Below are 56979 nucleotides of genomic sequence, written 5' to 3'. Positions count from 1 at the left end.
CAGCTGACAAACACTTGGTTTGATTGAAAGAAAACAGCGTTAATAAGATGTGCAGCTATCCTAAGTAGTTGGCCAAATGGAATCGTATTTTCTGGCTAAGTGGGCAGTTACTATGCAAGGCACAACGTAGGGAGCATAGCCGTAGCTATGTGACCGTAGTTGTAACGCCGCAGAGTGACTGCCCACTTAGTCAGAAAATACGATTTCATATGGTTAACTACTTATGGCAGGGGGTTTAGCAGACCACCCATACTGTCCACAGCGACAAGTCCATGGATGCACACAATGGCAAACGTCGTCATAGTGAGTTTCTGGGCGGTATTAATCATGGAATACTCCTTGACCTTTTTTGTTATCAGCTTTTGACCGTTTATTTGATTCCCTGTCGCAAAGGTTGAGGCATCAGGAATAAGTATTATTCCTGATGCCTATTTTGCTTTCAACCTGTCTCAGGCAATGTTGTCCAGTAATTCCTCAAAACGGACCACCTGTTTTTCTACAATGTCGAGGCTCGCATGCCAGAACTCCGGTTGACGGATATCCTGATCAAAATGTTTCTTTATCAAGTCCTCTGAGGTCATACGGCCTGTGTCCATCAATACGGCCCGATAAACATCGCTGAATTGATCACCATATTGGTCTTTCTTGGCATAAATACCGAGGCTGAACAAATAACCAAACAAGTAGGGATAGTTGTAGAAGCTCATTCCCGATATTGAGAAGTGCATTTTTGCAGCCCAAAACATAGAGTCACAGCCTGACACACTGTTTTGATACCATTTACCCCAACTCTCACTCATCATTGCTGACAATTCACTGGCTGGCACATAGCCCTGCATTCTTGACTCCACCAGTTTTGACTCAAAATCAAACCGGGCTGGAATATTGATCAGAAACGAACCGGCACTTTTTGCATCTTCCCACGACGTTGCCAGTTTTTCCTGATCATTACTCGCCTCTCTGGCCAAAGCATCACGCACAAGCGTTTCAGCAAAGATACTTGCCGTCTCGGCCAGGGTTGATGGATAGATCGTTTCTACAAACGACAAATCTCTCATAACCCAGTTATGCCAGGCATGGCCAAGTTCATGGGCCAGAGTAATAACGTTGGTAATGGCCCCATCCCAGGTCATAAATACTCGAGGTTCCCTGGCGCCGGGAAACTTTGAACAATACGCACCATTGGCCCTGTTATTGGAAGGTCTGGCATCAATCCACCCCTTCTGATACATCATTTTGGCAAAATCACCCATTTCCGGGTCAAATTGGCTGAAGGCATCTGAAATAAGATCAATGGAATCTGAGAAAGCGTGATAACTCCCGGACAGATCATGATTTAATTTGGGGCATGGCGCTAAAATATCCTGCGGCTCCAGTTGACCAATACCCAGCCCCTTTGCCATTCCCTTCAGAGCACGATGACCAATGCTCATCCGGGATTCCGTGGTATCCATCAAGGCACTTAACGTTGATCTTTCAATCTTTTGGCGATGACAACTCACATCCAGATAATGAACTGGCTCAATGTTTGACCGCAGTTGATTCTCTTCATTCCGCCAGCCATTGACCGCATTGAGAATCGCTGCAGCTGTTTCCTCGCGGCTACGCCAGGCGTTCTGGATACCATCCCATGCCTGTTTACGTTTTACCGGGTCATGTTGCAATGTCAGGTTAAATGCACCGGCAAGGCCCATTTCCTGGTCGCCGACCTGGCATCGCAATGAACCTCTCAGATCATTATAAAGACGCCACCAGCTGTGCAGGCCGTCCACTGACAGGGCGGAGATCGCCACTTCCTCATCGGTAGACAACAAATGCGCGTTACGTTTTCTTTCATGCTGAAAATAAAACTGATAGCTCGCTGCAGCGCGATCAGCAAACACTTGCTGCAATACTTCATCTGACGTTTTGAGCAAATACTGTTTAAAGGGTTTAAATGCCTGGTCAATCCTGGCACTCAGTGTATTGGTTCTGGCATCCAGCCTGGATGCATCTTCATTTTTAGCATCGACACTGCTGGTTGAACTGGCGAAGGTGGAAGCGGTCCAACAGAGAATACTGGCTTTTTCATCAAGCTTAATAGCCTCAACCAGTATTTTAACCACCGTATTTTCATTGCCGGTATCGAGTGCTAAAGCTTTGTCGCTCAATGCATCGCATATTTCGGTGATAGTTTTAAGGTCTTGTTTAAGAGCCGGATCGTTAAAATCCTGATAAATGTGAGTGTTATCCCATACCGGGATTGAGTTATCCATTTTGATATTCATGATTTCCTTCACATAAAAAATCCCTCCCTCCCCGTGGATTTAACCACGATGGCAGTTAAGGGAGGGAGGAATTTATTTGCCTGTCACTGGTTATTCAAGTCCTGTTGCAAAAAGCCAATCCAGGAGTTGGCCTGCCCTCTACTGCTCTGAATAGACGCCGCTTTCTCCATATAACCCAGTGATTTTCGACTATCTCCCAGCTGATAATGCGCCATGCCTGTCAGAAAAAGCATCTCTCCCTGCTGCTTCTCGGTAATCCCGTCAAAAGGATTGGCAACCAGCGTCAGTAACTCCTGATAACGCTCGGAACGAGCCAACATTCTGGCCAATTTAACCTGCAGATCAGGATCTTGCTCAAGTTCCAGCGCTCGATTAAAAGCATCAATAGCCTTGCTATTCTCCCGGGCATGGGACCAGAAATTGGCAAGCTTCTTGAGGTTTTCGAAATTACTATCAACCAGCCCGGCTTCCATTCCCTGTGAATAAACAACGCCAGCCTGATAAGGCACTTGTTGATAAGTCAGGAAGTTTGCCAGCTGTGTGTAGTCACTTTCTTTATCAAACAGACCATTGCGATAGGCTGCCCGCAGTGCTGCCAGTGCTGCTGCATCCCGCTTGATGGACATATTCATGCCTGAAAGCTGCAGCCAGTACTGTTTTTTCTGCGGTGCCAGAGTGACCAGTATTTCCAGAACATCAATGGCTTTGGGAATCTCTTGCAACTCATAATGGGCGGCCAGCAACAGGGTATACCAGGACTCCGGAGGTGCTTCCGACGCCGCAATTGCCTGCTTCGCCGGATCTACCACATTTTTCCATTCCTGCATTCTGGAATAGCCGTTGGCCAGCATAATCCAGGCACTCGCCGGTATCGCAACTTTCTCATCCAGATTAGCCATCCAGACTTTCAGCTGGTCTATCCCTTCCCGGTACTGACCTTTCATCATCAACAGCTGTGCAAGGTTATAGCGAACCTGCTGAGCTGCGGGTAAATGCAGTGCATCATCAGCCAGGGCTGATCGAAAATAACCGATGGCTTTGTCGTATTGCTCCTGGTTGGCAAATACGACGCCCAGCATCTGGTTAACCGCCGCCTTATCGAATTTGCTGTTTTTTACTTTGCCAAGCACATGCTCAAGGCTTTGACGAGCCGAGGCATAATCATCTTCAGCCATTTGTTCCTGGGCTTTGAGAATGTACTTATAGGTAATCTGCCGCAGCTCTGGCGCTTTTTTGGGAGCGGCCATGGCCAGCGGAGCACTTATGCCCGCCAGCAGCACAGAAACCATAGCCGTCTTTTTTAGACTTAACCTTATACTGTCCATGGTTTACTCCACTCGTTATTCCAAGACGAACTCATATTCCTGCTGCTGTGTACGTGCCACCGCAACACCGTCTTCCATTGCCGGTTTAAATTTCCATTTCAGAGCAGCCTTTTTAATCGCCTTGCCGAATCCTTTACCACGGGGCTTTTCTTTGACAATTTTTACGTCCGATACCCGGCCATCGGCATTAACCGTGTACTGAAAGACCACTGAACCTCCCACACCACTTTGCAGTGCTTTACGGGGATACATTGGGCTGAACTTATTCAGAGGAACCGGACCACCACCAGCAGAAACACCACCAGAGGCGTACAGGCCAGCACCGTCGCCTACGGCCAGGTCAAGATCCACATCCACCCGGGGCACTTCCATCTTCACCTGCTCGATCACCGGCTTATCCACCTGCTGGGAGATTTTCATCTCTGGCGGTGGCGGTGGCCGTTTAGGCTGGGGCTTTGGGATTTCCCGCTTTTTCTCTTTGATGGTTTCCGGACGCTGCAAGCGAATAAACTCGCTGATCCGGTTATCATCGGCCTCGACCAGTTCATGGCGGTTGTTGTTGACCAGGGCATTCATCACCGCAAACAACCCCAGTGCCACCACAAAACCGAGACCGAGTGCTGCCAAATAACGCATACGCACCTCTCACTACACCGATCCAACAGCTTTATGGTTCCCGTGCAGACACGGAGATGCTGTAAACACCCGCCAGTCTCACCTGGTCCATGACTTCTACGACAATGCCAGATTCGGATTTCTTATCCGCCTGGATTACCACCGCACCTTCCGGGTTTTCTGCCTTCAGGCGTTCAACGTTGGCACGCACCGCACCCACTTCTACCCGGCGTTTGTCAATCCACACCGCACCGGTGTCGCTCACGGCGATCATGATATTGCCTTTTTTCACCACCTGGGCGGAGTTGGCCGTAGGCCGGTTAACATCAATACCTGCTTCTTTAATAAACGACGTTGTTACAATGAAAAAGATGAGCATGATAAACACGATGTCCAGCATCGGTGTCATATCAATCCCCGCATCTTCCTGTGCGCCGTTGCTATAGCGTCTTCTCATTATTCTTTCCTCTCACCCGTTGCACTGCCGGGGGCAGTGCAATGGCAATTCAATCAATGCTGCATGGAATCGGCGACTTTATGGCTCACCCGGTCGGCACGCTTCTCAAGCAGTGCGCTGAAATAAAGACCGGAGAGTGCGGCCACCATTCCTGCCATGGTAGGAATCGTGGCCTTGGAAATACCCGAGGCCATGGCCCTTGGGCTGCCGGTACCGGTGACGGCCAGCACATCAAATACCTGAACCATGCCCACGACGGTGCCCAGCAGTCCTAATAATGGACAAAGGGCGATCAGGGTTTTGATCATGGGCAGCCCCTGCTTTGCACTCAGGGAGACCTCGGAGATCATGGCGGTACGAATATGCCGGGCCTGCCAGGACAACTTGTCCGACCGGTTCTGCCACTTCTCAATGGTTCCCTTAACCAGCTTCGGGCTTTCGAGAAAAAAGAACAGATAACGCTCAATCACCAGCACCCAGAGCATCAGGGTCAGCACAAAGAGCATCATCAGTACATCGCCGCCCATGCCTAAAAAGCGGCGAATGGAGTCAATTTCTTCCAGTAACCAGAGCATGGATTACTCCTTACGCCGGTTCAGCAGCGTTGACGGACACCGTAGTACGAGCATTACGTGCGCCAGTATTCAGGTCCTGCTCCTGATGACGGGCAATAAAACCGGCGCTCTGCTCTTCAAGTACCTGAATCAGACGACGACTCTTGCTATTCACCAGGCTGTGGGTAAACAGGGTCGGAATGGCGACAACCAGGCCCAGCATAGTGGTTACCAGTGCTTCGGAAATACCGTTTGCCATCAGCTTCGGATCACCGGTACCAAACAGGGTAATGGCCTGGAAAGTAGCAATCATACCAACCACCGTACCCAGCAGTCCCAACAGTGGTGCTACCGAAGCGATCAGTTTGATACCACCCACACCACGCTCAATAGAAGGCGCTGCACGCATGATGATTTCATCAAGTTTCAACTCGAGGGTTTCAAGGTCGGCATCACGGTTATCCTGATAAGCCTGCATGATGTCACCCAGAGGATTACCTTTGATGACCTGATCGGTTTTCTGCTGTTTGCGAACACCCTGACCAATTCGTGTCAGGTTAATAAAGCAGGCAGCCGCCAGCAGCAGACCAAAGGCACCCAGACCAAGGATGACATAGCCGACAACTCCACCCTGATCGATTCGCTCCCCAATACTTGGGCTTTGCACCAGCAGTGAGAGAATCTGGCCACGAGATGGATCTACATAGAACGGTGTATAACCGGCGGCAGAGGCTTCCAGCTCAGCAACGGCAGAGAGAATGCCGGACTGAGGCTGACGGGACAGCTCCTGGAATTTGCCAACGGCTGGAGAGTAAGTCAGGTATTTACCATCGGCGATGGCATTAAAGCTACCGACACGAATGATGTCTTTCTGAGCCTCATCGCCTTCTCCGTAAATAACCGTGGCCGGCATGTTAACCACACGACCGGATTCCACCATTTCACGGAGTACTTCGTGCCAGAACTGCTCCAGTTTGGCGGTTGTTGGCAGTTTTTTACTTTCTGCCATTTCGGCCATAAAAGTGGTTCTTTCAGGATATTGTGCGGTGATCATGGAGGCTTCAAAGATACCTTTGTTATCACCGGCAAACTGACGTACAACACCGAACAGTTCTTTCAGCTCTCCAGAGCGAATATCCAGCGTATTCTGAGTTTCCTTAAGAACTTTCTCATTGTCGTCTGACTGCTTGAGCAACTGGTCACTCAGGGTTTCCTGGGCCTTAAGCTCCGCTTTAGCTTCTGCCAGCAAACGCTGTTGTGAGTTTTTATCACTTAAGAAGCGTGCTTCACGGGCTTTGTTTTCACGGCTTTCGGTAACGCTGTCTGCCTTGATTTTATTCAACAGATCCTGCAGCGCAGCAGCACCTTCGCTGGCACCGGCCGAGAATGTCAGGCCAAGCCCCAGGGATACCACCAGTGGTTTTACCACTGCTTTTGTAATAGCGGTAATGTACTTCATTATGCATCCTCCGCAGCGCGTACCGGCAGTTTGATCAGGTTATGGGGTGCCTGTTTGCGGGCAATTTTCAGGCCCTGGTTAACACCGGCACGGTAGTTATCCGGGAGTACTTCCCAACTGCGGGTGTCGCTGTTCCACTGGCCGGTTTCTTCGCCGTCCAGAGATTGGTAAAGCAGCGCCAGGCGGCCTATACGAAGGAAGTTGTAGGTGCGGGTATCGTCACCTTCACCAAGGCTGGCTTCATAGGCCTCGATGGTACGACCGAAGTCGTTTTCAATCTGATAGGCTTCAAGAATTTTGCGGTATTTTTCCGAGGTAGTGACGTTGGGGCTATCCATGGTTTCCCGGAGTCGGGCGACACGGTCAGTCCGCTCTTCCTGCTGGAAGGGCACATCCAGGGCAATAAAGTCTTCCAGACCATCCACCATTTTCAACATCAGTGGTGTGATTTCGATATTAGTCTGATCCAGTGTTTCGATCTGGGCCAGCATGGATTCAATTTCTGTTTGCTGGGCATTGACGACTTTTTGCAGCTGGCGGTTGTAGACCGTTAATGCTTCCACCTGACGAATGGTGCTTTTGTACTCTGCCAGCAGCTCCTGGGTCTGGTCAGAAAGGGTATTCACCTTCGCCTGGGAGCGCTGGGATGCTTTATCGGTTTTCTGTTGTGTCGTGAGTGCACTGCTCAAAGGGTCCTGGGCAAATGCGGTTGGAATGACTATTGAAGCGGACAACGCAGTGCTGAGTACCAGCGTGCTGCACAGGCCTTTTACCTTGTGGGTGGTTTTTTTCTTATCCATGGACTGCCATTTCCCATGTGTGTTTTTATTGTTTACTTGGAGTTGATTCCCATGCTCTGCGTGGGAATTCATATCGGATTCAGGTATGCATTCCAACGGGGGGGAGGCTGTCGCGAAACCCGAAAGCGAGCCTCTCCGCGTAGGTCGGTTCCGAAAGGAGCCGACACCCGAACCAACCGCCATGAACCATGATCTTTAAATCTCTGAGTTTCATGGGGGATGGCGTTGATGCCACGAGTCGGCTTGCATGCAAACCGACCTACATCGTGACCATTGTCCGGGTTTCGCAACAGCCTCAGGGCCGTGGGAATGAGCGCCGTGATCAGAAAGTATGTTTTATCTCAGCATAAACAAATCTTCCTGCTGGGCTATATAGCGCCTGATTGTACCAAGGCCACAAATTTTCTTTAGAGAATGGAGGCTCTTCGTCGGTAGCATTCTTAATACCAGCAAGCATTTTTGTTCCGGTATCAAATTCATAACCTAACTGAAGATCAAGCGTGGTATAAGATTTAACTTCCTCAGTATTCGCGAAGTCACAACCAGAAGTTCTTCCGTCACCATTGTCATCATAACTGCCGATATACTTGACAGTAGCGTTACTACTCCAAGCATCACGCTTCCAGTTCAAGGCAAGAGAAGACTTCCACTCGGGCTCACCATAAGTGCCAGCTTCTTCACACAGTGTTCCACTCACACCTTTAGTGCGCTTAAAAGACAAAAGATGAGTTGTATCCCAGCGAATATCAAACTGCCCCAGATCAGTAGTAGGCAGACTATAGTTGACAGCGATATCAACACCTTTTCCACGCTCTTCAGCTACGTTCTGATAGGTATCGGTAATCTTGGAACCGCTTTCTTTACCACCAAGCTGACCAGCACCATTACGTTCAACAAGGTCGGCAAACTGAGCTTCATTATTTAGAATCTCCTGCGCTCCAATAGTTTTAATTTTATCATCAACGCGAATATCCCAATAATCTACAGATGCTGACAGCTGGTCAGTAACACTCCAAACGACGCCCATATTCAGAGATTTAGAACGCTCAGCATCCAGTTCTTCGTTACCTCCAGAAACTGAGTAGACTTCTTTTTTCTTACAAGCCTGAGCAATTTCAGCTGCTGTACCTGAACCCTTGGTTTGATTACAAACCTTGGTATCCACAACTCGCTGAACACCCTCACTCTTACCAAGGTAGAGCTCCTTTAAGTCAGGAGCCTTAAACCCTGTTGAAATGCTAGCCCTAATCAAAACTTCATCAGCAGGACGCAATCCAGCTGACAACTTGCCTGTGACAGAGTCACCAAAGTCGTCGTACTTGTCGTAGCGTACGGCGGTACCCAGCTCAAGCATATCAACCGGGGAATGAGCAAACTCCAGGTAAGAGGCTGCCACCTTCCTGTCTCCACCACCATTACCTGAAGCACCACCAATAATGTCATCATAATTTTCGGTTGTTTGATCGAAATACTTTTCTTTTCTAGCCTCCAAGCCATACGCCCAGCCAAGATCAAGATCATCCAGATAACCATCCATACGGAGGTTTGCAAAAGAAAGCTTCAACTCACCTTCACGTTCTGGAGTTTGTTGATACTTAGCAATTGTTTCAGCATCATTTTTACTGGGATCAAACGGGTTAATATCTCCACTAGCAACGCCTGCCTCCATGGAAGTTCTGTATAACTGACCATTTATTCCTTTTTGTAACCCTTTTGATACGCTATGGCCAATTTCCGCTGTCCAGTTCAAATCACCTGCAACAAATACATCCGAAAAGGAACCTGTCAAACCAAAAATCCCTTCAGCTGAAGAATTGGTATTCTCTTTCTCTCGCTTACCAAATTCATTCCAGCGTCGTGCGACGTAAACCGTATCTCCCACGCCAACACCTGATAACCCAGAAACATATGGCAAATAATCATTTGTAACTTCAACTTCTAAAAAGCCCGGCGCAGCGGCATTGGATGTAATCGTTTCTGACTTAGTGTAACGCAATTGCGCAAAACCAGTTAAAGTGTCAGTAAAGTCATGCTCAACAATACCAAAGACACCATAACGTTCTGATTCAGGAATCAACTGATAATCACTTGAGTAGTCATATAAGCACTCTGTACCAGAAGCAGCATTAGAAGAAGGCTGTATATTCTCAGGAGAGCAATCAGCAGGAGCAGCTGCTTCAGAAAAACCGGATTTAAATACAGTAGAGGGATAGCCAAATGAACTACGTCCATCATATCCATTTTTCACTGCAGAATTGGAAAAATCTCGATCTGTAGCTTTTACAATATCCTGCTTGAAAAAATCAGCAGTAAAGAGTACTCGTGTACTGTCGTTACTCGTTCCGGTCACAATGGAAAGCGTATCCTGACCACCATCAAAATCACCTGAAGTCCCTTTTTTAAAACTTACGGTAGCGCCATCATATTCCGTGCGTGTAATGATGTTAATTACACCAGCAACAGCATCGGAACCGTAAATGGCAGATGCTCCATCGTTGAGAACTTCAATTCTTTCAACTGCCGCAGATGGGAGCTGATTAATATCAACAAATGTTGCTGAAATTGGGTTATCTGGCAGTCGTCGACCGTTTAGCAAAACCAGAGTTGCATCATTACCAAACCCGCGATAATTCATACCAGCAGCACCAGCCACCTGAGACAAGGTTTCATTCTCAGTAATCATGGATGGCCCCATAAGCATCGGGGACTCTTTCAGAAATTCCGCAATTGTTGCTGCTCCGGAGCTCTCAATAGCCTCTCGATCAAAAACAACAACTGGAGTTGGGCCTTCAACATCCACCCGAGAAATCCGCGACCCGGTCACCTGGATTTTCTCCAGCTTTTCAACCGAATCCTCATTAGAATATGCTGCCAACGAGACAAACGAAGACCCTAAAGCAACAGCAACCGCTGTACTCAACACCGTCCTTCTAAACATTCTTTTTCCTTGCTCACTTGTTGTGTTTATTATGGCCAGCCTGAGCTTTTGGCTCCCTGCCTGTACACCGCCGTGGCGGGCTACGCTCTTACTACTTCCATCCCCGATGGAGACATCCCCTTGTAGCTCCCCTGTGCTGATCCGGTTATTAACCTTCACCACACTATTGGCTTATCACCAACTTATACTGCAATTGTCGGTTAGACATTGATGCAGTCATACCTGTCATGCTTTCACATCCACAAACGCGACCATGCAATCATCATTCCAATTTTACGTCACCCGCAAACACAAGTATTAAAAAAAGAAATAAATTATACTTACATAGCCGTACGTATATTTCATTTTTGTGACAGGTAAGCGCACTGTAAGTTTTTTTAAAGAGAAAAATCAACCAAACAACGCAAAAAAATAGGTATTTTCACTTACAGGCCTCACAGAAAGGATATTTTACTAGCCAATTGCAGATAACAAAGGCTTTTACTCTGCAATTTTTCCAACCATCCCCTGTCAGTAATCTTTTCTATCTTGCGCCATATTGGTGCATTTTGCTTTATGGCCGCACCACTAAACGTCATAAGACGTATTATTAATTGAAAGGTGACGAGATAGGGATAAATACGTAGAATTCGTTAGCAGCTGATCAGCCAACACCCTGGCTATCTCTGGAAAATGTATGCGTTTCTGGCTCAACATTTGCCCAACGCATGGCGAACAGCAGCCCACTGGCTCTGACCACCGATAACAATAAAGAGAACAATCATGCCGCAAAGTCCCACTTCAAAGTGGGCCGCTATTCTGACTGCAACTCTAGTGCTTTCGGGATGCTCAGGCCCCTGGAATGACCCGAATCCCCCAGTGGATTCAGAAGACGTGACCTACTTTGGCAGTTTCATTACCCGTCCCAAACATCTGGACCCGGTCCGTTCTTACAGTTCGGAGGAAAAGCTGTTTATTGACCAGATTTATGAGCCACCACTGCAATACCACTTCCTCAAGCGCCCTTATGAGCTGGAGCCCGCTACTGCTGCATCAATGCCGACGCTGGAGTTGCTTGACGAGAATTTAAATCCGGTATCTGAAGACAGTCAGGATGTTGCATTCAGCCTGATTACCATACGACTCAAGCCAGGTACCATGTATCAGCCCCACCCTGCACTTGCAGAAGACGATCAGGGCAAACCTGTTTATCTGTTTAACTCTGCGGAAGAAAGTGAACAGTACACGTTGCTGAGCGACTTTCCCGCCACCGGTACCCGGGAACTGAAAGCAGACGATTACATCTATCAGATCAAACGGATGGCTGACCCGGTCAACAAATCACCGCTGCTCGGTTTGATGACCGACTACATTGTCGGCATGAAAGATTTTGGTGCATGGGCCAAAGAGAACCGACAGGAAGAAGAGTGGCTTGACCTTCGCGCGCACCCCATGGAAGGTTTAACCAGGGTGGATGACTATACCTTCTCCATCCGCATCCAGGGGATTTACCCCCAGTTTCAATACTGGCTCGCCATGCCCTTCTTTGCACCGGTTCCCTGGGAAGCCGATCGCTTTTACCACAATCCCGGGTTTCCGGATCGCAACCTGACACTGGACTGGAACCCCATCGGTACCGGCGCGTTTATGATGACGGTGAACTCACCCAATCGTGAAATCGTTCTGGAGAGAAACCCGAATTTCCGACAAGAACTCTACCCTTCTGATGGTTCGGTCGATGATCAGAAAAAAGGCTACCTGGCCGATGCTGGAAAGCCACTGCCGTTTATTGACAAAGCCATTTTCCGCTATGAAAAAGCGGCCACCTCCATGTGGAGTAAGTTCACTCAAGGTTACTACGACCGTTCCGGTGATGGTGACCCCAACATCAATACGGCCACTTTTGACCAGGCGTTTACTGTCGGCCCGGATGGACTCGAGCTGACCCCGGAACTGGAAACACGCAATATTATTGTTGATGAAGAAATCCGCCCCTCGCTCTTCTACACCGGCTTTAATATGGTCGATCCTGTCGTTGGCGGATATACAGAAGATAAGCGCAAGCTTCGTCAGGCCATCAGCATCGTTTATAACGATCAGGAGTACATCGATATTTTCCGCAATGGTATAGGACAGGTAGCCCAGGGCCCCATCCCACCGGGCTTATATGGTTATGCCGAAGGAGAAGCGGCAACGAACGCCTATATCTTTGACTGGGACCCGGCAACCAAAACACCCAAAAGAAAATCCATTGAGTACGCCAGGCAATTACTGGCTGAGGCGGGATACCCCAATGGACGACACCACGAAACCGGCAAGCCGTTGATCCTCTATATGGATACCACCTCTGCGGACAGCAGCCCAAGAGCGGACTGGATCAAAAAGCAGCTGGACAAGATTGGCGTACAACTTGAATTCCGCACCACCGACTACCCGCGCTTCAAAGAAAAAATGCGCCAGGGCAATACCCAGATGTTCGGCTGGGGATGGCTGGCTGACTACCCGGACCCTGAAAACTTCCTGTTCCTTCTGGACAGCCGTCAGGGTCTGGTGAAATGTCAGTGTGCCGGCAGTAATTCTACCAACTATGACAACCCGGCGTTTGATCGTTTATACGACAAAGTAAAAACACTGGCCAATGGACCGGAACGACTGGCTGCTATTAACCAGATGGTGGCCATTGTTCAGAAAGACAGCCCATGGATCTGGGGTTTTAATAACAAGGAGTATTACCTCTCCAACCAGTGGGTGTACAACACCAAGCGCCACGGTATTAGTCAGGGTACGCTGAAATACGTTCGAGTCGATCCTGCGCTCAGGGAACAAAAACAGAAAGAGTGGAACCAACCCATTGTCTGGCCATTGATGGCCAGTATCGGCTTGTTATTCCTTTTGGTTGTTCCTGGTATCAGGGCTTATCGCCGCAGGCAGAAACTGACGATTGATGCTTCGTAGAGATAAAAATATGTTTTCCTACATAATTAGAAGACTGTGCTACGCCATTCCAATTTTGATTGGCGTAAATCTGCTGACGTTTGTTTTATTTTTTATCGTCAACACGCCTGAAGATATGGCAACGGCTCATCTTGGGGATAAATACGTCACCGAAGAAGCGGTACAGGAGTGGATCGCAGAAAAAGGCTATGACCAGCCCCTGTTCTTTAACGGTGATGCCGATGGACTGGGCACCCTCACAGACACCATCTTTTTTAACAAGTCGTTAAAACTGTTTGCTTTCGATTTCGGCACTTCCGACGCCGGCAGAAGTATTCAGTCCGACGTTCTGGATCGCATGGGACCAAGCCTGGCACTGGCTCTTCCTACCTTTTTCATTGGAATCTTTGTCAACATCTCGGTAGCCCTGATGGTATTGATGTTCCGTGGTAGCAGCCTGGACCGTTTTGCGGTGGTGGTGTTTGTCACCCTGATGTCCATCTCCTATCTGTTCTATATCATTTTCGGTCAGTACTACATGGCGAAAATGTCCCGCCTGTTCCCGGTATCCGGATTCAATGACGGTATAGACGGCTGGCGTTTCCTGATACTGCCCATTGTGATTGGTGTCATTTCCGGTATTGGCGCCAGTGCCCGCTGGTACCGCTCACTGTTTATCGAAGTTGCCGGACTGGATTTTGCCAGAACAGCTCGTGCCAAAGGCGTCAGCGAGGCGGGCGTGCTGTTCCGGCATATTTTGCCCAATACCATGCTGCCAATTCTCACCGGGGTGGTGGTTGTGATTCCAGTGTTGTTTATGGGTAGCCTGGTGATGGAATCATTCTTCAGTATTCCAGGCCTTGGGAGCTACTTGCTGGACGCTATTCGTGCGCAGGATTTTGCCATTGTCAGAGCGATGGTCTTTCTCGGCTCTGTTCTTTACATCATCGGTTTGATTCTGACCGATATTTCATACACCTGGGCAGATCCCCGGGTTCGGTTGAGCTAAGCAGAGAAGGACGTAGTTATGGATTTTGAAATCGGACCCGGCCTGTTTGGCGATGGCTTTATGTGGACCATTTTATGGAGTGATGCACTGATCTTTTTGCTGGTCGGTGCAATCTCCCTGTTTGTCGCCTCCTTTCGGCGCAACCCCCAAAACATGGAACGCTGGCGGCAGGTGTTTGCCACCAGACTGGGCATGGCAACCTTTGTTATCATCATGTCCTATGTGGTGATTGCCTTGGTGGACTCAGTCCATTTCCGTAAAGCACTGCCTGCAACGGAAGAACAAAGCAGTGAACAGGTGTTTTACAGCAATGATGTGCATAGCCTGTTGGATCTTGCCCTTGGTGAGATGGGTGAACGACCTGAGCGTACCTACTCCGCACCTTTTGCCCTGAAATCATGGAATAAGGAAAACCTGTTACTGCCGGATGGAGAGCGGGTTCGGGATTACCCGGAGCTGGCCTATGGCGGTGCGCATTTGGCAAGCCCGGAATCATTTGTTAAAGATGTTGCTATTAAGTCACTGGTCGGAATTGGCAAAGGCCTGGCTGTTGCCCTGGCACTGATTGGCCTCCATGCCTTTTGGTTGCGTAGAAGCCTGTCTGCCGGTGCTGGTGAGATAAGCCCTCTGCCCTGGAAGTCAGCCTGGATTACCTTTGCCATTATCATGGCTGTGCTTGGCTGGTTGATCACCCTGGGCAATCTTTATCATGTTCTGGGTACCGATCAGGCAGGTAACGACACGCTCTTTGAAAGCCTGAAAGGCATTCGGACCGGCGTATTGATTGGCACACTGGCTACCCTGATCACCATGCCTGTGGCAATCAGCCTTGGGTTGGCAGCCGGTTACTTTAGGGGCTGGATTGATGATGTCGTGCAATATATTTATACGACGCTTATCTCTATTCCCGGTTTGCTATTGATCGCAGCCTCCGTTCTGCTGTTCCAGGTCTGGATCAACAATAATCCACAGTTCTTTGAGATTGGCCTGGAAAAAGCCGATGCCAAGTTCCTGGCACTGTGCTTTATTCTGGGTATCACCAGCTGGACAACCCTCTGTCGTCTGCTGCGGGCAGAAACCCTGAAGATCAGTCAGCTTGACTACGTTCAGGCTGCACATGCTTTTGGTGTCAGCCATTTCCAGATTATCAAACGGCATATCCTGCCCAACCTTAGCCATATCATTATGATCTCCTTCGTACTGGACTTCAGCGGTCTTGTACTGGCGGAAGCGGTTCTTGCCTACATTGGTGTCGGTATTGATCCTGCCATGGCCAGCTGGGGCAATATGATCAATATGGCCAGTACGGAACTGTCCCGTGAACCATCTATCTGGTGGAATCTGTGTGGGGCTTTCTTCCTGATGTTTACCCTGGTGCTGTCTGTCAACCTGTTCTCTGACCTGGTTCGCGACGCGTTTGACCCAAAAACCAAACTGGAGACGGCATGATGACGGTAACAATGACTGAAGCACGATCCACTGCCTACGTTCAAACGGCCACCAGTGAACTCACTCTAAAAAAGCAAACAGTCGATAAATCGCTGGCGCTTTCCGTCAGCAACCTGAACGTTTGCTTGCGTCATAAGCCATATACGACCATTTTGAAGGATGTCAGCTTTGACCTGAAAAAAGGTGAAGTGTATGCACTGGTTGGCGAATCCGGCAGTGGCAAATCCATAACGTCCCTGTCCATTCTGCGACTACTGCCGGATGCTCTGACCATTACCAGGGGTAAAATCGCCTTGCCTGAAACCAGCCTGTTCGCTTTAACGGAACAGGAAATGGGCGGTATACGCGGCAAAAAAATCGCCATGATTTTTCAGGATGCACTGACTGCCTTGAACCCGGTACAAACCGTTGGGGCTCAGATTGCAGAGACCTTGAAGATTCATACCTCGCTGAGTTCTTCAGAAATCCGTGAGCGGACGGTTGAACTGTTTCGGGAAGTAGGCTTGCCTGACCCGGAGAAGCGGGTTGGCTGGTATCCCCACCAAATGTCCGGAGGTCAACAACAGCGTGTAATGATTGCCATGGCCTTGGCCTGTGAACCCGACATTCTCCTGGCGGACGAGCCAACCACCGCTCTTGATGTGACAATTCAGAAACAGATTCTGGAACTGATTAAAACGCTGACCGTAAAGCGCAAACTGGCCGTTCTGCTGATCACCCACGATATGGGGGTTGTTCGTCAGACTGCTGATCGGGTCGGCGTTATGTACCAGGGTGAGATCATTGAACAGAATGTTTGTGAAGCCTTCTTTGCCGATCCAAAAGAAGCCTATAGCCGACAGCTGATCGATAGTCTTCCGGATATGGACGAGCACCGTTCACTGGAGAAAGAAGCGTCCCTGTTAACCGTGGAAGACCTGAAAATCCACTTCCCGGTGCGCAAAGGATTATTTCAGCGGGTGCACAGCTACACCAAAGCCGTTGATGGCATCAGTTTTGCCATTGGCAAAGGCGAGACTCTGGCTCTGGTTGGTGAATCCGGGTGTGGTAAGTCCACAACGGGGCGTGCCATTCTTAACCTTGAGAAAGCCACTGCCGGCAACATCTGGTACAACAGCCTTTGTGTCAATCAGCTAACCCGCCGGGAAATGCTGCCGCTGCGCAAGAAGATTCAGGTTATTTTCCAGAACCCATTCTCTTCCATGAACCCACGCATGACCGTTGGCGATATTATTGAAGAGGGAATGGTCAGCCTTGGTCTTGAGCTTTCTAAAGAGGAGCGGATTCAGCGCATTGAATCCCTGCTTGCCCGAGTAAGGCTTGAGCCTGAGCATCGTCACCGCTACCCACATGAGTTTTCAGGGGGGCAACGACAGCGTATTGCCATTGCCCGGGCTTTGGCCGTAGAGCCGGATCTGATTATCTGTGACGAACCCACCAGCGCACTGGATGTTTCCATTCGGGCTGAAGTACTGGACTTGCTGTTAGAGCTTCAGAGGGAGTTACAGGTATCCTATCTGTTCATCACCCACGATCTTTCCATTATCCCTCACATCGCCCATCGCGTTGCGGTCATGCAGGGTGGCAAGATTGTTGAACAAGGTCTGACTGAACAGGTTTTGACTCAGCCACAACATGAATATACAAAAATGTTGCTGGATGCGGTTCCTTCGGCCCATTGAATTGAGAGGGAAGTTGGTGTGCGTTCCCACCGCTCCGCGTGGGAACCAGGACACCTCAGATAATTATTTCTTGCTTTCTTACCTGCTCCTTCCCGTATTTTTTTATTAATGACCTGAACTGGTCATAACTTAAACCCAACATTTCTGCTGCCGCTTTTTGATTATGCCGGCAGTTTTCCATGGCATGATGGACAAACGAGCGCTCTGTCTCTGCCAGGACACCCTTCAATTCTACGACCTGCCCTTCTCTCATCTGCTCAAGCCATAATTCCAGCTGTCCAGTTTTATTGGTTACATCAATATCAGAAGAAGAGCTTCGATATTCTTCTTTGGATGTCTTTACGTCTGGCTCGTTCGATGTTTTTAATCCGGAAAGCCATGGAGAACTGAATGGGTCAAGCACCATGTCCTCAATGGGTTCACCAGGGATGCTATGACATACACTGCGCTCAACAACATTCTTGAGTTCCCGGACATTGCCAGGCCACTGATAGTTATTCAGCGTTTCAATCGCTGAGCCTGAAAAGCCTGCAAAGCCTATGTCGTCTTCTATCTCTCCCAACTCATGAGACAATCGCACAGCAAAATGATTGGCAAGTAACAGGACATCTTCCTGTCTGGCTCGCAGAGGAGGGATTGCCACCACATCAAACGCCAGTCGATCCAGAAGGTCTTCCCTGAAGCGTCCTTCTCTTGCAAGCTCAGGTAAGTTTTCATTGGTTGCGGCTACCACCCTCACATCAACCTGCACAGGCCTGGAGCTGCCAACCCGGTATAACTCACCATACTCCACAACCCTTAGCAGTTTTTCCTGCAGCCTTGGCCCCATGGTTGCCAACTCATCGAGAAAAAGAGTCCCTCCATCAGCCGCTTGAAAAAGCCCCGTTCTCGCCTGTCGTGCACCGGTGAATGAACCAGCCACATGGCCAAACAGTTCTGAATCCAGAAGTTCATCATTGAATGCGGCGCAATTAAGCTTAACAAGATTCTGTTGCCATCGTGGTGACAGGTAATGCAAACGACTTGCGACCTCTTCCTTACCCGTTCCCCGCTCTCCCATCACTAATACCGGACGCTCATGGCGAGCATAGCGGGAAATTGACTCAAGCATCTCAAGAAATGCAGGCGATGAGCCGATCAAAGTCTTCTTCCTGGAGGAAATGATGTTGGGCATTGTTTTTGTTATTCGAAAGCTTTTGCGATTTAAACCATTGTCTGGTGTATCAAACCACATAGTGGCCAAAAAGACCACGGTCAAAAACTGTCAGCTCTAAACAGAAATTTAATAACTCTTTAATAAACAGCAGGTTATTGTAACTTGTCAGGTTGGCACAGTTTCTGACCTGTTAAATGGCAAGTAAATCGTTAATGAAAGGAATTCTAAACATGAAAGCACGGCTTCAATCTGTTATTGTCTCACTTGGTTTGATTAGCACAGTTGCTCTTGCCGATGAGCTGCCACTGTGGTCAGAAATGATTTCTGACACTGAAATCAAAGCACTGCAAACGGAAGCCATGGAGCAAATAGAACAAGAACTGATGAAAGAGCTGCCAGCCGATCTCGCCAGACATCACCAGTTGATTAATGAGCACCTCTTTGACCAGCAGCCATTAAATGAGACCGTTCAGCAAAATGACAACAACAGCCATTTAAACAAGAAAAAAGACGAAAATCGCATTATTAATTTTTTGAACATCAACCCGAATCAGGGAGCGCAGTCATGAGTATTTTTTCCCGTCTCAGTGACATCCTGAATGCAAATATCACCGCTCTGCTGGATAAGGCAGAAGATCCTGAAAAGATGGCTCGTCTGATGCTTCAGGAAATGGAAGAAACCCTGGTTGAAGTGCGCTCCGATGCCGCAGGTCTGATCGCCGATAAAAAAGATATCGAACGACAGCTGGCGAACAGATTGAGCAATATTGAAGAGTGGACCGCCAAAGCCAGACTGGCACTTGAGCATAGCCGTGAAGACCTTGCCCGCCATGCGCTGGCAGAAAAGCAAAGATTGCTGTCAGAATCCCGGGAAAAAGAACAGTATCTGGCAGAAATGGAACAGCAACTTGGCCGCCATGATGAAGACATACAGCGTCTTCAAAATGCCATGAAGGTAGCTCGCAAACGTCTTGAGTCTCTGCGCCTCAGAAGGCAGGTGAGCCAGAATCGTCTGAAAATGCGGGAGAGCACCCGGGAAAAAGCCCGGTTGCGTCAGGAAGCCAGGTTCGAAGAGATGGAAAGGGATCTGGATGCATTGGATAGCCAGTTAGAAGCTGAAGGTCTTGGTACTTCAGAACTTGAGCAGGAATTCCAGAATCTGGAAATAAACAGTGCAGTGGAACAAGAACTTGCCTCTCTAAAAGCATCTCTGTCCACAGAAAATCCTGAAAAAGCCGTTTGAGAATGGTTAAAACAACAATACTGAATTGATCCAAAAAGGGAGTCACAATACCTATGGAATATGTCATCGACGGCATTGTCCCTATCAGTGCCATTCTGATTTTATTCCTGTTCCTGCCTTGGCTTGTCTTCCACTACCTGACACAATTGCGTCAGGCCAGACAGTTGGATGAAGATTCTCAGGAGCTTTTTGAAGCCACTGTACACCGGGTAGAAGTCATGGAAGAACGAGTTCATGTTCTGGAGCGTATTCTGGACAATGAAGTTCCAGGCTGGAGGACTCGTCAATGAGAGTGATCAGAAAAATTTTCACTCAGCAAAAGGAAGGCGAAGCCTCTCCCGCTATCATGGGCGTGTGCAGCTATATTGCCAACCGATTTCATCTGGATGTTCTTGCGGTTCGGTTGAGTGCAGCAGGTATTGCTTATTTCACGTCAACCTCTCGTGCCATCCTTGCCTATATTGCCATTGGCGTTGTTCTCAGCATTAGCTCAGGAAAAGACACTTATCGAAGGCGTCGGGTCAAGAAAATAAAAGTAGATGTAAACTCTGAGTCGGCAGAACAAAACGACGATGCCCTTATTAATGATAAAGAAACAGCGCCTGGACTGTCTAAAACCTCTGTCAGTCAACTGGCCCGTAAAGTAACAAGACTGGAAAGTCGTCTGTCCCAAGTCGAAGACAGCGTAACGTCCAATCACTTGAAATTCGCTCGTGAGTTTCGAGATCTGCAATCTTCAGAAAAACCTGCCAGGCAAGAATCATAACCTTCCCCCCCTGCTGATTAAGACAGATTGCAATACATATTCATATCTGTTCTTATTGGCCAGTTGTTTGCTAACACAATAAAAAAACGACTTCGTACTTCTATATATTGCTACGCAGTTGAGCATGGATACCCTCCGGGCTTAAGTAGACTGTCGATACTTACTGCATAAGAAGACCATGAAAAGAGGAAGTAGCACCCGTGAAAATCAAACAATTCAAGCAACTGAAAGCTGGCTTGCTGGCTGTTTCTATTGCGCTTTCCGGCACATTGCTAACCACTCCGGACAACGTATCCTGAAGCCTGAAACTGCTGCGGGTTATGCTTCCCTTCTTTACACCATCAAAGGTGCTGAAGAGTACAACACCGGCAAGGCAGGTCCTGAAGCGCTTGCAGTAAAAGCCATTGATGATAGTACACTCGAAATTACACTTTCCGGCCCGGCCCCTTACTTTATTGCACAGCTGGCCCATTACACCGCCTACCCTGTTCCGAGTCACAAAATCGAAGAGCTGGGTAAAAACTGGGCAAAAGATAGCAACATGGTCAGCAATGGCGCGTTCACTCTGAGTGAGTGGACACCTAACGCTCAGATTCGCCTGGAAAAAAAACCCGCAATTCTACGACGCTGCGAATGTATCGCTGGATGAACTGCTTTACTACCCACAGGAAGACCGTTCAGCTGTACTGAAGCGAGTTCGGGCTGGCGAGGTTGATATTCAAACAGACTTTGCTTCTTCAGACCTGAAATGGCTGGAGAAAAACATGCCGGACTACGTGCGCATCGCACCGTATCTCGGCGTTTATTACTACCGCTCCTAAAAACTTGCTCAAACCTACTCAAAGTTATCTAAACCTGAGCGTTTTCCGCAAGACGCCAGCCGAGCAGTGCTACTGACGATTCACGTGTCGGAATCTCACCGACAGACCAAAGTTAAAACGGGGGCACCGTGTCGAAAACAACACCGCTATCTCCCTCACACAGCCCTGCCGTCGCCGAAAAGGCCGGTGGATGCTTCGATCGCTTTGGTCGCTCTGAAAAAGCCGTTCCCAGTTTCCCACGCAGAATCGCCCAGCGGGTCCATACGTGCTTGCCGTTATCCTCTGGTAACCGCAAGGCGACATGGCCCGCCCTATCGTCCCACAGCCGGGCTGTGGCACCACGGGGCAATCGCTCAGAAAACCGGAAATAACGTCGGGCTATCGCCACAGCTGCGCCATGGTGCACCGACAGGCCATACTGGCCACTGAATTTTGTCCGCCCTATCACCGACGTGTAAGCCGGGTTGACCCTGGTCAGACCGACGCCTTCACGGTAAGCACGGCTGACCAGTGTCTTATGAATCTGGTCGTATGCCAGTCCGGACAGCATCCGGGCGTAGCGGGCTGAGTGACTCTTTTCCAGCTCGTCTTTCTTTTTCCGGAACGACAGGTGCTCCATTACCAGCGGTACCCCGGCTTGCTTTGCCAGTTTAACCACCTGCTTGCAGGCGTCACCAATCACCGCCCGACGCTGCTCTGAAGTCTTGCCAAAGGTGTGACAGGGAATGGTCCATTTGTTCAGCGGGTTACCGTGGCGGTCAATCAACGCCAGGGCCAGGTGGTCGGCGTTGATATCCAGCCCCATGGCACCGGCTTCCGGGCAGGTACACGGGCGACCCCGTATCGCTGCCGTTGTCACCAGCAACCGCCAGCCCTTCTTATCGCGGGCAAACCGAAAGGACAGTGCCTGGCCATAGTGTTTATAGAGGTCACCAAACTGATCCCGACCGGCCTTCAAGCTCAACGACTTGCGTCGTTGATTTTTTTCAAGCGCTGCATTAATAGCGTCACCGCCATGGGCAAAGTGGATATTGGTCAGCTCAAGGTATTGTCCATGCTCACCGACCAAAGCATCCGGTACTCGCAAACGAGCAGACAGGGTGCCGTCTTTGGCTTGAGTCAGGGCACACAGCTGGCAGCCATGGGACTCGTCTTTACTACCAATGATAAAAAACTGTGATTGCCGGGCATCCTGCCAGTCCTGTTGCCACTCGTTATGGCCACAATAGCCGTTTTTCTCCAGGTGGAACTGTTTTTTAAACAGGGCTTTGGAGCCAAAGCAGATAGCCGGGTCATTGTTTTCCAACCTCTGCCGTATACGAAGCAGATGAGCCTTTAAGGTTGACAGCCGTCGTTTAGACTGGTGCAGGCCAAAGCGCAATTGAGCTCGTTTTTGAGGATTTTCTTCTTTGTTCAGTGCCTTTGCCTGTTTCTTTATGTGCCGATGCTTTGCCTTGATGCGACGCTGGTAACTGTCTTCACTGTTTGCCAGATTGGATATGACTGAGCGAATCTTACCCTCAAGGCTGGCTTTCGCTGCATTAAAGTACCGGGCAGGAATCCGGTTGCGGGCAATGGTCTTGTTTTTCAGGGAAGCCAGTGATTGTCCCTTACGCCACTGGACATATAATCCACGTTCGATGGACGACATCAACCCGGCGATAGCGGACAGGGCGGCATTCTGGGCAGCGGAGATGTTCAGGCGGGTCTGGAAGGTCAGTGACAGACTGTCAGTCATAAACGAGCCTTTTTCGCTCATGGCTGCTTCTTCGCTCATGGCTTCCCAGTATCCTCTACAACTTTAGTCAATTTCTCCATCAGCTGCTGATTTTTGCGACTGCGGCCGCCGTAGAGGCGGGCAGAAAACACAGTGATAATATCCAGAACATCCATCGCCAGGTCTTTTTTCTGGTCATGGCTGGAAACCAGGCTGTAAGCTACCGTTTTGCGCTGTACCTGTGGAGTCTGCTGCGTCATTAACTGACTGGCGCTGTAATGTTGTTGACCACCGGCAGTATGCTCAGGCACGAGTTTTCCACAAGCCTCCCAGCGACGCAGAGTAGAAGGGGGTAGCCCTAAATGGTCAGCGGCCCGGGAGATGGAGTATCGATCATTCACAACAGAACTTACTCATTTTGAATAGGTCCGAGTAACTATAGATAGGTTTTTGTTAACTGCAACAAGCCCTCTTAACCTTGATGATGATGTGCTGAAAGACCTGCGTGTCCGGAGGGCACTGGCGATGACCATTGATCGCAAAATTCTCACTGAAAAAGTGTTGAGAACGGGTGAAGTAGCGGCATACAGCTTTGTACCACCCGGTACTGGCGACTACGGCTCATCTCCTGAAGTCAGCTGGAAAGGAATGAATCAGGCCGAGCGTGTTGCCGAAGCGCAAAAGCTGATGAAACAAGCGGGTTATGATAAGTCGAATGCACCTACCATCCGGCTGAGTTACAACACGTCAGAGAACCATAAGAAGGTTGCGATTGCTGTTGCTGCCATGTGGAAAAAAGCACTGGGTGTGAAAACCGAACTGTTCAACACTGAAGTCAAGGTTCACTACGACAACCTGAAAACCCGGGATTTTCAGGCTGCCCGCGCTGGCTGGATCGCTGACTATAACGATCCGCAGAACTTCCTGAATCTGATGGAAAGCCGTAACACTTCTCAGAACTACGCTAACTTTAATGACGGTACCTACAACGATCTGATGAGAAAAGCGGAGCTGGAAGCTGACCCTGTCAAGCGTAATGAATATATGCGACAGGCTTAAGTTATTGCGCTGAACGAACTGCCAAATATACCTATTTACCACTATGTATCCAAAAACCTGGTAAGTCCGAAGGTTGATGGCTGGATTGATAACGCCTCCGATATCCATCGGGCCCGATACCTTTCTATTAAGTAACTGGACAGCCTCCTGCTGTTGTAAGTAGTTGGCCAAATGGAATCGTATATTTCTGGCTAAGTGGGCAGTTACTATGCAAGGCGCAACGTAGGGAGCATAGCCGTAGCTATGTGACCGGAGTTGCAACGCCGCAGAGTGACTGACAACTTAGTCAGAAATATATGATTTCATTTGGTTAACTACTTACAGCAGGAGTGCGCTCAAAAGTTGTCGTGCGCCACGGATGGCCATGAATAACAAAACGAAGAGGGAACTCCAGAGGAAAGAGCGAATTGTTCCATGTTCTCCTATATTCTCAAGCGGTTGCTGACGGCGATTCCGACGCTGCTCATCATCATTACCATCGCATTTTTTATGATGCGTATTGCCCCCGGTGGGCCGTTCGATCAAGAACGACAGTTACCCCCGGAAATTGAAGCCAACATTCTCAAAGCCTACGATCTGGACAAACCAGTCCATGAACAGTATTTCATTTACCTTGGCAAGTTGCTTCAGTTTGATTTTGGCCCTTCTTATAAATTCAGAGACTTTTCCGTTACTGAGCTGATTTTGTCCGGCTTACCAGCCAGCTTCCAGATTGGCGGACTTGCTATATTACTGGCGACGTTTATTGGCATTGGTTTAGGAACTCTTGCAGCACTTTATCAGAACCAGAAAACCGATTACGCCATTATGGGCGTTGCGATGACCGGTATAGCGGTTCCTAACTTTGTTGCGGCCCCAATTCTTTCCCTGGTATTTGGTGTCTACCTGGCCTGGTTACCGGTTGCAGGCTGGGGAGATGGCGCTGCCAGAAACCTGGTTTTACCTGTAATTTCTCTGGCGCTGCCACAGATCGCTTATATTGCCCGACTGACGCGGGGTTCAATGATTGAGGTTCTGCACTCTAACTACATCAGAACGGCAAGGGCTAAAGGAATTCGTGAACGCCTGGTGGTCATTTGCCATGCCATCAAGGGTGCTTTGTTGCCTGTGGTTTCCTATTTAGGGCCAGCGGTTGCCGCTGTGACTACCGGCTCGGTAGTGATTGAGTCTATTTACGATATTCCCGGCGTTGGCCGTTACTTTGTCAATGCCGCACTGAACCGTGACTATCCATTGGTGATGGGTGTGGTGATTTTCTACGCAACCCTGATTCTCCTTATGAACCTGATCGTGGATGTGGTGTACAGCTTTCTGGATCCAAAACTGAGGGTTAGCGGATGAACAACATCATGAATGTGAACGATAAACTGGCCACGTTTAACGACAACTTTTCAGATTCAGCCGATTTAACTGAAGTTGCTGGCCGCTCTCTCTGGCAGGATGCCCGTATTCGCCTGATGCGAAACAAGGCTGCTGTGGTTTCAATGATCATTCTATCCATCATTACATTGATGGCTATTTTTGCTCCCTGGCTGTCATCTCACCCTTTTGATGAGGTCTATTGGGACTTTATTCAAGTGCCTCCCAACGCTGCTGAAGGCTTCTGGTTTGGTACCGATGAGAATGGTCGAGATCTGTTTGTCCGCACGCTCTATGGAGCAAGAGTTTCGCTCATGGTTGGGCTGGTAGCCACAACCATGTCACTGGTCATCGGTGTCGTTTATGGCGCTGTAGCTGGCTATATGGGTGGACGTATCGATAACATCATGATGCGTTTTGTGGACATTCTTTACTCCCTGCCTTTCATGTTCTTTGTGATTATTCTGATGGTGATCTTTGGTCGCAACATTTATCTGATTTTTGTCGCATTAGGTGCTGTTGAATGGCTTACCATGGCCCGTATTGTGCGAGGCCAGACCCTGGCGGTTAAAAAGAAAGAGTTTGTTGAAGCAGCCCATGCCAGTGGCGTGTCAACGACAAAAATTATCTTCCGCCATATCATTCCCAATATTCTTGGCCCGGTGATCGTCTATATGACACTGACAATTCCCCAGGTCATTCTGACGGAAAGTTTTCTCTCATTCCTGGGTCTCGGGGTTCAGGAGCCTTTGACCAGCTGGGGCGTTTTGATTTCCGAAGGGGCAAAAGTCATGGAATCCGCGCCCTGGATGCTGGCATTCCCAGCCACTTTCCTGGCCATCACACTTTTCTGTTTCAACTTCATTGGTGATGGTCTGCGCGACGCACTGGACCCAAAGGATCGATAATTATGAACGAGAACAGCATCATTCTTGAGGTCAAAAACCTCAATACCCGCTTCGATACGCCGGATGGTGAAGTAGCCGCCGCCAATGAGATCAGTTTCACCCTGAAGAAAGGTGAAAGCCTGGGTGTCGTGGGCGAATCCGGTTCCGGAAAAACCCAGATATTTATGGCCTTGATGGGTTTATTGGCAAAGAATGGCAAAACCACGGGTGAAGCTATCTTTAAAGGCCAAAACATTCTTGGACTGCCCGTTAAAGAACTGAATAAGGTGCGCGGCGTTTCTCTGTCCATGATTTTTCAGGACCCAATGACATCCCTGAACCCCTATCTGAAAGTCTCACGACAGATGACTGAAGTCCTGATTGAACATCAGGGTATGAGCCAAAAGAAAGCCCTGGAGCGATCCATTGAAATGCTGGAACTGGTAGGCATACCAGAGGCCCGCAAGCGGGTTCATATGTACCCCCATGAGTTCTCTGGTGGCATGCGTCAGCGAGTTATGATCGCTATTGCACTGCTCTGTGAGCCGGACCTGTTAATTGCTGATGAGCCAACCACTGCGCTCGATGTTACCATTCAGGCTCAGATTCTGGACCTGCTCCATGACCTGAAAGACAAGCTGGGTATGTCCATTGTGATGATTACCCATGACCTGGGTGTCATTGCCAGTATGTGCGATCATGTGATGGTGATGTATGGTGGTCGTGTGGTTGAAACCGGATCCGTACAAGCACTCTTCAGTGATGCAAAACACCCATACACCCGGGGTCTTTTGCAATCCATGCCGAGAATTGATGGTGATCATAATGAAGATCTCTACGCAATTCCCGGACAGCCTCCCAATCTTCAGGCACTGCCACAAGGTTGTGCATTTCAGCCCCGATGCCAATATGCGACCAATCTCTGTCAACAGGAGCGCCCTCAAACCACTGAGTTTGATGCTGGTCGAACGGCCTCTTGTCATCAACTGAGTTCAGCTTTTCACGCCAGCAGCCCTGTTAAAAATAATCCTGTTAATGTCGTGGAAGGTGTTTTATGACTGTTACTGAGCAAGCGCCAATCCTTACAGTAGAAAACCTTAAGGTGCACTTCCCCGTCGATACAGGCACATTCTTCACGAAAAAAAAGACTTTGAAAGCCGTCGATGGTGTCAGCTTCCAACTTCATGAAGGTGAAACCCTTTCTGTCGTTGGTGAGTCTGGCTGCGGGAAATCCACGCTCGGTAGAGCGGTTCTGCAATTACTGCACAATACTGATGGGCAGGTTGTCTGGATGGGGCAGAGCATCACCGGGCATTCCGTAAAAGAGATGCGCCCTTTGCGCAAACAGATGCAGATCATTTTTCAGGATCCGCTGGCCAGCCTTGATCCACGCATGACCATCGGCGAGATTATTGCTGAACCACTGGTCACCCATCATCCAGAGCTTGCCGGTGAGGCGGTCAGGGACCGTGTTCGTGAGATGATGAATATTGTTGGCCTGTTGCCACACATGATCAACCGTTACCCCCATGAGTTCTCAGGTGGACAGTGCCAGCGAATCGGTATTGCCCGGGCAATGATTCTTCAACCCAGGGTGATCGTCTGTGATGAACCTGTGTCCGCACTGGATGTCTCTATTCAGGCGCAGATCATTAATCTGCTGGGAGAGTTGCAACAGAAGTTTGGTCTGTCACTGCTGTTTATCAGTCATGATCTGTCCATTGTCCGTCACATCAGTCACCGGGTAATGGTTTTGTATTTGGGTAATGTTATGGAGATTGCCGATAAAGATGATCTCTATAACTCGCCAAAACATCCTTATACACAGGCTTTGATTTCCGCAGTTCCGGCTCCGGACCCTGCAGTGAGAAAGAAGCGGGTAGTATTGAAAGGCGATTTACCTTCACCGATTGATCCACCGTCAGGCTGTATCTTCAGGACTCGCTGCCTCTACGCGGACGAACAGTGCTCACAGAAAAAACCAGACCTTGTTGATTGCTCCACGTCCGGATTGAATCAGCGTCACCAGGTTGCCTGTTATAAAACTGATATAATCTACGGTTGACCACTATGCGGGGTGATTTACTCCGCTCTTCAATGCTGCTGATTAAAACCGAAAAGCTGCGTAATAAAGTATGGCCTGCTCTATCCCTGCCTTGAAGGTCTCGATGGTTCGGCCGGAGAATTAATACCATGTCTATGGGGGAACAATCAGAAGAGGAAGGGACTTGAAAATAAACCGGGAACTGTCTCAAGAAAAGATGACAGGATTTGAAAACACCAACAATAGCACTTCATAGTTAAGAAAAGTGGCTCCCCGAGCTGGACTCGAACCAGCGACCCAATGATTAACAGTCATTTGCTCTACCAACTGAGCTATCAGGGAACTAATCGACAGTTTTACTGTACTGACAACAGTTTCTTCAACAAGGGACTTTTTATGAGCCTCAATGCTGTATGGTGGGTCGTGTAGGATTCGAACCTACGACCAATTGGTTAAAAGCCAACTGCTCTACCGACTGAGCTAACGACCCATTCTTACCTCAGCCACAGGCTAATATACAGAATAAGTGGCTCCCCGAGCTGGACTCGAACCAGCGACCCAATGATTAACAGTCATTTGCTCTACCAACTGAGCTATCAGGGAACTGATCGACAGTTTTACTGTACTGACAACAGTTTCTTCAACAAGAGACTTTTTACAAATCTCAATGCTATATGGTGGGTCGTGTAGGATTCGAACCTACGACCAATTGGTTAAAAGCCAACTGCTCTACCGACTGAGCTAACGACCCATTCTTACCTCAGCCACAGGCTAATATAGAGAATAAGTGGCTCCCCGAGCTGGACTCGAACCAGCGACCCAATGATTAACAGTCATTTGCTCTACCAACTGAGCTATCAGGGAACTATGCCTGGCAGCGACATCTCGTCACCAACCAACGGCAGCGAATGATAAGGTTATTTTGCCGTGAGTCAAGTATTCCACTGCAAAAAACTTTTTAAAAAGGCTGTATATATGGCATTTTTCAACCGCTATACGTCCCTAGAGACCATCCGCACTCTCGGACAGGTATTGGGCCACACCGTCTGGAGAGGCTGTCATGCCCTTGTCGCCTTTGTTCCAGCCAGCCGGGCAGACTTCACCGTGCTGTTCGTGGAACTGCAAGGCGTCAACCAGACGAATCAGTTCATCCATATTACGGCCCAGCGGCAGGTCATTGACGATCTGGGAGCGAACCAGACCTTCCTTGTCGATCAGGAAAGCACCACGGAATGCCACACCACCTTCTGATTCAACGTCATAAGACTTACAGATGTCGTGTGTCATATCAGCAGCCAGAGTATATTTCACCTGACCGATACCGCCCTGATCCACAGGCGTATTACGCCACGCATTGTGCGTAAAGTGAGAATCGATAGAAACGCCGATCACTTCAACACCCCGCTCCTGGAAAGCACTCATACGGTGATCCAGGGCAATCAGTTCAGAAGGGCATACGAAAGTGAAGTCCAGAGGGTAGAAAAACAGCAGACCGTACTTGCCACGAATGGCTTCGGACAGGGTAAAAGCATCAACAATAGAGCCGTCACCCAGTACAGCAGGGACTGTGAAGTCAGGAGCCTTTTTGCCTACTAAAACGCCCATAAGTATTTCTCCTACGCTTTATGAAACTGTCAGTTAACAAGCTGTCATATAAAAAGCTATCATTTACAAAGTTGTGCGTATTAATACGAGAGTACAAGTAATATCTCATCTCACATTGAATCACGCATCACAAAAACCGCGCATACAATGATACACATGACCACGGTTTTCGCCTACCGCAGTAGAAACAAATGATTGCTTTTTTTATCACAAGCCAATAGATAAAGGAGCAAGAAGAAAAATACAACCCGGAGCCTGTTGACGCGCCCCCTTTACTAAAGACTGGTTCACCCGAAGCCCACTCAGTTCCTTCCCAAAACTCCCAAAGCATTATTAGGGTAGCGAATTCTGAACGAAGACAGGGATCAGACAGCTTTCATTTTTTCGCATTAAGAAAATGAACTAATTGGGAATTAAAATATCAAAGTATGTGTAGAAATAACTTCTTCTGGCGTGTGTCTATGCAAAATACTGGCGTTCCTGCAAGGACGGTGCTTTTCTGGAATGTAGCACCGGATAATGATGTCAAAAAACCAAATCCCACAAGAAAACCAGATATCGGACATACCAGCGGAGGGCTGAAGGTTACCCCACATCCGCCATCAAACTACGTCCTGTCTGGAGAAGACTCTGCATTTTCTCCCCTTGCCAGGAAATCTGAACAGACAACAAAAACGACGCAAAATGAATCAGAAAGCGATTCAGAGTGTGATCAGGAAATACTGGAAGCATTTGCTGGCATATCAATCTCAGATCACACTAATATCGATAAACATCAACGCCCCGGGCACAAGCCTGAACATTTAAATGAAAGGGTCATGTTAAAAGCCAAAACGAAGCTATCGTTCAAGAAAAAAAATAGCCCTCCAAAACCGGTAAGGCTCCACTCTTATCCCGGTACTTCAGGGCAGCAGGTAATATCTGCAGCAACTTTACCCATAGCCTTTGTAACAACAGATGCAACAATGTTCAGCCCGGGCAATACCAATACTGAACCTTCGCCCAAAAAGCTATGCAACTCAGCACCCCCGGTAAATGCTGCCATAAACTGGCAAGAGCCTCAGGATACTCCGATGACTGAACAGTCAGGCTTACCTGGATTTCACTCCTTACCTTATGACTTTGCCCCGGGAGAGGAGCCTTTGGAGTAATTACAGCAGAGAGGAGAAACTGACAGGGACTCAATGAGTCAGGTAATGAACTGACCCGGAAGAAAGGTAGCCTTCCGGTTTTATCACACCGGAAGGGAAGGGTAAAAACGATTGTAAAATCAGTCTTCTGCACCTTCATCAGAACCAGCCGCTTCAGCAATCAACTGCTGCAAGTCACCGCTGTTAAACATATCAATAATGATGTCACTGCCACCAATCAGCTCACCCTTAATCCACAGTTGTGGGAAGGTCGGCCAGTTAGCATACTTGGGAAGATTGGCACGAATCTCCGGGTTAGCCAGAACATCCACAAAAGCGAACTGTTCGCCACAGGCCATCAACGCCTGAACCGCCTTGGCAGAGAAACCACACTGGGGCAACTTGGGAGAGCCCTTCATGTACAGCAGAATAGTATGGGATTCAACCTGTTCTTTTATTTGCTCCATTACGTCCATGAGACGACCTCTTCTTCATTGGAATCATAAAACAGGATATTTTAAAGAAAATACCTGACTGTCACCATATGTTATTACATATAGTCGAATAGAAAAAACCAACAACAGGATTGTAGACATCCAACTTTCCTGCCACCATCGGCTGACCGACTATGGAACTGCAAGTTAGGAATCAGCCATGTATGTACCGGATAAACCCCTTCTCTCTTATCCCTGGTGGCTAATGCCTTTTTTCTGGAGCCAGAAGCGTCGCTATGGAAAAGTCCTAAAGCCGGGCTTGTTATGGGCAAGAGTTCCCCGGTTATTTGCCGCTGTAGCCACGCTCTACGGCGTACTGGATCGAAAAAAGTCCCCCCTGTCGCCGGAGCTGCGTTCGCTGGTTACCGTCAGAGTATCCCAGGTCAACTGGTGCGCCTTCTGTGTTGACATCAATGCCATGACCCTGGCAAAACGTGCAGGCAGCATGGATAAAGTCGAAGCACTGGATAACTGGCAAGACTCTGACCTTTTCAATGCTCAGGAGCGTATTGCCCTGGAATATACCGAAGCTGTTACCTACAGCGACCGACAGGTAACCCCTGAGCTGATGACGCAGCTAAAAGAGTATTTCAATAATGACGCTGTTATTGAACTGACTGGCCTGATCGCTTTTCAAAACATGTCCAGCAAATTCAACGCTGCCCTGGATGTGCCAGCAGAAGGTTTCTGCAAAATTCCGAAGAGATGAACATTTCCTGCAAGTGCTGGCACCAATAAACCCGACAGGATCATCAATCCCTAGTGAGGCTTCTTGGCACCACGGGTGATTTGGCCAACTTCTTTCTGCGTTTGGGCATTTCACCGTGACTACGGATGGTACTCAACTCTGCGCTGGTGCCTGGTCTCGATGCCATGCTTTCGGCGTTGCCCGTACTTTCCAGAAGTCCAAAATATCCCGGCTTGCTGATATCTGGTACTACTCGGTTCGTCAGGAAATCCTCAAAGGTTTTATTTGATGACAACGCCTGATGGTCCAGGCAGAAATTGAAATAGGCCGATAGAGTCGGTCCTGTCTCCTTGAGCGTGGGTGTGGTTGTCAGGTCAGGGGCAAGGATTGGTGACATTAATTGCAGGGTGACAGGATCAAAGTATTTCGCGTTATGTATTTGGCTCCTGTCGCTGCAGTTAGGGTGTCTATCCCTGTATTGCATCAGATAACCGTGTATGTCGTTAAGGTAATGCATGGCGGAAGCTGTGTCAGGGATGATCTCTGTTTCTACTGTTTTAGCGATTTGTTCGTGGCTCTTTGCATCCTCCCGCCACTGGGTACAGAGTTTAGACAGTTGCTGGTCCCGGCCTTTGAACGCCCTGCAGACCATCAGTTGCAGAACATCACTTTTATGATTGCGCCAGATGTGGGGCTTGGTTACCAGCATAAATGCAAACGCGTCAATATCATCAATGCAGTGAATACCTTGTTGCAGCATTTGCTGAACCACTTGCTCAAATCGCTCGTGACGGTCGTGCGTGGGAGAGCTACCGCGCAAATAATAGAGATTAAAAGACATTTCCCAGGCAAACGTAACCAGCAGGTGACTGACTCTGTCGATGGCACAGATATTTCCACAACCCAGGGCATCAAACCAGATATCCTTGACAAGTCGTAAAAATGACAGGCAATCCAGTGGCTCTAACTGAAAGTTAAGTTCATTGGAACAGATACTTATGCTGGAGCTGAAATCCACTTGTACAGCATTGTCAACAAGCAGCTCTGGCCAGCTTTTGCAAATAACAGCGCCCTGTCGTTGCAATGTGCTGGGCCATTTATTGACCATAGTTACGATGCTCTGGCGATCTGGCCAGAAGGAAGAGTATTGACGATTGAGATTCTCAGCGGCGGTTTTTACACATGATTTGGTGTAGCTTTGCAGTTCCATCAACAATCGCAGTTTGCCCTGAACCCCTGCTGTTGAACTCAACCCGTTTTCAATGCACTGTTTAATGGTACCCAGTGTATCACCGTTGTCTGACTGAAGATGACCAATGATCTCACTGTTGCTTGGGGTGATATTGCGCTGGACCAGGGCTTTTTCCGACCTGGCGATTTCCTCGGTGGAATAGCCCTGAATCTTCAGGTGCTGCTCTTCATCAGAAGCCAACGTCGTATTTCGCCGACAAAACGCCGTAGCTTTATGGGTATCCGGCAAGTGGGTGGCGGCGGAACTTGCCGACGGATCATCAGGGGGAGGGAAATTCCAGCCAGAGTTCACTGCACCAGAGATTGCCGGTTGCGAAGAGGGGTTTGACATACCTTTCCTCTTATCTTCACAAAACAAGTGAAAGTTGGACAAAATTCCTGAATATGACCGACATTCTGACAACTGCTGAAGAATAAAGTTCACCGCCGATCACTCGAACGGCCCTGGTTTGACACAGGGCTTATGCACGAGTAACCTCTCTCGCGCTTTTAGGACTGATTAACAGCCTCCTGGAATCAATGTTTGAAGTAAACGTCGGAGTTTAAATATAAAAACCGAATACTTTATGTTCAAACTGTAAAAAAACCACAGCTACTGATTTAACCCGGATATTTCATAAACTGCCCCGAATCTCGCGTAGGACTTTGCCGCTCTAAGGGATTTTGTGAGGGAGCGCCGTACCGGGGAGTACGGTCGACTGAGCAAAACTCCCTTAGAGCGGCAAAGGACAAGCGAGAGCGGGAGCACGTTTATGAAATATCCGGGTTAACAGTAGCCAACGACCCAATTTCAACGTTCACATCTTTTGGCAGTCGGGAAACTTCAACCAGGCATGGAAGGGTTCCCGAAAGAACTGCATTTACACCTGATTAATGACTATTCAATCTATTACCAAACCACTGATCGTTCTGCTGATAACTGCCGCTATTCTGGCTATCCCGCCAGCCCGTGAGTGGCTATTTGAGATGATCCGGATTCTTTCATCGCTGGATATCGACAAGGTACGCACCTACATTCTCAGTTTCGGACTATGGGCCCCTCTGGTGTCAGGACTACTGATGGTTATCCAGGCAGTAGCAGCGCCGCTGCCTGCTTTTATTCTTACCTTTGCCAACGCCGCCATTTTTGGCTGGTGGCAGGGGGCACTGCTATCCTGGAGCAGCGCCATGATTGCGGCTACACTCTGTTTCTTTATCTCCCGCTGGTTTGGGCGGGAGGGAGTGGCCAGACTGACCAGTCACTTTGCCCTTGATCAGGTAGATGACTTTTTTGCCAAACATGGCCAATACACCATACTCATTGCAAGACTTCTGCCTTTTATATCCTTTGATCTGGTCAGCTATGGAGCAGGCCTGACATCGATGAAATTGCGGTATTTTCTTGTGGCTACCGGTATCGGGCAGCTGCCAGCCACACTGATTTATTCTTATGTCGGGGAAATGCTGACCGGTGGCAGCCGTCTTGCCGTGATGGCACTGTTAACACTGTTTGCCATCTCCGTACTGATCTTTTTCCTGAAGTCTGTCTATTTCCGTGAATCGAGGCCTGTTGGCAATGAATAAGAAACCAGTATTATCCCAATACCTCAAAAGATGTATTTTCTTCTTCCTGTTACTGATTCTGCCCTTCAGATTCGCCTGTGCAGTACCGGAGGATTATTTTATCAGTGCAGAAACGGTTGCCAGCAATCCCGACCATTACCTGCTGATCGATGCCCGGGCATACTCTGAGTATCTCAAGGGACATATCCCGGGAGCCCGCTCCGTTCAGTGGCAATCACTTTCTGATATGAATGGGGCAGCCGGTAGCGAGAACTGGGCAACAGTTCTTAACAATAAGGAGCTGGAATACCAGATACAGAAGCTGGGCCTGACCCCAACAGATAATATTGTCGTTTATGCCGATGCTCAACGGGGGTGGGGTGAAGATGGACGAATTGCCTGGAGTTTGCACGTGGCAGGGTTAAAGAATGTCCGCATTCTTAATGGCGGGTATTCTCACTGGAAAAAAAAAGGGCTGAAAACCACCATCATCCCAACCTTCTTCAATACCAAAAGTGATTACACGATAACCCAACGGGATTCTTCAGCCACCATTCATACCAAAGCCCTTTACCGGGACTACTCACAGTTTCGTGTTATCGACTCGCGATCACCGGAAGAGTTCCACGGCAAAATGGACTTGGGTGAACAGCGCAAAGGGCATCTTCCCGGGGCAGTGAGCTTACCATTTCAACAGATGTTCACAGCCAGTGGCACCTTGAAGTCATTTGACGACATTAGCCGAATGTTATCGGATCAGGATATTCAAAAAAACAGCCCGATTGTCGTCTACTGTACCGCCGGTATCCGATCCGCACACATGGTGATGGTGCTGAAGGCGGCTGGCTACACCAATGTCAGGAATTATACGCCCTCATTTTACCATTGGGCTACGTTATCCTACACCCCGATTGAATGACAACATTGAAGGTCCTCAGATAGGTACCGAAGGTACGGAGGTTAGTAATGAGTGAGCCTTCAGAAGGATGATGATGTCTGAGTAGGATTTAACTTTTGCTTCTGGGGCGGTCAAGCCTGGTCGCTGTTGTCCACCAAGGAATGAGGCGCGGCCTAACACTTTAATCTTTTTAGCTTTCATCAGCTCAGATTCTGCAAGTTTCAGTGGTGTCATTCCATCCCGGGTTATTTCCTTGGTAGAAGCACCTCTGGCGAGCAGGTGCTGAACTGCTTTTACATGACCTCCATGGACTGCATAATGGAGGGGGGTCATCATGCCGATGTTGTCTATTTTAAGCATCGCATCCGGTATGACCCGTTGGCCATTTAACGCCACGCCTCTCAGGCGACACTCCTGTTTGAAGCACGCCAACTCCAGTATTGCCCTGGCTGCCTGATAATCCTTAACCCCCGTTTTTGTTGTGACACCCACTCGTCTGCCGGTGGTAGCATTGACAAAGGCACCATGGTCAATCAGTTGAACTATAACTTCTGACTTACCTGATTTAGCCGCAAGATGCAGAGGTGTTTGTCCCTCGTTGTTTCTGGCATTGACGTCAGAACCAACCAGTACCTCAATGGCGTCTTGCGGATGGCGGCTGTAGACTGCACAGTGCAGGGGCGTCCATCCACGGTGGTCACGGGCATTAACATCGGCACGCCGGGTTATCATGGCCTGGATTTTGTCTTTTTGTCCCTCTTTAACCACCTCGTAAAAGGCTGATTGACCGGAACCTGGGTAATGAAGTTTTTTTATGTCAGCATTCGGGGTATTGGCGAACAATTGGTCGAATAAATTCCAGTCATTGATTTCAATCAATGCGCCGAGTAATCCTGCACGCATATCGTCACAGGGCGCCTCAGAGTTACATATGGCAAGGGTTAACGACCTGATTATGGGTACAGTCAGTTTGTTTTCGTTGTTTATCCAGCTCCATAGCGTCTCACCACTGCCAATAAGTACATCGGTGGCTGCACCAGCGGTCAGCAGGAGATCAACAATCTCTGCCTGGCCGGTGTCAATAGCAATGTGCAGCGGTGTTTTTCCGTACAGTTTCTGGCAGTCTTCCCTTTCACCGTTATTGACCGTCGAATTGTCGGTTCCCTCCCTCATTTCCACATGCATAAAAAGGTGCTTTACCATTTCAAGCCCAAACGGTTGTGGCAACCGTGAGGATTGGGCATTGATATTGGCACCCCTGCCAAGCAACAACCGGATGGCATCCTGTTTTCCATGTTCCACGGCAAAATGCAGAGGGGTCCTGCTACCGATGTTGATATCAGCACCTTTGTTAAGCAGAACATCAATGATATTGAGGAAACCATTTGCAGCTGCAAAGTGAAGTGGGCGTCTTATATCCGGGGCGTAGCCATTAATGTCGGCACCGCAGTCAATAAGAGCCATTATGGCCACTTCATGACCATTTAATACTGCAAGCTGGAGCGGAGTCTCAGGGTAATCCGCTGTTGTGAGCGCATTGACGTCGGCACCATGTTTGACAAGATGCCTGATAGTCTCCTCATCACCTTTGCCAGCGGCGCAGTGGAGGGCAGTTATCCCGTCTTTGGTGCAGGCATTGGCATTGGCACCGTGTTCAAGCAAACCATTGACAATATCAGAGCGACCTCCTGCGGCTGCCACGTGGAGTGGCGTATCCTCAGGGTACAAACAATGAGTAATTTTACGTTTACACATTGGGCAACCGATATCGGCATGACCTGGATCATTTAGCCACTTATCAATGCACGACTTGTGATGGATATGGGTGCAGGGAAACATTGCTGCAATGGGGCTTTCATCGAGACCCCCAAGGCAGATAGCGCATATTTCAGTTTGTTTACCCTCTCGTTCAGAGACTAACGGGGCTGCTGATGGTATCGGATTACAATCATTGAATGAGAAGGTATTCACAATTAAATATCCCCTTTTATGCTAGTAATCACTCATAATTCGAACTGTCTTATTAATGGGTCTGACTGATCCATCGACGAATAGTTCAGTTCCTCATGTAGAAAAAGCCGGAGCCCTGCTTCTCAGAAGTATCGATCGAAAAATACGCGAAACGGTTGGAAAGAAATCAGTGTCTTTGACGACGAATGGATTGGCCGGGGCCCATAAGTAGTTAACAGTGTTGAGTCATCAAATCAATGTTACCGCAGGTTTTTAGTAGCGGTACGGATCCGGCCAATCCAGTAGCACTATGGATTAATTGCTTTTGCTAATCGCCTGCCTGTAAAGAGGATCCACTTTCCTGATATTGGCATTCAGTCCGTTTATACGGGTATCGTGGGACGGGTGTGTGCTCATAAATTCCGGCACGCTGCCACCACTTTGCGCTGACATCTTTTTCCACAAGCTGACAGAAGCCTCCGGGTTATATCCAGCCCTGGCCATCAGCTCTAAACCAATAAGGTCAGCCTCGGCCTCATTGGTACGACTATTAGGCAAGGTAAGCGCATAATTTACCACGGTACTGCCAACACTCATTAACTCAGGGCTGACACCCAGAAGAATTCCCAGGGTATCCTGCCCTAACTGCACTGCATACGCCTGCGACATAGACTCCCGCCCATGTTCCCTGAGTGCATGAGCCATTTCGTGTCCCATAATGGCGGCAATTTCATCATCCGTCAGCTTCAGAGTGTCAATAATGCCGGTATAAAACATAATTTTGCCCCCGGGCATGCAGTAGGCATTCAGCTGTTTATCCGTCATCAGATTAACTTCCCACTGCCAGCTTCGGGCATCCTGTCTGAACACTCCAACATGGGACACGAGACGGTCAGCAATCCTGCGCAGACGTTTCACATCTGCGGGCTTGCGGTTCAGCACTTCTTTTTCCCGAGCTTGATTTAGAGCTTCCTGATAAGCCCTGGCAGACATGGCATTCACCTGGCTTTCAGAGAGCAAAGAGAACATTTTCTGCTCACGCTGAACACCAATAGTCCCTGAGTTAGTTGTTGATACCGTCTGACACCCTGCCAGAAAAATACTCAGGCTCACGACCAGAACTTTTAACCACTTCATCCCCAATACCTGTTTCTTCACAACGTTATGACTGCCATTAAACCAAAATCGCTACCGGTAAGCACGGCTATCTCGGTATTTAACAGCAAGTTATTGCACAATTCACCCGAGGTATTGATAACGGACATAATAAAAATAATTACGAATTACACTTTTATACAATTTCAGACTACATTAATTCCTGATTGTTTCAAAGACACATGACTAACCATTTATAGGTAAAGAGATCATCAAGACACACATACTAAATACTGGCTGACTCACCACCTGATATTCTTATTTCATCAGATAATTAAAAACCATTAAGGGTAGTAAAATGGACGGCATTCTCTCTAAAAACTATCAACAGACATCTCCCTTGGTTACACTGTCATCACAACCCCTTCAGGAAGCGGGATCATCAAAGCCTTCTGTCATTAGTATTACCCCAACCAGATATTTACCGGGCGCACAGGGTGAAAACCCATTTTTCAGGTCATTCACTCATCAATCTCATCAACCTGTTGGTACGCCACATCAGGAAATCTCATACTCAACAGCTCACAATGATAACGCAGTTGACTCTCCAATACTGGCATCTCTTAAAGCTTCACATAATGCAGCCAGCATAAATCGTAAAAGAACAAACCCTGATTATTCAGCAAATAAAAGAAATGGGCAATACAACGAGGAACCATTAAACACTTCAAACGAAACCTCAGTCAAAAGATTGAGATTACATGAACAAAAAAGAGAAAAACCGGACAATAAATATTCATCGCATAAATACCATAGCAGAGAGAATGAGGATATAGAGTGTATACCAAATGATCAAATGAATAATAATAAGCCTGAGAGATCAACTAGTGCCATCGCCGAATACACAAGAAGACAAGAACTGATCCAGCTATATGCTGACATCAAACATGCTCTTAGAGATATACCAACTATAAGCAACAAACCAACAAAAAGAAATTTACTATTAACCTGCATCGGGATTGCAAAAAAGGAAAGTGACCCCAACTATACCTGTCCTAATCGTAAAAACAGGACTATATTACCCTACCCAGCCAATACTAAACCAAAAAAAAAGCAACTTATAAAAAATTTTAATGAGGCCACTCGTCGAAAAGAAATTCGTGAGCTAGTTGATGAACTGCGCCAATCCATTCCAGGAGCACACCACAAAAAAAATAGTGAATATATCACGATCAAGGAATTCCTTTCATTTATCACCAACAACCCAGAATTAAAAAAATCAAAAACCCTGTTAAATCAAAGTTCATCTTCAGTGGCAAACAAGGAATTAAGGCCAAGATTAAAACCAAGACTAAAACCAAGACTAAAACCAAGATTAAGACCAGAATTAAGACCAAAATCAGGATCTAATTTAAGATCAGAAGCAAACATAGATGAAAAAATATATTCTAATACAAAAATAGAAAAAACTGCCAAAACAGACACAAATAGAAAAAAAGGTGACAACACAAAAACAGACAAAAATGAAAAAGCAACCACAAAAAAAGATAAAACTACAGAGCCAGAAATTGATTCAGAAACAGTTTTAGATACAGATACAAAAGCAAGCCTGACAACCAGCAAAAAAACAAACACAGACAAAAAAACAGATAAAGTAATAAATTTTAAAATAGTAGAAGTTTCAGCAAAAGCCCCCTTAGAAGAACCCGATAGTAAAATAGAACCTGATTCATCTTATATAAAGACAGTTACTTTTGACTCATTACATGCCGTTAAAGGGCCTGCAAACAGTAATAGCCAAGTTAACTCCATATTGATACAGAAAACGTTGCAAAAACCAGGGGAAACAGGAAAAACACTCGAGCATTCTGAGCAACCCTGGTTTTCAGACCCTGATTTGCAGCTTCTTGAGCAGGAGTTAGTATGCTATGAAAAAGAGTCGTGCAAAACCGTTGATGAATGCTCATGGCACAGTCCGAAGGTGACTAAAGATACCCATTCTCTTGTTACCCCACCCTACTCCGCTATTCCAAGTCCACAGGCGCAAAACGAACAGGTGCAACCCCATACCTGGATTCCATCCCCCCCATCTCATCCTGATATCAGCATATACAAACCGCAAACTGGTACCAATGAAGAACTGCATCCAACAGATGACTTATCTATAATGAAGGCCATAGCTCCGCAGGAAATTTTTCCATGGTCACCTTGTCAACAGATGCAGTATGACCACTCTTCTTCAGGATCATCCTGCACTTTGCAACCACATACCTGGGAAGCACCTTCTTCAGAAGATGAGGCTACCCCCTTTGTCTTCCAGCAATACAGCCCCGGAGGGAGAGGGGCTGTAACGGATGAGACCCGGGGCGTTCCAGCTTCAGAACCAGAGACAACACTCTTTGGCTTTCAACAACACAACTCTGAAGAGAGCGAGGATGTTCCGAATGATGCCCGGGCTGTTCCAGCTTCAGGTCATGAGACAACACCCTATGGCTTTCAACAACAAAACCCTGAAGAAAGAGGGGCCGTTCCAAATGAGGCCTGGGGTGTTCCAGCTTCAGGAGATGAGACAACAGCCTTTGGCTTTCAACAACATACCCCTGAAGGGAGAGAGCCTGCACTATACGATATGACAGAAACTTTACCATTAGCATCAACACCAGAGCTATTTCAGGCAGCTCCCCAAAATACCCCACTGATAACGTATTTAAAAAACCAGATCGTCAATCTGAAGATGAGCCAGGCAGACCTGGAGTATCAAGACATGCAAACTAAAAATTTCTTAAATGGAGTCATAAACGAAAACCTGCAACTATCGAGCAAAGCAATTAATCTTGAAAAGGAAATTGAGACTCTACGAAATGAGAATTCACAACTTCAACATAAAGAACAACTGGTAGAAAGCCTGATAAAATTTTCTCGTCAAGAGGAACAACAAAAGTTTGCCAACCTGCAGAGGAACCATACATACCTGAATCAGCAACAAATACAAACTCAAACTCTGCTAGATGAAGCACAAAACGAAAACCTGCAATTATCAAGAAAATCATTAAAACTTGAGCAGGATCTGGAAATGCTTAAAAAAGAATTTGCACTACTCCAGAAAAAAGATCAACTATCAGAGAGCCTGGTGAAATTTGCTTTTCATGATGAACAAAAAAAGGTGGCTGACCTTGAACAAAAACTCAACTCTTTACAGGCCGAACGGCAGCTGATGATTGATAAAATAGAAAAATCAGATAGAGAAAAATCCCAGTTAAAAGAAGCCCTGAAAAACAATCAACCCATAACAAAAAAAACAGAACAAAAAATTTATAAAAGCCTGAGATTATAAAATAAAAAAAATACGGTACTTTTCCTATATTATTTAAGCAAGTGTAAAAAGCTGGGCACTTTTTCAGATTTACTACTCATGACCCAGCTTTTTTCTTTAGGTAGTGGTAACCTCACTTAACCGGATCTTAATATTTTCGCAGCTGCAACCATATTTCTTAAAGCGTCTTCTACCTCCGGCCAGTCTCTGGTCTTTAAGCCACAGTCCGGATTTACCCATAAACGCTGTTTGGGTATTTTTTGTGCCGCTTTAGTCATCAGCTGTTGAATCCACTGAATACTGGGCACATTTGGCGAATGAATATCATAAACTCCGGGTCCAATCTCATTCGGGTATTCAAATGCTTCAAAAGCATCCAGCAGCTCCATATCGGAGCGGGAAGTTTCTATGGTGATGACATCCGCATCCATGGCGGCAATATATTCAATAATGTCATTAAACTCGCTGTAACACATATGGGTATGGATTTGGGTTTCATCCTTGACGCCGCTGGCAGCAATGCGAAAGCTCTTCACCGCCCACTCCAGGTAAGCAGGCCAGTCTGCTTTTCTCAACGGCAAGCCTTCCCGAATGGCTGGCTCATCAATCTGAATAATGCCAATACCCGCATTCTCCAGATCAACAACTTCATCTCTTAAGGCCAACGCTAACTGCAGACAGGACGTTTCCCTGCTTACATCATCTCTCGGAAATGACCAGCAAAGAATGGTTACCGGCCCGGTTAACATGCCTTTAACCGGCTGGCTGGTCTGATCCTGGGCATAGCGACTCCATGCAATGGTCATCGGCTCAGGGCGGCTGATGTCACCAATAATAATGGGGGGTTTTACACAGCGACTGCCATAGCTCTGTACCCAGCCATTGGCTGTGAAGGCAAACCCTTCCAGCTGCTGGCCAAAGTACTCAACCATATCATTACGTTCTGCTTCGCCATGGACCAGAACATCCAAACCAAGCGACTCTTGCCTTTTAATGGTCTGGCGTATTTCCGCTTGCATCGCTTCGATATAAGACTGCTCATCCAGCTCCCCTTTGCGAAACTGTAAGCGCTTCTGTCGTATCTCCCGTGTCTGGGGAAAAGAGCCAATGGTGGTTGTAGGAAATTCAGGCTGATTCAGTTTTTCGTGCTGTAGCGTTGCCCTTACCGCATAAGGTGAAAGACGATGATCAATATCCCTGTCATCATTTAATGACGTCAACCGTTGTTCTACCGCTGTATTATGAACCCGCTGAGAGTGTTGCCTGGCAGATACCGCTTTTTCGGCCTCGGAAATCAATGTCAACACCACCGGGTCCTGTGCCTGATGCCCTCCGGATAAAACCCGACCAATTACGGATACCTCTTCACACTTCTGCCTGGCGAAGGCAAACCAGGATTTCAGCTCGTCATCAAGCTCGGTTTCCTGCTCCAGATCAACCGGAACATGCAGTAATGAACAGCTTGGCGCTACCCACAGCCGATCACCCAGCCGCTCTTCTGCCTCCTTCAATTGCCGCAATATCTGCTGCAAGTCTGAGCGCCATATATTTCGACCATTAACAACACCCGCTGATAAAACCTTGTAGGCAGGCAGGCGATCAAGCAGTGCCGGTAACTGATCCGGATCCCGGACCAGATCAATATGCAGGCCATCCACCGGCAGATTAACGACCGTGGTCGTAGTACCATTGAGACCGCCAAAGTAGCTGGCCAACAGAATTTTTACATGGCAACTCTGCAACCGGTTATATACCGATTCAAACGCCTGATGCCATTCCAGGGGAAGATCCAGGGCCAGAATGGGCTCATCAACCTGTACCCACTCCACATTCATTTCAGCCAGTCTGGCCAGAACTTTGCCATACACCTCGACAACACTGTCAAGCAACTCCAATCGGTCAAAAGACTCGCCCTTAACTTTACCAAGCCACAGCCAGGACAGCGGGCCAATCAGTACCGGTTTTGCCCTGAGGCCCTGTTCAATCGCCTCAGCGGTTTCATCCAGAATAGCGGTGTTAGACAGTTGGAACTTCTGGCCTTTGTGCAACTCCGGCACTATGTAATGGTAGTTAGTATCAAACCATTTAGTCATTTCACAGGCTGCTGCAGGTTCTCCGGTAGGTGCTCGACCTCGGGCCATACGAAAAAGGGTATCAATATCACCGGGGTCCGCTTCCGAAAATCGATCCGGCACCGCACCCAGCATCAAAGAGTGGTTTAGCACCTGGTCATACCAGGCAAAATCTCCCGTCGGAATCAGATGAAGCCCTGATTCTTTCTGCAGCTGCCAGTGTCGTTTACGCAGGCGACGGCCTTCTTCCAAAAGCTCTGCCCTGGACAGGTCACCGCGCCAGTAACTTTCCTGAGCCTTCTTCAGCTCACGGTTAGCACCTATTCGGGGAAATCCAAGGTTATGGGTAGTGATCATGAAATAACTCCGGGCTGATCGTCAGACTTATTGTTTTCAGGATGGATCAAAGAGTAGTCACGATTCTGTTGGAGAGTTAGAATTGAATCAAACTCATTTTTCTAATAATAAAAATGAAAAAAACTAATAATGATGCTCTTGTAAACTGACTGTGAACTGACGACAGGAGAAAAGCAAATAATGACAATGCAAAACCTGGGTCTTGAGTTACGTTACCTTAAAACACTGAAAGCCATTCACCAAAGTGGTAGCCTGGTAGAAGCCGCCAGCCGTTTACATCTCACCCAATCCGCTTTGTCCCATCAGTTGAAAGAGCTGGAGCATCGTATTGGGATGGAAGTGTTTATCCGTAAATCCCGGCCACCCCGGTTTACCACTGCCGGGTTAAATATTCTGGAGCTGGCTGAAGAAGTGCTGCCAAGATTCAAGGCTACAGAACAACGCCTGATGAGATTGGCGGGCGGCAAAGCCGGACGGTTGCATATTGCCATTGAGTGTCACAGTTGTTACCAGTGGCTAATGCCAACCATCACAGAGTACCGGCAACACTGGGCAGAAGTAGAAATGGATTTCTCCACTGCCTTTAATTTTGCCCCCTTACCAGCTCTTTCCCGGGGTGAACTTGATCTTGTGGTCACTTCTGACCCAGTGCCCATTGAAGGCATCGAGTACATCCCCCTTTTTCGTTATGAGATGCTACTGGCCATTGCCAGAACACACCCATTAAAAGAACGAGAGTTTGTCACACCTCTTGACCTGCAACAGGAAGTACTGATCACCTACCCTGTTGAACAAGGTCGTCTGGCAGTCTTCTACGGTTTTCTTGACCCGGCAGATATTGAGCCTGCTGATATCCGTACTGCAGAGTTAACATTGATGATGCTGCAGCTGGTTGCCAGCCAGAGAGGTGTTTCTGCACTGCCATGCTGGGCACTGGCGGAATATCTTGATAAAGGGCACGTTGCGGCAGTTCGACTTGGTAAAGAGGGGTTGTGGTCAACACTGTATGCAGCGATCAGAGCGGAACAAAAGGAGCAACCCTATATTGCCAGCTTTATTGCCTCAGCCAGAGAAACCTGTTTTGCAACCCTGAATGCTATAAAGCCAGCATAATCAGGTAACCACAGAGATCATAAGTTTTAACCAGATGATCGGTCACTTTCGGCAACGGTAACTGAGTTGCTCCCGGGAGACTGACCAAACAGCCATTAAAGTTCATATTCGAGCCCCAGGCCAAGCACCTCTGACGTGTTCAAATAATATGCCTGTAAAGCATCACCATGGTGTTTCAGAGCATTCATGCGGGTCTTGCTGGTGGGGTGTACTGAAAGGAATATATTGACCACTTCTCGCAGACTTCCACTAAAAGCGATAGCCCTGTTCCAGACTCTGGAGCATTCTGAAGGATCATATCCAGCCAAGGCTGTCAGATAGATGCCTATTTCGTCAGCCTGAGTTTCACGATTCTGCAAAATTGAGTTGGCAAAGGGAATACTGGCCAAGGCCAGCTGATTCAGAAAAAAGACATCACTTAGACCTTGCCCCATGTGCCTTGCCAATATATGACCCATTTCATGTCCCAAAAAACAGGCCATGCCAGCCTGATTTTTCGCCAGAGGAAAAGACGAATGATAAACAGCGATATTATAGCCACTGGTTGCAAAGGCATTGGGGACGCTACTATCCATGGCTGTGATTGTCCAGTAATCGGCAGGGATATCAAAAACCTGCTCAGCAACCACTTTTAAACGTTCGGCAACAGGGTCAAGAAATTCGGAGTATTTCTGTTCCAGCTCGTAGGACGTCTCTTCACGCAAGACCCAGTTCTGCAATTGTGCTAATTTGTAAAATCCCCAGCCAAGTGGCAGGTGAAGGTAATCGAAAGGAGTCTTTAAATACGTTCGGGATACCACGGAAAGAGTCCCCATCGCAGCCCCGGTGAGGAATGCCTTGATCGTAAAATTAATAAAAAACGGGTTGGCACTGTTTGTTGTGATTGCCGATGCAAGACCACGCCAACTGACCCCGATCATTGAACCAACAATGCCACTGGCAACCGATGCAAAGCCATTAATTTCAAACTCTTCCTGCAGGCTTCTGTCAACAGCCCGATGGAGATTATTGATAACATCGTCTCGATTTAATGAATAAACGTCTTGGTTCCCATGGGCGCTGGAAACACAGGAAAGCAAGTATATACATACAGTTAATGAGGCTATGGATAAGCACTTGACCCTGATAAACACCTTCAATCCTCTAAAATGATTCGACCTGCTTTAGAGTTCAGACAAGAAAAATATAGTTTGGTTCCATCATTCTATTCAATCAGGGTTCGCCATTACCAATATCTGTATGGAGCAGTTGCCGAGAGTGACCACCCATTTAGTCAGAAACATATGATTCCTTTTGGCCAACTACTTACACCATCTTGTTCTAAAAAACTCTCTTGAATATATACAAATAAAATTAAATTTCACCAGCTAAGGAACTTTTCATCAAAAAAAATAACTAATTTATATCATTATTAAAATAAACTTCGCTAAAGGAAGTCATTATGGATATTTCCACCACACCAATTACCCCCGATGCCAACATCCAACGACCTCTTGCAAAAAAGTTCCACGGACAAGTTGCAAAAAAGCTCCACGGACAAACCATGACAAATGGCCGGATAAAACCAGCAAAATCCTGTACATTCATGCTTAAAGAAGGTTCAGAGCTACAACAAGATGTAGAGCAGTCAAAACCCAGATATATATCACCACAAGAGAGAACCGTAATTGAGTTTTCAAAATTTTGTTCAAGCGATTTTCATTCAACTGCCGACAGTAGAAGTAGCAAATTTCTGGATAAATCTTACCACGAGGATGCTGAAATTGTAGTAACAGACTTTTGCACTGTAATGCGATTGTTCAGCCACACCCACGAAAGCCTTTTTCGTGAAATTACCGATACGATTGGCGTCACCTTTGATAATAAAGAAAACACCCAAGAAACTCTGAAAGGATTAATTTATTTAGAAAAATACGATGATATCAGTGGTATTAACGCAGCACGAAATGCTATCCCCGGTAAAGTAAAAGCAGCTCCCCGTGCAGCAAACTCTGAAACAGGCCTCCTGAAATGCCAAAGTTCAGTTCAAAGAGTAACTCGAAGATTCCGGAAAGATCCCTTAGCGGAAACAACATTTCCAGTCAGAAGTCAGGGTAAATCACACGCAGAAGAAGAAGCGAACTCCCGGCCAATTAAGAAAAGAAAGGTAACTTGCCAAAAAAAATCTTCTAAAAATCACCCTAAAAGAACTAAAACAAGATTAGATGCGGTTAAAGACACTATTAATGCCTGCCTGCAAGAGCCAACCTCAAAAAAAGATATTGAAATTACAATCAATCGTATATTTAGTCGAGGCAAACACTGGAAGAATCTGACATCTCTGAGAACCAGCCTGAGACGCTGGTTTTATGATCTTAATCCCTCTATGACCCAGGGCTTTAAAAAAGAAGAAATTAAAAAGGCAGAAGAGGTTTTTGCCAGGCTTATGGGGGTCTATCCATCATCAGGAACAAAAACAAAAACAAAAACAAATACAAAAACCTAGGTCATCGTTAACCTTCGTTATTTGTCAAAAAGTGATGATGATTCCTCAGAAGGGTTATCAGATGGTGATTTCTCAACAGAAGACATTTCATCGGAAAATGAACCGCCTTAGAACACCAGGCAGCAAGTTCGGCCAAATTCGGCAAAGTGGTGGTGGTCAGATTTAGTGGAATTTTTGGTTAAACAATTTTTAGATTTTTCCTGTGTTCAGTGCCAGAAGTGAAAGATCAGTGTCATCATAATCGCGATTCCAACTAATAAAATTGTTGACTTGATTATATGGTCATTATTTTTTTTGCACTCTTCATGATTATTATCAGTATTAGTGGGTGAGTTTGTGTTTTTCAACAGGTATGGAACAAGGTTTGCCATAACCAGAAAGCAAGTCAAGAGCAGGTGGGCTTCAGATTTTTTTATGCAGGGGTTAATGTGCAACTAAAGAGCTGATCTTTATTAGTTTGTTTCCGGGAAGATAATTATCCGTAAAAAGATGGAACGAAATTAGTTGACTGCTATCTAATGAAAAAAATGATCAAGAGAAAAATCAATAATGAATTTACCAATCTTAATTGACTTAGTTAATAATTCCCGAAAAACCAAATCTGCTGAAGCCGGTAAAGATTGCCCTGTATATGGCAAAGTATCTTTCAGGCATGTAACTGCCGATACCAGCTGTGCGAATCACATTGACACAACGAATCCCGATGACACAAATTGTAAAAAGCCGACGCTTTTAAATACTCATCAAATAGAAAAAAGAAAATCCTACCCATTTTTCAATGGTGGCCTGTCAGATTTAATGAAATCATGGGTTTTCGTAGCAGCGGCAGAGGGAACAACAAACCAGGAAATACAGACTAATACCCTGCCTTCCCGGGAACTGCAAAAACAACAGACCGTTCAGGGCTCCGGGGCAATGTCGACGGAAGAGCACCGGAACAAGCTGAGTAATGATCTGAAAATGGCAATAGAGCACGGGCATTACGATACCGCAGAGCAGTTACTAACCACCATTGAAGACACCGGGGTAACGCTGACGGAAGAAGCCCGGTGCGCGCTGAGTGAAGGTCTGAAACGGGCAATAGAGCACCAGAAGTACGATACCGCAGAACGGTTAAAATGCATCATTGAGCGCACCGGAACAACGCTTACGGACGAAGCCCGGAGCGCATTGGGTAAAGATCTGAAACGGGCAATAGAGCACAGGGATTACAAAACTGCAGAGCGGTTACAGCGCATCATTGTGGGTACCGAAACAATGCCGACGGACGAAGCCCGGAGCGCATTGAGCAAAGAACTGAAATGGGCAATAGAGTATAGGAATTACAAGGCTGCAAAGCGATTAATGGGTATCTTTGCGGGCACCGGGACAACGCCGACGGATGAAACCAGGGACGCACTGAGTAGATATCTGAAACGGGCAATAGAACACGGGGATTACAATACCGCAGAGCAGTTACAGCGGCTCATTAAGGGCACCAGGACAACGCTGACGGACGAAACCCGGGACACACTGAGCAGTTATCTGATACTGGCAATAAAACACAGAGATTACAAAACCGCAGAGCGGTTACAACGCATCATTGCGGGCGCTGAATCAACGTTGACGGACGGAGCCCGGGAGACACTGAATGAACATCTGATACGGGCAATAGAAATCAGAGATTACAAAACTGCAGAGCGGTTACAACGCATCATTGCGGGCGCCAGGTCAACGCTTACGGATAAAGCCCGGAGCACTCTGGTTAATGAGCTGAGATGGGCAAAAGATCACGGCCATGAAGATAAAGTCGTGCCGTTAAAGCGCATGATCCAGGGCGTGGTGACAAGTGAAGCTGAGGGGTACCAATGGTTTGGGAAGGTACTCTATGATGCCATTACAAGTAATTTTTGGTAAAGGTTGAGAAACAGGTAAGCACCGCAGTAGGGCAGTCTATTCTCGGACAGCCTCCTAGATATGGGTCAACAGTAACTATCTGGCTTTTTCAGGGGCAGTTGATGGCAAGTCGCTATTGCCTGGCTGCTGCGCTACTTCCATCTGCTGTTTGAATTGGTCAAGCCGTTAAGCGACAGAGAATACATATTCCTGCAGACAGCCAGTAACGCTATGAAATTAAACAGTAATCAGAACTTTCATTATTTTCATTATGCCTGTCTCGTAATCGGTAAGCTTCATTTTCGGCCTGCCGGTATTGTTGTCGATAAGGCTCATTTCCAGCCTGCCAGTTTTGCTGTCGATAAGGTACATTTCCAGCCTGCCGGTTTTGCTGTCGATAAGGCTCATTTCCAGCCTGCCAGTTTTGCTGTCGATAAGGTGCATTTCCAGCCTGCCGGTTTTGCTGTCGATAAGGCTCATTTCCAGCCTGCCGGTTTTGCTGTCGATAAGGTGCATTTCCAGCCTGTCTGTTTTGCTGTCGATAAGGCTCATTTTGCAGTCGATAAGCTTCATTTCGATATAAGTCATACTCCGCTGGCGATACGCTATAGCCACAGATCTCCTGATAATCCGCATGATCAAAGATGTGATTTTCATCAGCTTTATCAAACAGTGGGTCAATGGGACCAAGCAAAGTGGACATAAGGTAGAAGCCTTCTGTAAAGGGAAAAGCTTCACCCTGGTGCCTCTTCACTTCTCTCATTTCTGATTGGAAATCGTCAACAACATGAACGTTTGGCTGCTCATCTGCCTCGTTCATCCACTCGACTGATGAATCTACATCAGTACAGGCAACCAGGCACACCGGACTCCTCTCAGCCTTTCGGTGTTTCAGTAATTCAAAAATATGCTCTTTAGAGCCTCCGTTATTGGGCTCACCATCATTAAATACATAGATAATACGGGGGGGAGATTTCGGAGAACGTTCAGACTCTTCTATGCTTTTTAACATGGCAGGATAGAGCGGGGTTGAAGGGAGTCTCTCAGCCATGAAAATAGTGTCCAGACACCTCTTCATCTGCATCGCAACCTCGGCTGGCGTGCCACCGGTATCAATTGGCGGGAATTCCTGAGTGAAACTTTGAATTTTTATTCCCATCACCGGAATATGGGCTAATAAATCGGCAACATGACTCAACCGATAGACCGCCTCTTCAAACCTGGACATTTTTACTCCGACCTCAGGATGTACCATGCCATCCTGGGTATCCATTGACATGCTGTTATCAATAATAAAATGCAGTTCATAATTTTTCAGGGCGGCCAGTCGATAGGCCAGCCAGGTTGATCCGTTGATTGAACCACCCAGCACCTGCTGGATCGCATATTGCTGCTCAGGTGTAAATGCTCGTTGAAACTTTTCTATGGGCGAGGGAAACGAGGTGGTTATTGATGGTTGAGAGCCAACCCCGGACTGTTGGTCATCGGTTCCCGGATATGGAGGCGGAGGATCCGAGTATGGAGGAAGATCCGGGTATGGAGGAAGATCTGGGTATAGTTGCGGGTGAACAGTGGCTGTTGATACAACGCCTTGCGCCAGATAATCAACGTTTCTCACCTGACCCGGGTTGGTATTGGGACGGTAATTGGGAGCATGTGCCAAATGTTGTCTATTGGGATCTTGTGAATTTAAGGAGTATCCAAAGTAATTCACTGGTGCTTGATGGCCAGAACCAGCGGGTAATCGACATGCGTCGGATGAGGAAAGAGGCGGTTGTGATTGTGGATAGGTTACTTGCTGGTTGTTAACAGGATTTGCTTGATGACCTTTCGTATCCATAGCTAAAACCTCTGTATATTATTTTTTCTTTAGGCCATCAAAAATAGACAAAAAAATAAGAGAATAAAATTTCTGTTAAAGAAAATAAAAAATTTACAATTAACTTGAAATCTGACAAAACCCAACGCCCCACTCTGATTGCTAAACCAGAGAGGAGCAGCGCTTATTTATGACTATAATGATACCGTCTCTTATCAGGGCATAGCAGCAGGGAAGTCCAGTCCGGTCATTTCATCCAGTCCAAACATTATGTTCATATTCTGAACGGCCTGGCCTGCTGCCCCTTTGACCAGGTTATCAATAACAGACAATATCACCACCGTGTCCCCGCCCTGTGGACGATGGATCGCTATACGACACTGGTTACATCCACGAACCGACCGGGTTTCCGGGTGGCTGCCCACAGGCATAACATCAACAAAAGGCTCATCGGCAAAGGTACTCTCATACAACCCCTGAAGGTCAATACTGTGGTCTTTGACGGTGCAATACAGCGTGGAGTGGATACCGCGGATCATTGGGGTCAAATGGGGAACAAATACCAGATCGCCGGTAAATGGCGATACACCCGTTTCTGGCATGCGCTCAATACCCTGGCGAATTTCCGGCAAATGACGATGACCGGCAACACCATAGGCCTTAAAAGACTCGGAGGCTTCGCAGAGCAGAGTGCCCACATTGGCACCACGGCCAGCACCGCTGACTCCCGATTTGGCATCGACAATGATATTGCCACTGACCAGTCCTGCTCTCACCAGGGGTAATAAACCAAGCTGCGTTGCCGTTGGGTAGCAGCCGGGGTTGGCCACCAGCCGGGCGCAGGCAATATCGGCACGGTTCATTTCTGGCAGGCCATAGACCGCTTCTGCCAATACCTCCGGGCAGGCGTGCTCAATACCATACCACTGCTGCCACAGCGCTGTATCGCGCAAACGAAAGTCAGCCGCCAGATCAATCACCCGAACGCCGGCAGACAGTAATTCCGGCACAGACTCCATGGCAATACCATTGGGTGTGGCAAAGAACACCAGGTCACATGAGGTCAGCTGTTGGTTATCCGGAAGCGAAAAGTTCAGATCAAGCTTTCCCCGTAACCCGGAAAAAAGTTCACTGACCGGCTTTCCCGCTTCAGAACGGGAGGTGATCATACGCAACTCAACATTTGGATGAACCGATAGCAACCGCAACAGCTCCGCTCCGGTATAGCCCGTTCCACCGACAATCCCCACTTTAATCATCTGCTGCTTCCGTTACGTCTGGATTATTGTTTGACCCGGCGATCTTACCAGAACTCTCCGGGATATCGTCGCTCCATTTCTGAAGGAGACTTAGTGTTTCAATGGCGTAATCAGATCATTCAACCCATTGACCTGAATCTCCAGAGTCAATGCCAGCAGCTTACCCAGCTCACCCTCCGGAAAGCCTTTGTCGGCAAACCAGAGAAGATAGGGCTCTGGCAGGTCGATCAGCCTTCTGCCCTGATATTTCCCGAAAGGCATGGTCTGGTTGGCGATTTTGAGCAGGTCTTGTTTATCGAACATCGGGTTTTCTCAGGCTAATTACAATAATAGGCGGATCAGCCAAGGCACAAGAAGCGGCATGTAGACAGCACACAGGCACATTCCCAGGCTGGAATAGACTCCCATGGTCAGATCCAGTTCAAAAGCCCGGGCCGTGCCACCTGCATGAGCGTTTACGCCCATGGCAAAGCCAATAGCCCTTGGATCAGTCACGCCAAACTTGCGACACAGTGCTGGCCCCACCAGCGATCCATAAACGCCGGAAATAATGACCACCGCCGCCACCAGGGGAATAATAGCGCCATACTGTTCGCCCATCACCAGGGCAACCGCTGTGGTTACGGCTTTGGTAGAAATGGATAACACCACGTCTCCTGAGCCGCCGGCTGCCAGAGCCATCCCCATACCCATAAACGCCGCCAGCAATCCACCGATCAGTAATGTACACAGAAGAGGACCCGCTAACTGGCGAAGAGTGTGCAGCTGTCGTGACAGAGGAACCGCCAGTGCTACCGTAAAGGGTGCCAGCAACATCTTCAGCAACTCGCTGTGCCTGGTATACACATCGGGCTCAAGTGGAGAACAGCGAATCACCAGAAAAACCAGCAGACTGGTGGTAAACAGCGGGTGAAACCACCCTTTGCGCCCCATACGATTAAACAACTTTTCCGCCAGCAGGTAAGCGCCCAGATTGATCAACAAAATGGCAACCGGGTTGTTCATTTGCTGCTGTAATAGTCCGTAAGAGAAACTGATCACCTCATCCATGATGATTCTCTCCGCTGGTGCTGGCAAAGCGTTTCAGCAGCCATTGCAGGAGAACAGCCGTTAACACCAGGGAAACAGGGGTCGCCACCAACATGGCCAGAGCGATCGGCAGCCATTGCTGCAAGAGCAGGTCACTCAGGAAGAAAATACCAACACAACCCGGGATAAACAGCACGGCCAGATAACGGATACAGAACTGGCTCACCGTATCCAGCGACTCACTGACACCGCCAGACAACTGAAGATAAATAACCAGAAGTATCAACCCCATCACAGAGCCCGGAACCGAAAGACTGAATGCGTCACTTAATACATCACCCAGCACGGTAAAAAACAGCAAAATGACAATGCCTGACAGCGTTCCTGATGACATCGTTCGATCTCTCCTGAAGCAGCTAAGTAGTTGGCCAAATGGAATCGTATATTTCTGGCTAAGTGGGCAGTTACTATGCAAGGCACAACGCAGGGAGCATAGCCGTAGCTATGTGACCGGAGTTGTAACGCCGCACGACTGCATGGATGCAGGAGCTAGAGCAACGCAGGAGCAGTTGCCGGGAGTGACTGTCCACTTAGTCAGAAAATATGATTTCATTTGGTTAACTACTTATATGTACAAAAACTGTTCAATCATACCTGAAAAGTAACAACACTGTTTTAACAGGTAGAGAGGCGCAATGACAATCCGGTAAACTGCAAACTACATACGTCAACCGACGTTGTTTAATTCCGGCATAAGCGATTACTGAAGCCCATAACCCTGAAAAATCATATCTTCACCCCCCATGCCAGGAAACAAAACCACCCGATAACCGCTCAGCAACGGAACAACTTTACCCAGGCGGCATCTATGTTCAACAACCCCTCGATACAGAATTTAAGGCTGCGTCTGGCGCAATCAGAAGCGCTGCCACAACTGACCCTGATGGCACTGATGACCGGACTGCTGGCTGGAGGCTTTCTTATCGCCTTTGAGGACTTGCTGTTTTACTTTGGCGTTTTTTCTCAGCGTGCCCTGATACCTGAGCAGGTATTTGCAACGCTGGCATCGGTGGAAAGTGGTTATGAAGCTCTCCCTCCCCTGGTTCGCTTCCTGTCACCTCTCGGGGGAGCCATTGCCCTGATTCTGTTAATCAAGCGCTGTCCCCCCGGGCAAAGAAGCTTTGGCATTGCCCATGTGATCGAGCGCTTGACCCTGAACAGGGGCTGGTTACCCATTACCGGCACCATCACCCAGTTTTTGGCGGCATTGATCGCGCTGGTCAGTGGCTTCTCGGTGGGGCGTGAAGGGCCTGCGGTACATTTGGGCGCAGGGGCTGGCAGCTTTCTGGGCCAGATGCTGAAACTGCCTGCCAACACTCTGGGAGTACTGGCGGGTTGTGGTACTGCCGCAGCCATTGCCGCACTGTTCAATACGCCCATGGCCGGGGTGATCTTCGCCATGGAAGTGGTTATGAAAGAGTATTCACTGGAAAGCTTTATTCCGGTCATGGCATCCGCTGTGGTGGCTTCCGTTCTGACCCAAACGGTTTACGGCCCTAACCCGGCTTTTCAGATCCCGATCATTCCTTCTGCCGTACCCGAAGACCTGGTGGTTACGGCGATCACTGCGGTCATTATTGGCCTTCTTGCTGCGGCGTTTATTCAAATTAATATCTTTGCCATGCAAAAGCGCCAGAATAAGGTCGTATTGCCACTGTTAATTGCTGGGCTTCTAATGGGCATAGTCGCCGTTCTGATCCCTGCAACCATGGGCATTGGCTATGACACCATTGAAGCCCTGCTGAACGGTGACGAGGTAAATCTGCAGTTTCTCTTTATCCTGCTGGCGGCCAAGCTGGTGATTACACCACTGGTCATCGGTCTGGGCGTTCCCGGAGGAATGATCGGGCCATCGTTGATGATAGGAGCCGCAGTCGGTGCCTGCTGTGCTCTACTGGCTGAGCAGTTCCCGGGTGTTTCTATCAATATAACCTTTCATGTTATCACCGGGATGATCGCCATGATGTCGGCGATCTTTCAGGCTCCGTTGACGGCCCTGATTACTGTGCTGGAGCTTACCCACAGTTCCCAGATTATTCTGCCAGCCATGCTGGCTATTGTGATTGCCTGTCTGACCTCCAGCCAGATCTGTGGACAACAGAGTATTTTTGCCATGCAGTTCCTGGTTCGTGGGCAGAATATTCAGCTTTCCCCGATGGCTCAGTTGTTGAATCGAACAGGGGTTGCGGGTTTGATGGATAGACAGTTGGTGACATTATCGTCAGAGTCTGTACCAAATGAACTCAGGAAGATAAATAGCACAAACAGTCATTGGGTCGTCCTGGGCGATCGACAACCCGGGCAAGTTAAATGACTTCCGGCATAGCCGGAAGCTTATTAGGGGACGCCCTCAAAGGGCTATTATTGCGCCCATGGGCGCGAGTCAAAACCCAGTTTCAGTTGATCCCGGTTTTCGTCGTTCTT

General features: G+C 47.9%; 46 protein-coding genes, 5 tRNA genes and 3 pseudogenes. 24 read left to right on the top strand and 30 right to left on the bottom strand.

The genetic code is table 11. The features are described 5' to 3' along the window. Positions 1 to 449 precede the first annotated feature (449 nt). From CX664_RS10745 to CX664_RS10710, 8 genes are all read right to left on the bottom strand, one after another. Positions 450 to 2255 (bottom strand): M3 family oligoendopeptidase, encoded by a 1806-nt coding sequence (locus CX664_RS10745; protein WP_180966450.1) that lies wholly within the window; start codon positions 2253 to 2255, stop codon positions 450 to 452. Between the two features lie 95 nt (positions 2256 to 2350). After that, positions 2351 to 3592, bottom strand: coding sequence for a tetratricopeptide repeat protein (locus CX664_RS10740; RefSeq protein ID WP_101746725.1), 1242 nt, complete (start codon positions 3590 to 3592; stop codon positions 2351 to 2353). A 15-nt stretch (positions 3593 to 3607) separates the two neighbouring features. After that, the gene (locus CX664_RS10735) at positions 3608 to 4228 is read right to left on the bottom strand and encodes an energy transducer TonB (protein WP_101746724.1); all 621 of its coding nucleotides are present in this window, start codon (positions 4226 to 4228) and stop codon (positions 3608 to 3610) included. Positions 4229 to 4259: 31 nt separating this feature from the next. Beyond that, on the bottom strand, positions 4260 to 4664 hold the full coding sequence (locus CX664_RS10730) for an ExbD/TolR family protein (protein WP_101746723.1): 405 nt from the start codon (positions 4662 to 4664) through the stop codon (positions 4260 to 4262). A 53-nt stretch (positions 4665 to 4717) separates the two neighbouring features. Further along, the gene (locus CX664_RS10725; RefSeq protein ID WP_101746722.1) at positions 4718 to 5239 is read right to left on the bottom strand and encodes a MotA/TolQ/ExbB proton channel family protein; all 522 of its coding nucleotides are present in this window, start codon (positions 5237 to 5239) and stop codon (positions 4718 to 4720) included. A gap of 10 nt (positions 5240 to 5249) precedes the next feature. Continuing rightward, positions 5250 to 6677: a MotA/TolQ/ExbB proton channel family protein gene (locus tag CX664_RS10720; protein WP_101746721.1), complete on the bottom strand. Its 1428-nt coding sequence runs from the start codon at positions 6675 to 6677 to the stop codon at positions 5250 to 5252. Continuing rightward, positions 6677 to 7477 (bottom strand): DUF3450 domain-containing protein, encoded by an 801-nt coding sequence (locus CX664_RS10715; RefSeq protein WP_101746731.1) that lies wholly within the window; start codon positions 7475 to 7477, stop codon positions 6677 to 6679. Before CX664_RS10715 ends, CX664_RS10720 begins: the two co-directional genes overlap by 1 nt. Before the next feature lie 322 nt (positions 7478 to 7799). After that, positions 7800 to 10574 carry a TonB-dependent receptor plug domain-containing protein gene (locus CX664_RS10710; RefSeq protein ID WP_145999939.1) on the bottom strand — a complete coding sequence of 925 codons (2775 nt, stop codon included), beginning with the start codon at positions 10572 to 10574 and terminating at the stop codon, positions 7800 to 7802. Between the two features lie 603 nt (positions 10575 to 11177). Between CX664_RS10710 and CX664_RS10705 the strand changes: the two genes are divergently transcribed. From CX664_RS10705 to CX664_RS10690, 4 genes are read left to right on the top strand one after another with little or no spacing between them, the layout of a single operon-like run. Further along, positions 11178 to 13349 carry an ABC transporter substrate-binding protein gene (locus tag CX664_RS10705; protein WP_101746719.1) on the top strand — a complete coding sequence of 724 codons (2172 nt, stop codon included), beginning with the start codon at positions 11178 to 11180 and terminating at the stop codon, positions 13347 to 13349. After that, complete coding sequence (locus CX664_RS10700) at positions 13339 to 14337, top strand: ABC transporter permease (RefSeq protein ID WP_338063477.1); 999 nt, start codon at positions 13339 to 13341, stop codon at positions 14335 to 14337. Before CX664_RS10705 ends, CX664_RS10700 begins: the two co-directional genes overlap by 11 nt. A gap of 18 nt (positions 14338 to 14355) precedes the next feature. Then, positions 14356 to 15786, top strand: coding sequence for an ABC transporter permease (locus tag CX664_RS10695; RefSeq protein WP_101746718.1), 1431 nt, complete (start codon positions 14356 to 14358; stop codon positions 15784 to 15786). Then, complete coding sequence (locus tag CX664_RS10690) at positions 15783 to 17468, top strand: ABC transporter ATP-binding protein (RefSeq protein ID WP_244910645.1); 1686 nt, start codon at positions 15783 to 15785, stop codon at positions 17466 to 17468. The genes CX664_RS10695 and CX664_RS10690 overlap by 4 nt, the downstream gene beginning before the upstream one ends. 55 nt (positions 17469 to 17523) lie before the next feature. Here the strand turns inward: CX664_RS10690 and pspF are convergent, their stop codons facing one another. Continuing rightward, complete coding sequence (gene pspF / locus CX664_RS10685) at positions 17524 to 18609, bottom strand: phage shock protein operon transcriptional activator (RefSeq protein WP_244910644.1); 1086 nt, start codon at positions 18607 to 18609, stop codon at positions 17524 to 17526. 245 nt (positions 18610 to 18854) lie between these two features. Here pspF and CX664_RS10680 point away from each other — a divergent pair, with 245 nt between their 5' ends. The 5 genes from CX664_RS10680 (at position 18855) to CX664_RS10660 (ending at position 21282) form a co-directional block, all read left to right on the top strand. Then, positions 18855 to 19193 carry a hypothetical protein gene (locus tag CX664_RS10680; RefSeq protein WP_101746717.1) on the top strand — a complete coding sequence of 113 codons (339 nt, stop codon included), beginning with the start codon at positions 18855 to 18857 and terminating at the stop codon, positions 19191 to 19193. Continuing rightward, positions 19190 to 19867, top strand: coding sequence for a PspA/IM30 family protein (locus CX664_RS10675; protein ID WP_101746716.1), 678 nt, complete (start codon positions 19190 to 19192; stop codon positions 19865 to 19867). Before CX664_RS10680 ends, CX664_RS10675 begins: the two co-directional genes overlap by 4 nt. Positions 19868 to 19920: 53 nt before the next feature. Further along, on the top strand, positions 19921 to 20157 hold the full coding sequence (pspB, locus tag CX664_RS10670) for an envelope stress response membrane protein PspB (protein ID WP_101746715.1): 237 nt from the start codon (positions 19921 to 19923) through the stop codon (positions 20155 to 20157). Beyond that, complete coding sequence (locus CX664_RS10665; RefSeq protein ID WP_101746714.1) at positions 20154 to 20633, top strand: PspC domain-containing protein; 480 nt, start codon at positions 20154 to 20156, stop codon at positions 20631 to 20633. Before pspB ends, CX664_RS10665 begins: the two co-directional genes overlap by 4 nt. A gap of 178 nt (positions 20634 to 20811) precedes the next feature. Then, a complete protein-coding gene (locus CX664_RS10660) occupies positions 20812 to 21282 on the top strand; it encodes an ABC transporter substrate-binding protein (RefSeq protein WP_101746713.1) in 471 nt (156 codons plus the stop codon). 284 nt (positions 21283 to 21566) lie between these two features. Here CX664_RS10660 and CX664_RS10655 read toward each other — a convergent pair whose 3' ends face one another. From CX664_RS10655 to CX664_RS28435, 3 genes and pseudogenes are all read right to left on the bottom strand, one after another. Continuing rightward, a complete protein-coding gene (locus CX664_RS10655) occupies positions 21567 to 23231 on the bottom strand; it encodes an IS200/IS605 family accessory protein TnpB-related protein (protein ID WP_101746712.1) in 1665 nt (554 codons plus the stop codon). Beyond that, a pseudogene (locus CX664_RS28440) lies at positions 23228 to 23362 on the bottom strand (IS607 family transposase); the annotation flags it as partial. The pseudogene CX664_RS28440 and the gene CX664_RS10655, both read right to left, overlap by 4 nt. Before the next feature lie 81 nt (positions 23363 to 23443). Beyond that, positions 23444 to 23572, bottom strand: a pseudogene (locus tag CX664_RS28435) (MerR family transcriptional regulator); the annotation flags it as partial. Between the two features lie 49 nt (positions 23573 to 23621). Between CX664_RS28435 and CX664_RS10645 the strand changes: the two are divergent. The 5 genes from CX664_RS10645 to CX664_RS10625 all read left to right on the top strand — a co-directional run bounded on the left by CX664_RS10645 (position 23622) and on the right by CX664_RS10625 (position 28541). Further along, complete coding sequence (locus CX664_RS10645) at positions 23622 to 24230, top strand: ABC transporter substrate-binding protein (protein ID WP_180966449.1); 609 nt, start codon at positions 23622 to 23624, stop codon at positions 24228 to 24230. Positions 24231 to 24644: 414 nt separating this feature from the next. Further along, a complete protein-coding gene (gene oppB, locus CX664_RS10640) occupies positions 24645 to 25571 on the top strand; it encodes an oligopeptide ABC transporter permease OppB (protein ID WP_101746709.1) in 927 nt (308 codons plus the stop codon). A gap of 8 nt (positions 25572 to 25579) precedes the next feature. Beyond that, a complete protein-coding gene (locus CX664_RS10635; protein ID WP_219622163.1) occupies positions 25580 to 26497 on the top strand; it encodes an ABC transporter permease subunit in 918 nt (305 codons plus the stop codon). A 2-nt stretch (positions 26498 to 26499) separates the two neighbouring features. Beyond that, positions 26500 to 27534, top strand: coding sequence for an ABC transporter ATP-binding protein (locus tag CX664_RS10630; protein ID WP_101746708.1), 1035 nt, complete (start codon positions 26500 to 26502; stop codon positions 27532 to 27534). Then, entirely contained in the window at positions 27531 to 28541 is a 1011-nt protein-coding gene (locus CX664_RS10625) for an ABC transporter ATP-binding protein (RefSeq protein WP_101746707.1), read from the top strand. Before CX664_RS10630 ends, CX664_RS10625 begins: the two co-directional genes overlap by 4 nt. Positions 28542 to 28786: 245 nt before the next feature. Here the strand turns inward: CX664_RS10625 and CX664_RS10620 are convergent. The 6 genes from CX664_RS10620 to CX664_RS10595 all read right to left on the bottom strand — a co-directional run bounded on the left by CX664_RS10620 (position 28787) and on the right by CX664_RS10595 (position 30125). Next, positions 28787 to 28862, bottom strand: a tRNA-Asn gene (locus CX664_RS10620). 72 nt (positions 28863 to 28934) lie between these two features. Beyond that, positions 28935 to 29010, bottom strand: a tRNA-Lys gene (locus tag CX664_RS10615). A gap of 37 nt (positions 29011 to 29047) precedes the next feature. Then, positions 29048 to 29123, bottom strand: a tRNA-Asn gene (locus tag CX664_RS10610). A 72-nt stretch (positions 29124 to 29195) separates the two neighbouring features. Continuing rightward, positions 29196 to 29271, bottom strand: a tRNA-Lys gene (locus CX664_RS10605). Positions 29272 to 29308: 37 nt separating this feature from the next. After that, positions 29309 to 29384, bottom strand: a tRNA-Asn gene (locus CX664_RS10600). A 138-nt stretch (positions 29385 to 29522) separates the two neighbouring features. Further along, positions 29523 to 30125: a peroxiredoxin gene (locus CX664_RS10595; RefSeq protein WP_101746706.1), complete on the bottom strand. Its 603-nt coding sequence runs from the start codon at positions 30123 to 30125 to the stop codon at positions 29523 to 29525. 461 nt (positions 30126 to 30586) lie between these two features. On the opposite strand from CX664_RS10595, the gene CX664_RS26355 reads away from it, so the two are divergent. Further along, a complete protein-coding gene (locus tag CX664_RS26355) occupies positions 30587 to 31276 on the top strand; it encodes a hypothetical protein (RefSeq protein ID WP_101746705.1) in 690 nt (229 codons plus the stop codon). A 119-nt stretch (positions 31277 to 31395) separates the two neighbouring features. Here CX664_RS26355 and grxD read toward each other — a convergent pair whose 3' ends face one another. Further along, positions 31396 to 31731, bottom strand: coding sequence for a Grx4 family monothiol glutaredoxin (gene grxD / locus CX664_RS10585; RefSeq protein WP_101746704.1), 336 nt, complete (start codon positions 31729 to 31731; stop codon positions 31396 to 31398). A 178-nt stretch (positions 31732 to 31909) separates the two neighbouring features. Here grxD and CX664_RS10580 point away from each other — a divergent pair, with 178 nt between their 5' ends. Next, positions 31910 to 32458, top strand: coding sequence for a carboxymuconolactone decarboxylase family protein (locus CX664_RS10580; RefSeq protein WP_101746703.1), 549 nt, complete (start codon positions 31910 to 31912; stop codon positions 32456 to 32458). A 43-nt stretch (positions 32459 to 32501) separates the two neighbouring features. Here the strand turns inward: CX664_RS10580 and CX664_RS10575 are convergent, their stop codons facing one another. Next, entirely contained in the window at positions 32502 to 34019 is a 1518-nt protein-coding gene (locus tag CX664_RS10575) for a hypothetical protein (protein ID WP_101746702.1), read from the bottom strand. Positions 34020 to 34561: 542 nt separating this feature from the next. On the opposite strand from CX664_RS10575, the gene CX664_RS10570 reads away from it, so the two are divergent. Together CX664_RS10570 and CX664_RS10565 are read left to right on the top strand one after the other, a co-directional pair. Beyond that, entirely contained in the window at positions 34562 to 35251 is a 690-nt protein-coding gene (locus CX664_RS10570) for a TVP38/TMEM64 family protein (RefSeq protein WP_101746701.1), read from the top strand. Further along, a complete protein-coding gene (locus CX664_RS10565) occupies positions 35244 to 36149 on the top strand; it encodes a sulfurtransferase (protein ID WP_101746700.1) in 906 nt (301 codons plus the stop codon). The genes CX664_RS10570 and CX664_RS10565 overlap by 8 nt, the downstream gene beginning before the upstream one ends. A gap of 15 nt (positions 36150 to 36164) precedes the next feature. Here CX664_RS10565 and CX664_RS10560 read toward each other — a convergent pair whose 3' ends face one another. The 3 genes and pseudogenes from CX664_RS10560 to CX664_RS10555 all read right to left on the bottom strand — a co-directional run bounded on the left by CX664_RS10560 (position 36165) and on the right by CX664_RS10555 (position 39215). After that, positions 36165 to 37883: an ankyrin repeat domain-containing protein gene (locus CX664_RS10560; RefSeq protein ID WP_244910642.1), complete on the bottom strand. Its 1719-nt coding sequence runs from the start codon at positions 37881 to 37883 to the stop codon at positions 36165 to 36167. A gap of 3 nt (positions 37884 to 37886) precedes the next feature. Next, positions 37887 to 38099: pseudogene (locus CX664_RS28120) on the bottom strand (RING finger domain-containing protein); the annotation flags it as partial. Between the two features lie 294 nt (positions 38100 to 38393). Further along, positions 38394 to 39215 carry a M48 family metallopeptidase gene (locus CX664_RS10555; protein WP_101746698.1) on the bottom strand — a complete coding sequence of 274 codons (822 nt, stop codon included), beginning with the start codon at positions 39213 to 39215 and terminating at the stop codon, positions 38394 to 38396. 316 nt (positions 39216 to 39531) lie between these two features. Here CX664_RS10555 and CX664_RS26350 point away from each other — a divergent pair, with 316 nt between their 5' ends. Continuing rightward, positions 39532 to 42507, top strand: coding sequence for a hypothetical protein (locus CX664_RS26350; protein WP_180966448.1), 2976 nt, complete (start codon positions 39532 to 39534; stop codon positions 42505 to 42507). A gap of 116 nt (positions 42508 to 42623) precedes the next feature. Here CX664_RS26350 and metE read toward each other — a convergent pair whose 3' ends face one another. After that, positions 42624 to 44915, bottom strand: a complete 2292-nt coding sequence (metE, locus tag CX664_RS10540; RefSeq protein WP_101746696.1) for a 5-methyltetrahydropteroyltriglutamate--homocysteine S-methyltransferase — start codon at positions 44913 to 44915, stop codon at positions 42624 to 42626. A gap of 180 nt (positions 44916 to 45095) precedes the next feature. Between metE and CX664_RS10535 the strand changes: the two genes are divergently transcribed. Next, entirely contained in the window at positions 45096 to 46028 is a 933-nt protein-coding gene (locus CX664_RS10535) for a LysR family transcriptional regulator (protein WP_101746695.1), read from the top strand. A 95-nt stretch (positions 46029 to 46123) separates the two neighbouring features. Here CX664_RS10535 and CX664_RS10530 read toward each other — a convergent pair whose 3' ends face one another. After that, complete coding sequence (locus tag CX664_RS10530; RefSeq protein ID WP_101746694.1) at positions 46124 to 47107, bottom strand: M48 family metalloprotease; 984 nt, start codon at positions 47105 to 47107, stop codon at positions 46124 to 46126. A 362-nt stretch (positions 47108 to 47469) separates the two neighbouring features. Here CX664_RS10530 and CX664_RS10525 point away from each other — a divergent pair, with 362 nt between their 5' ends. Next, positions 47470 to 48513 (top strand): hypothetical protein, encoded by a 1044-nt coding sequence (locus CX664_RS10525; protein WP_101746693.1) that lies wholly within the window; start codon positions 47470 to 47472, stop codon positions 48511 to 48513. Between the two features lie 798 nt (positions 48514 to 49311). Then, a complete protein-coding gene (locus CX664_RS10515; protein WP_145999936.1) occupies positions 49312 to 50409 on the top strand; it encodes a hypothetical protein in 1098 nt (365 codons plus the stop codon). A 208-nt stretch (positions 50410 to 50617) separates the two neighbouring features. Here CX664_RS10515 and CX664_RS10510 read toward each other — a convergent pair whose 3' ends face one another. Beyond that, positions 50618 to 51760, bottom strand: coding sequence for a hypothetical protein (locus tag CX664_RS10510; protein ID WP_101746690.1), 1143 nt, complete (start codon positions 51758 to 51760; stop codon positions 50618 to 50620). 80 nt (positions 51761 to 51840) lie between these two features. On the opposite strand from CX664_RS10510, the gene CX664_RS10505 reads away from it, so the two are divergent. Next, on the top strand, positions 51841 to 52197 hold the full coding sequence (locus CX664_RS10505) for a hypothetical protein (protein WP_145999935.1): 357 nt from the start codon (positions 51841 to 51843) through the stop codon (positions 52195 to 52197). Between the two features lie 225 nt (positions 52198 to 52422). Here the strand turns inward: CX664_RS10505 and argC are convergent, their stop codons facing one another. The 4 genes from argC to CX664_RS10485 all read right to left on the bottom strand — a co-directional run bounded on the left by argC (position 52423) and on the right by CX664_RS10485 (position 54889). Further along, positions 52423 to 53466 (bottom strand): N-acetyl-gamma-glutamyl-phosphate reductase, encoded by a 1044-nt coding sequence (argC, locus tag CX664_RS10500; protein WP_101746688.1) that lies wholly within the window; start codon positions 53464 to 53466, stop codon positions 52423 to 52425. A gap of 90 nt (positions 53467 to 53556) precedes the next feature. Next, positions 53557 to 53769 carry a DUF3820 family protein gene (locus CX664_RS10495; RefSeq protein ID WP_101746687.1) on the bottom strand — a complete coding sequence of 71 codons (213 nt, stop codon included), beginning with the start codon at positions 53767 to 53769 and terminating at the stop codon, positions 53557 to 53559. Between the two features lie 18 nt (positions 53770 to 53787). Further along, positions 53788 to 54516, bottom strand: a complete 729-nt coding sequence (locus CX664_RS10490; protein WP_101746686.1) for an LrgB family protein — start codon at positions 54514 to 54516, stop codon at positions 53788 to 53790. Continuing rightward, a complete protein-coding gene (locus CX664_RS10485; protein ID WP_101746685.1) occupies positions 54509 to 54889 on the bottom strand; it encodes a CidA/LrgA family protein in 381 nt (126 codons plus the stop codon). Before CX664_RS10485 ends, CX664_RS10490 begins: the two co-directional genes overlap by 8 nt. Positions 54890 to 55363: 474 nt before the next feature. Between CX664_RS10485 and CX664_RS10480 the strand changes: the two genes are divergently transcribed. After that, complete coding sequence (locus tag CX664_RS10480) at positions 55364 to 56869, top strand: chloride channel protein (RefSeq protein WP_101746684.1); 1506 nt, start codon at positions 55364 to 55366, stop codon at positions 56867 to 56869. The last annotated feature ends 110 nt before the right edge of the window (positions 56870 to 56979 follow it).

The sequence above is a fragment of the Endozoicomonas acroporae genome, assembly GCF_002864045.1.
Classification (GTDB): Bacteria; Pseudomonadota; Gammaproteobacteria; order Pseudomonadales; family Endozoicomonadaceae; genus Endozoicomonas; species Endozoicomonas acroporae.
The sequence above is the reverse complement of the archived record's forward strand: the minus strand, read 5'-3'. Positions and strand labels throughout refer to the sequence as shown.

Excerpts from the sequence above, each read along its gene's own strand:
- CX664_RS10695 (WP_101746718.1), top strand. The coding sequence starts at position 14,356 with ATGGATTTTGAAATCGGACCCGGCCTGTTTGGCGATGGCTTTATGTGG.
- CX664_RS10740 (WP_101746725.1), bottom strand. The coding sequence starts at position 3,592 with ATGGACAGTATAAGGTTAAGTCTAAAAAAGACGGCTATGGTTTCTGTG.
- CX664_RS10730 (WP_101746723.1), bottom strand. The coding sequence starts at position 4,664 with ATGAGAAGACGCTATAGCAACGGCGCACAGGAAGATGCGGGGATTGAT.
- CX664_RS10735 (WP_101746724.1), bottom strand. The coding sequence starts at position 4,228 with ATGCGTTATTTGGCAGCACTCGGTCTCGGTTTTGTGGTGGCACTGGGG.
- metE (WP_101746696.1), bottom strand. The coding sequence starts at position 44,915 with ATGATCACTACCCATAACCTTGGATTTCCCCGAATAGGTGCTAACCGT.
- CX664_RS10480 (WP_101746684.1), top strand. The coding sequence starts at position 55,364 with ATGTTCAACAACCCCTCGATACAGAATTTAAGGCTGCGTCTGGCGCAA.
- CX664_RS10635 (WP_219622163.1), top strand. The coding sequence starts at position 25,580 with ATGAATGTGAACGATAAACTGGCCACGTTTAACGACAACTTTTCAGAT.
- CX664_RS10525 (WP_101746693.1), top strand. The coding sequence starts at position 47,470 with ATGGATATTTCCACCACACCAATTACCCCCGATGCCAACATCCAACGA.
- CX664_RS10495 (WP_101746687.1), bottom strand. The coding sequence starts at position 53,769 with ATGTTCGATAAACAAGACCTGCTCAAAATCGCCAACCAGACCATGCCT.
- CX664_RS10570 (WP_101746701.1), top strand. The coding sequence starts at position 34,562 with ATGACTATTCAATCTATTACCAAACCACTGATCGTTCTGCTGATAACT.
- argC (WP_101746688.1), bottom strand. The coding sequence starts at position 53,466 with ATGATTAAAGTGGGGATTGTCGGTGGAACGGGCTATACCGGAGCGGAG.
- CX664_RS10700 (WP_338063477.1), top strand. The coding sequence starts at position 13,339 with ATGCTTCGTAGAGATAAAAATATGTTTTCCTACATAATTAGAAGACTG.
- CX664_RS10515 (WP_145999936.1), top strand. The coding sequence starts at position 49,312 with ATGAAATCATGGGTTTTCGTAGCAGCGGCAGAGGGAACAACAAACCAG.
- CX664_RS10675 (WP_101746716.1), top strand. The coding sequence starts at position 19,190 with ATGAGTATTTTTTCCCGTCTCAGTGACATCCTGAATGCAAATATCACC.
- CX664_RS10720 (WP_101746721.1), bottom strand. The coding sequence starts at position 6,677 with ATGAAGTACATTACCGCTATTACAAAAGCAGTGGTAAAACCACTGGTG.
- CX664_RS10505 (WP_145999935.1), top strand. The coding sequence starts at position 51,841 with ATGGTTGAGAGCCAACCCCGGACTGTTGGTCATCGGTTCCCGGATATG.
- CX664_RS10575 (WP_101746702.1), bottom strand. The coding sequence starts at position 34,019 with ATGTCAAACCCCTCTTCGCAACCGGCAATCTCTGGTGCAGTGAACTCT.
- CX664_RS26355 (WP_101746705.1), top strand. The coding sequence starts at position 30,587 with ATGCAAAATACTGGCGTTCCTGCAAGGACGGTGCTTTTCTGGAATGTA.
- CX664_RS10660 (WP_101746713.1), top strand. The coding sequence starts at position 20,812 with ATGAAAAGAGGAAGTAGCACCCGTGAAAATCAAACAATTCAAGCAACT.
- CX664_RS10595 (WP_101746706.1), bottom strand. The coding sequence starts at position 30,125 with ATGGGCGTTTTAGTAGGCAAAAAGGCTCCTGACTTCACAGTCCCTGCT.
- pspB (WP_101746715.1), top strand. The coding sequence starts at position 19,921 with ATGGAATATGTCATCGACGGCATTGTCCCTATCAGTGCCATTCTGATT.
- CX664_RS10655 (WP_101746712.1), bottom strand. The coding sequence starts at position 23,231 with ATGAGCGAAGAAGCAGCCATGAGCGAAAAAGGCTCGTTTATGACTGAC.
- grxD (WP_101746704.1), bottom strand. The coding sequence starts at position 31,731 with ATGGACGTAATGGAGCAAATAAAAGAACAGGTTGAATCCCATACTATT.
- CX664_RS10490 (WP_101746686.1), bottom strand. The coding sequence starts at position 54,516 with ATGGATGAGGTGATCAGTTTCTCTTACGGACTATTACAGCAGCAAATG.
- CX664_RS10745 (WP_180966450.1), bottom strand. The coding sequence starts at position 2,255 with ATGGATAACTCAATCCCGGTATGGGATAACACTCACATTTATCAGGAT.
- CX664_RS10485 (WP_101746685.1), bottom strand. The coding sequence starts at position 54,889 with ATGTCATCAGGAACGCTGTCAGGCATTGTCATTTTGCTGTTTTTTACC.
- CX664_RS10565 (WP_101746700.1), top strand. The coding sequence starts at position 35,244 with ATGAATAAGAAACCAGTATTATCCCAATACCTCAAAAGATGTATTTTC.
- CX664_RS10725 (WP_101746722.1), bottom strand. The coding sequence starts at position 5,239 with ATGCTCTGGTTACTGGAAGAAATTGACTCCATTCGCCGCTTTTTAGGC.
- CX664_RS10690 (WP_244910645.1), top strand. The coding sequence starts at position 15,783 with ATGATGACGGTAACAATGACTGAAGCACGATCCACTGCCTACGTTCAA.
- CX664_RS10535 (WP_101746695.1), top strand. The coding sequence starts at position 45,096 with ATGACAATGCAAAACCTGGGTCTTGAGTTACGTTACCTTAAAACACTG.
- CX664_RS10705 (WP_101746719.1), top strand. The coding sequence starts at position 11,178 with ATGCCGCAAAGTCCCACTTCAAAGTGGGCCGCTATTCTGACTGCAACT.
- CX664_RS10665 (WP_101746714.1), top strand. The coding sequence starts at position 20,154 with ATGAGAGTGATCAGAAAAATTTTCACTCAGCAAAAGGAAGGCGAAGCC.
- CX664_RS10580 (WP_101746703.1), top strand. The coding sequence starts at position 31,910 with ATGTATGTACCGGATAAACCCCTTCTCTCTTATCCCTGGTGGCTAATG.
- CX664_RS10560 (WP_244910642.1), bottom strand. The coding sequence starts at position 37,883 with ATGTGTAAACGTAAAATTACTCATTGTTTGTACCCTGAGGATACGCCA.
- CX664_RS10625 (WP_101746707.1), top strand. The coding sequence starts at position 27,531 with ATGACTGTTACTGAGCAAGCGCCAATCCTTACAGTAGAAAACCTTAAG.
- CX664_RS26350 (WP_180966448.1), top strand. The coding sequence starts at position 39,532 with ATGGACGGCATTCTCTCTAAAAACTATCAACAGACATCTCCCTTGGTT.
- oppB (WP_101746709.1), top strand. The coding sequence starts at position 24,645 with ATGTTCTCCTATATTCTCAAGCGGTTGCTGACGGCGATTCCGACGCTG.
- CX664_RS10630 (WP_101746708.1), top strand. The coding sequence starts at position 26,500 with ATGAACGAGAACAGCATCATTCTTGAGGTCAAAAACCTCAATACCCGC.
- CX664_RS10715 (WP_101746731.1), bottom strand. The coding sequence starts at position 7,477 with ATGGATAAGAAAAAAACCACCCACAAGGTAAAAGGCCTGTGCAGCACG.
- CX664_RS10680 (WP_101746717.1), top strand. The coding sequence starts at position 18,855 with ATGAAAGCACGGCTTCAATCTGTTATTGTCTCACTTGGTTTGATTAGC.
- CX664_RS10555 (WP_101746698.1), bottom strand. The coding sequence starts at position 39,215 with ATGAAGTGGTTAAAAGTTCTGGTCGTGAGCCTGAGTATTTTTCTGGCA.